47 protein-coding genes and 1 pseudogene (2 of these 48 running past the window's edge) are annotated in these 56638 nt (G+C 72.1%); 23 read left to right on the top strand and 25 right to left on the bottom strand.

What is annotated here, in order from left to right:
* The 3 genes in view from ACIQM0_RS06125 to ACIQM0_RS06115 are tightly spaced (at most 34 nt apart) and all read left to right on the top strand, a layout consistent with a single transcriptional unit that may run on beyond the window.
* Positions 1-174 carry the final stretch of an FtsW/RodA/SpoVE family cell cycle protein gene (locus ACIQM0_RS06125; protein ID WP_401283920.1) on the top strand. It extends 1206 nt beyond the left edge of the window, so 174 of the gene's 1380 nt are visible here — the last part of the coding sequence; the start codon falls outside the window, past its left edge; it ends in the stop codon at positions 172-174.
* Between the two features lie 34 nt (positions 175-208).
* The gene (locus ACIQM0_RS06120) at positions 209-1666 is read left to right on the top strand and encodes a peptidoglycan D,D-transpeptidase FtsI family protein (protein ID WP_401283918.1); all 1458 of its coding nucleotides are present in this window, start codon (positions 209-211) and stop codon (positions 1664-1666) included.
* A 4-nt stretch (positions 1667-1670) separates the two neighbouring features.
* Positions 1671-2738 carry an amidase family protein gene (locus tag ACIQM0_RS06115; RefSeq protein WP_401283916.1) on the top strand — a complete coding sequence of 356 codons (1068 nt, stop codon included), beginning with the start codon at positions 1671-1673 and terminating at the stop codon, positions 2736-2738.
* A 102-nt stretch (positions 2739-2840) separates the two neighbouring features.
* On the opposite strand, the gene ACIQM0_RS06110 is transcribed toward ACIQM0_RS06115, so the two are convergent.
* The 3 genes and pseudogenes from ACIQM0_RS06110 to ACIQM0_RS06100 all read right to left on the bottom strand — a co-directional run bounded on the left by ACIQM0_RS06110 (position 2841) and on the right by ACIQM0_RS06100 (position 5269).
* The gene (locus tag ACIQM0_RS06110; RefSeq protein ID WP_401283914.1) at positions 2841-3692 is read right to left on the bottom strand and encodes a hypothetical protein; all 852 of its coding nucleotides are present in this window, start codon (positions 3690-3692) and stop codon (positions 2841-2843) included.
* Between the two features lie 58 nt (positions 3693-3750).
* Positions 3751-4131: pseudogene (locus ACIQM0_RS06105) on the bottom strand (ADP-ribosylglycohydrolase family protein); the annotation flags it as partial.
* Between the two features lie 19 nt (positions 4132-4150).
* Complete coding sequence (locus ACIQM0_RS06100) at positions 4151-5269, bottom strand: ferritin-like domain-containing protein (RefSeq protein ID WP_401283913.1); 1119 nt, start codon at positions 5267-5269, stop codon at positions 4151-4153.
* Positions 5270-5447: 178 nt separating this feature from the next.
* On the opposite strand from ACIQM0_RS06100, the gene ACIQM0_RS06095 reads away from it, so the two are divergent.
* From ACIQM0_RS06095 to ACIQM0_RS06075, 5 genes are all read left to right on the top strand, one after another.
* Positions 5448-6383: a diiron oxygenase gene (locus ACIQM0_RS06095; protein ID WP_401283911.1), complete on the top strand. Its 936-nt coding sequence runs from the start codon at positions 5448-5450 to the stop codon at positions 6381-6383.
* A gap of 38 nt (positions 6384-6421) precedes the next feature.
* Positions 6422-7174: a TetR/AcrR family transcriptional regulator gene (locus ACIQM0_RS06090; RefSeq protein WP_401283909.1), complete on the top strand. Its 753-nt coding sequence runs from the start codon at positions 6422-6424 to the stop codon at positions 7172-7174.
* A 17-nt stretch (positions 7175-7191) separates the two neighbouring features.
* Positions 7192-7458 (top strand): hypothetical protein, encoded by a 267-nt coding sequence (locus tag ACIQM0_RS06085; RefSeq protein ID WP_385036124.1) that lies wholly within the window; start codon positions 7192-7194, stop codon positions 7456-7458.
* A gap of 94 nt (positions 7459-7552) precedes the next feature.
* Positions 7553-10096 (top strand): PQQ-binding-like beta-propeller repeat protein, encoded by a 2544-nt coding sequence (locus ACIQM0_RS06080; protein WP_401283907.1) that lies wholly within the window; start codon positions 7553-7555, stop codon positions 10094-10096.
* 161 nt (positions 10097-10257) lie between these two features.
* Positions 10258-11439: an NlpC/P60 family protein gene (locus ACIQM0_RS06075; protein ID WP_401283905.1), complete on the top strand. Its 1182-nt coding sequence runs from the start codon at positions 10258-10260 to the stop codon at positions 11437-11439.
* A 91-nt stretch (positions 11440-11530) separates the two neighbouring features.
* Here ACIQM0_RS06075 and ACIQM0_RS06070 read toward each other — a convergent pair whose 3' ends face one another.
* From ACIQM0_RS06070 to ACIQM0_RS06050, 5 genes are read right to left on the bottom strand one after another with little or no spacing between them, the layout of a single operon-like run.
* A complete protein-coding gene (locus ACIQM0_RS06070; protein ID WP_401283903.1) occupies positions 11531-12772 on the bottom strand; it encodes a styrene monooxygenase/indole monooxygenase family protein in 1242 nt (413 codons plus the stop codon).
* 30 nt (positions 12773-12802) lie between these two features.
* Entirely contained in the window at positions 12803-13453 is a 651-nt protein-coding gene (locus tag ACIQM0_RS06065; RefSeq protein ID WP_401283901.1) for a GTP-binding protein, read from the bottom strand.
* Positions 13434-13850, bottom strand: a complete 417-nt coding sequence (locus ACIQM0_RS06060; RefSeq protein ID WP_362960863.1) for a DUF742 domain-containing protein — start codon at positions 13848-13850, stop codon at positions 13434-13436. Before ACIQM0_RS06060 ends, ACIQM0_RS06065 begins: the two co-directional genes overlap by 20 nt.
* Complete coding sequence (locus ACIQM0_RS06055) at positions 13847-14326, bottom strand: roadblock/LC7 domain-containing protein (protein ID WP_401283899.1); 480 nt, start codon at positions 14324-14326, stop codon at positions 13847-13849. The genes ACIQM0_RS06060 and ACIQM0_RS06055 overlap by 4 nt, the downstream gene beginning before the upstream one ends.
* On the bottom strand, positions 14323-17292 hold the full coding sequence (locus ACIQM0_RS06050; RefSeq protein WP_401283897.1) for a nitrate- and nitrite sensing domain-containing protein: 2970 nt from the start codon (positions 17290-17292) through the stop codon (positions 14323-14325). The genes ACIQM0_RS06055 and ACIQM0_RS06050 overlap by 4 nt, the downstream gene beginning before the upstream one ends.
* 362 nt (positions 17293-17654) lie before the next feature.
* On the opposite strand from ACIQM0_RS06050, the gene ACIQM0_RS06045 reads away from it, so the two are divergent.
* Positions 17655-18440, top strand: a complete 786-nt coding sequence (locus ACIQM0_RS06045) for a protein phosphatase 2C domain-containing protein (protein WP_401283895.1) — start codon at positions 17655-17657, stop codon at positions 18438-18440.
* 24 nt (positions 18441-18464) lie between these two features.
* Here the strand turns inward: ACIQM0_RS06045 and ACIQM0_RS06040 are convergent, their stop codons facing one another.
* Complete coding sequence (locus ACIQM0_RS06040) at positions 18465-18896, bottom strand: MarR family winged helix-turn-helix transcriptional regulator (RefSeq protein WP_401283893.1); 432 nt, start codon at positions 18894-18896, stop codon at positions 18465-18467.
* 291 nt (positions 18897-19187) lie between these two features.
* On the opposite strand from ACIQM0_RS06040, the gene ACIQM0_RS06035 reads away from it, so the two are divergent.
* Positions 19188-20042 (top strand): lysozyme, encoded by an 855-nt coding sequence (locus ACIQM0_RS06035; protein ID WP_401283891.1) that lies wholly within the window; start codon positions 19188-19190, stop codon positions 20040-20042.
* A gap of 300 nt (positions 20043-20342) precedes the next feature.
* The gene (locus ACIQM0_RS06030; protein WP_363025958.1) at positions 20343-21023 is read left to right on the top strand and encodes a polysaccharide deacetylase family protein; all 681 of its coding nucleotides are present in this window, start codon (positions 20343-20345) and stop codon (positions 21021-21023) included.
* Between the two features lie 135 nt (positions 21024-21158).
* On the opposite strand, the gene lon is transcribed toward ACIQM0_RS06030, so the two are convergent.
* The gene (lon, locus tag ACIQM0_RS06025; protein WP_401283889.1) at positions 21159-23585 is read right to left on the bottom strand and encodes an endopeptidase La; all 2427 of its coding nucleotides are present in this window, start codon (positions 23583-23585) and stop codon (positions 21159-21161) included.
* A 458-nt stretch (positions 23586-24043) separates the two neighbouring features.
* Here lon and ACIQM0_RS06020 point away from each other — a divergent pair, with 458 nt between their 5' ends.
* The 4 genes from ACIQM0_RS06020 (at position 24044) to ACIQM0_RS06005 (ending at position 30855) form a co-directional block, all read left to right on the top strand.
* Positions 24044-24736, top strand: a complete 693-nt coding sequence (locus ACIQM0_RS06020) for a spermidine synthase (protein ID WP_401284176.1) — start codon at positions 24044-24046, stop codon at positions 24734-24736.
* 235 nt (positions 24737-24971) lie between these two features.
* Positions 24972-25709 carry a response regulator transcription factor gene (locus ACIQM0_RS06015; RefSeq protein WP_014154105.1) on the top strand — a complete coding sequence of 246 codons (738 nt, stop codon included), beginning with the start codon at positions 24972-24974 and terminating at the stop codon, positions 25707-25709.
* Complete coding sequence (locus tag ACIQM0_RS06010; RefSeq protein WP_363025914.1) at positions 25706-26782, top strand: HAMP domain-containing sensor histidine kinase; 1077 nt, start codon at positions 25706-25708, stop codon at positions 26780-26782. The genes ACIQM0_RS06015 and ACIQM0_RS06010 overlap by 4 nt, the downstream gene beginning before the upstream one ends.
* A 257-nt stretch (positions 26783-27039) precedes the next feature.
* Positions 27040-30855: a multifunctional oxoglutarate decarboxylase/oxoglutarate dehydrogenase thiamine pyrophosphate-binding subunit/dihydrolipoyllysine-residue succinyltransferase subunit gene (locus ACIQM0_RS06005; protein WP_401283887.1), complete on the top strand. Its 3816-nt coding sequence runs from the start codon at positions 27040-27042 to the stop codon at positions 30853-30855.
* 227 nt (positions 30856-31082) lie between these two features.
* On the opposite strand, the gene fxsT is transcribed toward ACIQM0_RS06005, so the two are convergent.
* The 8 genes from fxsT to ACIQM0_RS05965 form a co-directional block, all read right to left on the bottom strand.
* Positions 31083-34076: an FxSxx-COOH system tetratricopeptide repeat protein gene (fxsT, locus tag ACIQM0_RS06000; protein ID WP_401283885.1), complete on the bottom strand. Its 2994-nt coding sequence runs from the start codon at positions 34074-34076 to the stop codon at positions 31083-31085.
* 79 nt (positions 34077-34155) lie between these two features.
* Positions 34156-35547: an aKG-HExxH-type peptide beta-hydroxylase gene (locus ACIQM0_RS05995; protein ID WP_401283883.1), complete on the bottom strand. Its 1392-nt coding sequence runs from the start codon at positions 35545-35547 to the stop codon at positions 34156-34158.
* Positions 35544-36701, bottom strand: a complete 1158-nt coding sequence (locus ACIQM0_RS05990; RefSeq protein ID WP_401283881.1) for an FxsB family cyclophane-forming radical SAM/SPASM peptide maturase — start codon at positions 36699-36701, stop codon at positions 35544-35546. Before ACIQM0_RS05990 ends, ACIQM0_RS05995 begins: the two co-directional genes overlap by 4 nt.
* Positions 36702-36997: 296 nt before the next feature.
* Positions 36998-37222, bottom strand: coding sequence for an FxSxx-COOH cyclophane-containing RiPP peptide (fxsA, locus tag ACIQM0_RS05985; protein ID WP_401283879.1), 225 nt, complete (start codon positions 37220-37222; stop codon positions 36998-37000).
* A gap of 186 nt (positions 37223-37408) precedes the next feature.
* Positions 37409-40861 (bottom strand): SAV_2336 N-terminal domain-related protein, encoded by a 3453-nt coding sequence (locus tag ACIQM0_RS05980; RefSeq protein WP_401283877.1) that lies wholly within the window; start codon positions 40859-40861, stop codon positions 37409-37411.
* 7 nt (positions 40862-40868) lie between these two features.
* Entirely contained in the window at positions 40869-41891 is a 1023-nt protein-coding gene (locus ACIQM0_RS05975; RefSeq protein ID WP_401283875.1) for an AAA family ATPase, read from the bottom strand.
* A 130-nt stretch (positions 41892-42021) separates the two neighbouring features.
* On the bottom strand, positions 42022-44025 hold the full coding sequence (locus ACIQM0_RS05970; RefSeq protein ID WP_401283873.1) for a trypsin-like peptidase domain-containing protein: 2004 nt from the start codon (positions 44023-44025) through the stop codon (positions 42022-42024).
* 56 nt (positions 44026-44081) lie between these two features.
* Positions 44082-44651, bottom strand: coding sequence for a CU044_2847 family protein (locus tag ACIQM0_RS05965; protein ID WP_401283872.1), 570 nt, complete (start codon positions 44649-44651; stop codon positions 44082-44084).
* Between the two features lie 173 nt (positions 44652-44824).
* On the opposite strand from ACIQM0_RS05965, the gene ACIQM0_RS05960 reads away from it, so the two are divergent.
* The gene (locus ACIQM0_RS05960; RefSeq protein WP_018102711.1) at positions 44825-45010 is read left to right on the top strand and encodes a DUF6104 family protein; all 186 of its coding nucleotides are present in this window, start codon (positions 44825-44827) and stop codon (positions 45008-45010) included.
* Positions 45011-45053: 43 nt separating this feature from the next.
* Here the strand turns inward: ACIQM0_RS05960 and ACIQM0_RS05955 are convergent, their stop codons facing one another.
* Positions 45054-45929 carry a hypothetical protein gene (locus ACIQM0_RS05955; RefSeq protein WP_401283870.1) on the bottom strand — a complete coding sequence of 292 codons (876 nt, stop codon included), beginning with the start codon at positions 45927-45929 and terminating at the stop codon, positions 45054-45056.
* A gap of 176 nt (positions 45930-46105) precedes the next feature.
* On the opposite strand from ACIQM0_RS05955, the gene ACIQM0_RS05950 reads away from it, so the two are divergent.
* Together ACIQM0_RS05950 and ACIQM0_RS05945 are read left to right on the top strand one after the other, a co-directional pair.
* Positions 46106-46963, top strand: a complete 858-nt coding sequence (locus ACIQM0_RS05950) for a DUF4097 family beta strand repeat-containing protein (protein ID WP_401283869.1) — start codon at positions 46106-46108, stop codon at positions 46961-46963.
* Between the two features lies 1 nt (position 46964).
* Positions 46965-47981: a helix-turn-helix transcriptional regulator gene (locus tag ACIQM0_RS05945; RefSeq protein ID WP_401283867.1), complete on the top strand. Its 1017-nt coding sequence runs from the start codon at positions 46965-46967 to the stop codon at positions 47979-47981.
* A gap of 55 nt (positions 47982-48036) precedes the next feature.
* Here ACIQM0_RS05945 and ACIQM0_RS05940 read toward each other — a convergent pair whose 3' ends face one another.
* From ACIQM0_RS05940 to ACIQM0_RS05925, 4 genes are all read right to left on the bottom strand, one after another.
* Positions 48037-48612 (bottom strand): Clp protease N-terminal domain-containing protein, encoded by a 576-nt coding sequence (locus tag ACIQM0_RS05940; RefSeq protein WP_401283865.1) that lies wholly within the window; start codon positions 48610-48612, stop codon positions 48037-48039.
* Positions 48612-48821 (bottom strand): helix-turn-helix domain-containing protein, encoded by a 210-nt coding sequence (locus tag ACIQM0_RS05935; RefSeq protein WP_401283863.1) that lies wholly within the window; start codon positions 48819-48821, stop codon positions 48612-48614. The genes ACIQM0_RS05940 and ACIQM0_RS05935 overlap by 1 nt, the downstream gene beginning before the upstream one ends.
* Before the next feature lie 38 nt (positions 48822-48859).
* Positions 48860-49825 (bottom strand): zinc-binding dehydrogenase, encoded by a 966-nt coding sequence (locus ACIQM0_RS05930; RefSeq protein ID WP_363025890.1) that lies wholly within the window; start codon positions 49823-49825, stop codon positions 48860-48862.
* Positions 49826-49993: 168 nt separating this feature from the next.
* A complete protein-coding gene (locus ACIQM0_RS05925; RefSeq protein ID WP_363025888.1) occupies positions 49994-51214 on the bottom strand; it encodes an NADP-dependent malic enzyme in 1221 nt (406 codons plus the stop codon).
* A gap of 524 nt (positions 51215-51738) precedes the next feature.
* On the opposite strand from ACIQM0_RS05925, the gene ACIQM0_RS05920 reads away from it, so the two are divergent.
* From ACIQM0_RS05920 to ACIQM0_RS05910, 3 genes are read left to right on the top strand one after another with little or no spacing between them, the layout of a single operon-like run.
* Entirely contained in the window at positions 51739-52689 is a 951-nt protein-coding gene (locus ACIQM0_RS05920) for an ABC transporter substrate-binding protein (RefSeq protein WP_401283861.1), read from the top strand.
* 29 nt (positions 52690-52718) lie between these two features.
* Positions 52719-53669, top strand: coding sequence for an amino acid ABC transporter permease (locus tag ACIQM0_RS05915; RefSeq protein WP_363067667.1), 951 nt, complete (start codon positions 52719-52721; stop codon positions 53667-53669).
* Complete coding sequence (locus tag ACIQM0_RS05910; RefSeq protein WP_401283858.1) at positions 53666-54427, top strand: amino acid ABC transporter ATP-binding protein; 762 nt, start codon at positions 53666-53668, stop codon at positions 54425-54427. Before ACIQM0_RS05915 ends, ACIQM0_RS05910 begins: the two co-directional genes overlap by 4 nt.
* 89 nt (positions 54428-54516) lie before the next feature.
* Here the strand turns inward: ACIQM0_RS05910 and ACIQM0_RS05905 are convergent, their stop codons facing one another.
* On the bottom strand, positions 54517-55206 hold the full coding sequence (locus ACIQM0_RS05905; protein ID WP_401284174.1) for a class I SAM-dependent methyltransferase: 690 nt from the start codon (positions 55204-55206) through the stop codon (positions 54517-54519).
* Positions 55207-55368: 162 nt separating this feature from the next.
* Here ACIQM0_RS05905 and ACIQM0_RS05900 point away from each other — a divergent pair, with 162 nt between their 5' ends.
* Positions 55369-55998, top strand: coding sequence for an ABATE domain-containing protein (locus tag ACIQM0_RS05900; RefSeq protein ID WP_123461604.1), 630 nt, complete (start codon positions 55369-55371; stop codon positions 55996-55998).
* Here the strand turns inward: ACIQM0_RS05900 and sodX are convergent.
* Entirely contained in the window at positions 55902-56360 is a 459-nt protein-coding gene (gene sodX / locus ACIQM0_RS05895; protein WP_401283856.1) for a nickel-type superoxide dismutase maturation protease, read from the bottom strand. The two genes, ACIQM0_RS05900 and sodX, sit on opposite strands and share 97 nt — an antisense overlap.
* 179 nt (positions 56361-56539) lie before the next feature.
* Between sodX and sodN the strand changes: the two genes are divergently transcribed.
* On the top strand, positions 56540-56638 hold the start of the coding sequence (sodN, locus tag ACIQM0_RS05890; RefSeq protein WP_327338977.1) for a superoxide dismutase, Ni. Its footprint extends 297 nt past the window's final position; only the first 99 of its 396 coding nucleotides appear in the window; it begins with the start codon at positions 56540-56542; its stop codon lies beyond the right edge, outside the window.

Genomic DNA, 56638 nt, shown 5'->3' with positions numbered 1-56638 from the left:
CTGATCCCGCTGACGGGCATGGCGATGCCGTTCCTCGCCCAGGGCGGTTCGTCCGTGGTCACCAACTGGATCATCGTGGCGCTGCTGATCCGGGTCAGCGACCTGGCCCGCAGACCCCACCCCGACCAGGTGGACACCGGAGTCATCGCGCCCATCCTGGAGGACGAGCTGTGATCCCGTACGCGTCGACCGTGCGGGAGGCCCGGCCGTGATCCGCTACATCCGGCGCGCCGCCGCCTTCTGCCTGCTGCTGCTCGTGGCGCTGCTGCTGAACGCCGCCCGCGTCCAGGTCTTCGAGGCCTCCTCCCTCGACGACAACCCCGCCAACCGCCGCATCACGATCGACCGTTACGACCAGCCCCGCGGCAACATCCTGGTCGACGGCCGATCCGTCACCGGCTCGAAGGACACCGGCGAACAGCTCGCGTACGAGCGCACCTACCGCTACGGCCCGCTGTACGCCCCCGTGACCGGATACGCCTCGCAGACGTACGGCACCACCCTGCTGGAGAACGCCGAGGACGCGGTCCTCTCCGGCACCGACCCGATGCTCGCCCCGCTCCCCTTCTGGAACGAGATCACCCGCAGCCGGCAGCCCGGCGGCGACGTCGTCACCACGATCAAGGACTCCATGCAGCGCGCCGCGTACGAGGGACTCGGCGGCCGGCGGGGCGCCGTCGCGGCCGTCGAGCCGACGACCGGGAAGATCCTGGCGCTGGTCTCGACCCCCTCGTACGACCCGGGGCGGCTGTCCGGTACCGGTTCGTCCGTCACCGACGCCTGGCGGCAGCTCAACTCGGAACGGAGCCGGCCGATGCTCAACCGGGCCATCCGGCAGACGTATCCGCCCGGCTCCACGTTCAAGATCGTGACGGCGGCGGCCGCACTGGACGCCGAGGTCGTCACCGACCCGGACGACGAGACCGACACCCCCTCCCCCTACGTCCTGCCGGGCACCACGACCACGCTCCCCAACGAGGCGAGCGGCTGCGCCAAGGCCTCCCTGGCCGAGGCGATCCGGGTCTCCTGCAACACCGTGATGGCCCACCTCGGGGTCCAGGTCGGCCTGGACGGCATGGTGGACGCGGTCGGTAAGTTCGGCTTCAACGACACCGGGCTGAAGATCCCGTCCGGGGTGGCGAAGAGCAACTTCGACACCGACATGAGCGACGACCAGCTGGCCCTCTCCTCGATCGGCCAGTTCGACACCACGGCGACCCCGCTGCAGATGGCGATGGTGGCCTCGGCCGTGGCGAACGGCGGCGAACTCATGTACCCGCACCTGGTGGACCGTACGACCACGCACAGCGGCTCCACCGTCCGCACCACGGGGTCGCGCTCCTACCACCGGGCGATGGACCCGCGGACGGCGACGCAGCTGCGCCGGATGATGATCGACGTGGTGCGGGACGGCACCGGCGCCAACGGGGCCATCGACGGGGCCACGGTCGGCGGCAAGACCGGCACGGCGCAGCACGGCATCGACAACACCGGTACGCCGTACGCCTGGTTCATCTCCTGGGCGCAGGCGCAGGACTCCGCCCGGCCGGCCGTCGCGGTCGCCGTGGTCGTCGAGGACGCCGCCGCCGACCGGGCCGACATCAGTGGCGGCGGCAGTGCCGCGCCGATCGCCCGTTCCGTCATGGAGGCGGCGCTGGGAGACTGAGCGCATGACTGCTTCCAGGCAGGTGCCCGGGGCGCTGGCCGCGATCGAGCGGGAGGACCCGCGGCTCCGCGCCTTCCTCGACGTCTGGCGCGAGGAGGCGCTGGCCCGGCTGCCCGGCGCGTCCCGGCTGCCGCTGGCCGGGCTCCCGTTCGCGGTGAAGGGCCCCGCCGGAATCCGCTCGTACGCGGCCCGCCGGCTGATCGCGGCGGGCGGTGTCCCGGTCGGCTCGACCTCCGTGCCGGGTCCCGGCACGTACTGGCAGACCTGGGGTCTCGGCGCCCACGGCCGCACGGTCAACCCGTGGCGGCCGGACCGGACGCCGGGCGGTTCCTCCGCGGGCTCCGCGGTGGCGGTGGCGGCGGGGCTGGTGGAGCTGGCGACCGGGAGCGACGGGGCCGGGTCGGTCCGCATCCCGGCGGCCTGGTGCGGGGTGTTCGGCCTCAAGACGACCAACGGCCTGCTGCCCTCCCCCGACCGCTCGGGGCTCGCCTCCGCCGGGGTGCTGGCCCGGTCCACCGCGCACGCGCACCTGTATCTGCGCTGTGTCCTGGACACGTACGAGCCCGCCGTGACGGAGCTGCCGCTGCGCGCCGTCTACAGCCCGGACCTCGGGTACGCGGACGTCGACCCGGAGGTCGAGGCGGTGGTGCGGGGCGCGGTGCGGCGGCTGGCGGCGGCCGGGGTGATCCGGCTCGCGGACACCGGCTGCGAACTGCTCGACCCGGCGGCGGCCTGGCAGGCGGTGCGCGCCGGCCGGGCGGCGGCGCCCGACGAGGAGCTCCGGCGGGAGAACGACCGCAGGCTGGACGCCCTCTTCACGGACACACCCCTGCTCCTCACCCCGGTCACCCCCAACCGCCCGCACGGCCACGAGGGACCGGGCGAGCTCTTCTCCACCGCCCTGACCTGGGTGTTCAACCTGAGCGGACATCCGGCGGCGAGCGTGCCCGCCGGGTTCACCGCTGACGGCTGCCCGGTCGGGCTCCACCTGGTGGCGCGGCGCGGAGCCGATGTCGCGCTGCTCGGAATGGCCGGTGCGGCGGAAAGGGTGCTGACCGGTCTGCGGCCATGACAGCCACTGACCCACGGTCCACCGCACCTGCGTGAACACGGCCCCACGCAGCGGGCGTTCACTCCGCGCGGGAGCTTCCCTGCGCCCGGTGCGACGAGCTGATCAGCCGGCCTGGGTGGCGCCGATCGGCTTGCGCGTCTCGGCCCTGACCCGGGCGGTGTCCAGCGCGGCCTTGTCGAGGTCGACCTTCTCGGGGTCCTGGAGCGCGGTCTCGGGCGTGACGACGGCGACGAAGGACGCGGTGTTGCCGTCTCCCCAGGCGCACATCGGGATGGTGCTGGTGATCGCGCCCTCCTTGGACCGCGCGACCTGGCAGGACACGGTGATCCCGTATCCCTCGGGTGTGAATTCCCTGGCGGGTACGGCGATGGTCAGGCCCTCCGTCCGCGTGGCCCCCTCCAGGATCTTGCCCCGGGTGAACTCCGGTCCCTTGATCCGTCCCCACATGCCGGAGATGACCAGGGTGCCGCCGGCGGAGGAGGTGTACTGGGTGACGACGGCCTTCGCATCGCGGATGCTCGGGTCGTAGGTCTCCTCGATCTCCCGCCCCTCGGTCGCCGAGGAGTCCTTGAGCAGCGTGTACTCCTCGTCCAGCAGCTTCTTCGGCACGGTCAGCCGGTACTCGGCCGCGGGAAACTCACCGCTGACCGCCGACGCCCCGGCATCGGCCAGCCGGGCGACCCCGAACACGATGCCGCCGGCCACCACCAGCGCGCCGACGGTTATCCCGACGATCAGCCCGGTCCGCTTCTTCCGCGGCGGCGGTGCCTGCGGGAACCCGAAGGCCGGCGGCGGTGCCTGCGGATACCCGTAGGGCTGCGGACCGGGGGGCGGCTGCTGGGCGTACGGGCCCTGCTGTCCGTACGGGTTCTGCTGGGGCTGCGGCGGCGGTCCGTACGGGCCCTGGGGTGCTCCGTAAGGGCCCTGCGGCGGCTGCGGCGGCGGCGTGGTCATGGCGCCCAAGTTACGTCATGGGCCACGAACACCGATGCGAACCCCGGGCCCGGCCGGTTCAGTTCAGCGGCTCGCGGCGCCGGAGCCATTCGGCGGGCACGCCGTCGACGCCGACCGCGGCGCCGACGATCCCGCCGGTGATGGCACAGGTGGTGTCGACGTCCCCGAATCCCTCGGCCGTTGCCCAGAGCGCCGCCTCCAGGTCGTCCGGGTGCCGGGCGGCGGTCCACAGGGCGAACGGCACCGTGTCGTCCGCGCGGATGCGCTGTCCGTTGCCGAGCAGGTCGGCGGCCCGCCACGGCTCGGTGTCGAACGGCACCTCGACGGCCCGCGCCAGACCGTCGCACACCAGCCCCGAAGGGGTCAGCGCGCGGACCGCGTCCAGTGTGAACGCGCCCCGGACCGCCAGTGCCGCGGCGACCGCGACCGCCACGGCGCCTGGTCCGGCGCCGCCCCGCTCAGGAGGCCGGCGACTCCGTCCCGCCGTCCGCGATCGCCTCCGCGACCTCCGCCACCCGCGCTTGCTCCTCGGCCTCGAAGCGGTCCCGGTCCAGCTGTTCGGCTATTTCCTCGTCCTGGGCCATGAGCAGGTCCAGGCTGGAGTCGCCGAGTTCGAGGACGCCCATGTCGACGTACGCCTTCTGCAGGCGCTCGCCCCACAGCCCGATGTCCTTGACGCACGGGACGATGCGGCTGAACAGCAGCTTGCGGAAGAGCTGGAGGTACTCGGAGTGCTCGGAGAGCTCCTTCGCCTCCTGCTTGGCGATGCCGAAGTTCTCCAGCACCTCCACTCCGCTGAGCCGGTCGCGCATCAGGTAGCAGCCCTCGATGACGAACTCCTCGCGCTCGCGCAGTTCCGCGTCGCTCAGCTGCTTGTAGTAGTCGCGCAGCGCCATCCGGCCGAAGGCCACATGGCGGGCCTCGTCCTGCATGACGTACGCGAGGATCTGCTTGGGCAGCGGCTTGGTCGTGGTGTCGCGGATCATGCCGAAGGCGGCCAGGGCCAGCCCCTCGATGAGGACCTGCATGCCGAGGTAGGGCATGTCCCAGCGGGAGTCGCGCAGGGTGTCGCCCAGCAGGCCCTGGAGGTTGTCGTTGACCGGGTACAGCATCCCGATCTTCTCGTGCAGGAACCGGCCGTAGATCTCCGCGTGCCGGGCCTCGTCCATGGTCTGGGTCGCGGAGTAGAACTTGGCGTCCAGATCGGGGACGGACTCCACGATCCGGGCCGCGCAGACCATCGCGCCCTGCTCACCGTGGAGGAACTGGCTGAACTGCCAGGAGGTGTAGTGCTTGCGCAGTTCGCCCCGGTCCTTCTCGGTCATCTTCGCCCAGTACGGGGTGCCGTACAGGGTGAGGGCCTCGTCGGGGGTGCCGAGCGGGTCGGTGGGATCGACCTCCAGGCTCCAGTCGATACGCTTGTTGCCGTCCCACTGCTTGTCCTTGCCCTTCTGGTACAGGGCGAGGAGGCGCTCGCGGCCGTCGTCGTAGTCCCAGCTGAAGCGGGCGGCGCCCGAAGCGGGCACCGTCCACAGCGGCTGGTCGGGGGCGGTGGTGTAGAGGTCGTGGGTCGACATGGACGGCTCCTTCGCCTCGCATGCTCCGACAAATCACCTGTCGATTGGCTCAGTTGGCAGGTTCACACGTTGGTAGACGCCGGGTCAACAAGTCGTGCGCAAGGGATTGACGAGCTTGCTGACAGACGGTCTCATAAGGAGTGACCGCCGGTAACCCATGTGCGAGGTGCCTCCAGCCATGACGTCAGCGACCGAACACGATGTACAGCTGCTCCGCGACGCCCTCGGCCCGCTCCGGGACCGCGAGCAGATCGCCGAACGGCTGCTGGAGGCCTCGGCCAAGCACTCCTTCGACCCCGACAAGGAGCTCGACTGGGACGCGGCGGCCGAGGACGGCAAGTGGTTCTGGCCGCCCGAGCTGATCTCCCTCTACGACACCCCGATGTGGCGGAGGATGTCGCAGGAGCAGCGGCAGGACCTGGCCCGGCACGAGTCGGCCTCGCTGGCCTCGCTCGGCATCTGGTTCGAGATCATCCTCATGCAGCTGCTGGTGCGGCACGTCTACGACAAGCCGGTGACCAGCAACCACGTCCGCTACGCGCTCACCGAGATAGCCGACGAGTGCCGGCACTCGATGATGTTCGGCCGGATGATCACCTGGGGCGGGGCGCCCTGCTACCCGGTCCCGCGGAGGTACCACAACCTCGCCCGGGTGCTGAAGACCGTGTCCACCACGCCCGGTTCGTTCGCGGCCACCCTGCTCGGCGAGGAGATCCTCGACTGGATGCAGCGGCTGACCTTCCCGGACGAGCGCGTCCAGACCCTGGTGCGCGGCGTGACCCGCATCCACGTGGTCGAGGAGGCCCGGCACGTCCGCTACGCCCGCGAGGAACTGCGCCGCCAGATGGTGACCGCGCCCCGCTGGGAGCGCGAGCTCACCCGGGTCAGCTGCGGCCAGGCGGCCCGTGTCTTCTCCGTCTGCTTCGTCAATCCGCAGGTGTACGCGAACGTCGGGCTGAACCCCGAGGAGGCCGCGGCCCAGGTGCGGGCGAGCGGGCACCGGGCCGAGGTCATGCAGTCGGGGGCCAAGCGGCTGACCGACTTCTTCGACGACATCGGGGTCCTCAACGGGGTGGGACGCAGGCTGTGGAAGAGCTCGGGCCTGCTCGCCTGACGGCCCCGGACGCGGCACCAGCGCTTACGCTGGCCGGTATGACCCCTGCCGCAGCCGCGCCGCCGAACCGTGCGTACCGAAGGCTCAGCGTCGAGGAACGCCGCACCCAGCTCCTCGGTGCGGCACTCACCCTCTTCGCGCACCGGGCCCCCGACGAGGTCTCGCTCGACGAGGTCGCGACGGTCGCCGGGGTCTCCCGGCCGCTGGTCTACCGCTACTTCCCGGGCGGACGCCAGCAGTTGTACGAGGCGGCCCTCAGGTCCGCCGCCGAGGAACTGATCCTGTGCTTCGCCGAACCGGCCGTGGGCCCGCCCACGGAACGGGTGACACGGGTCCTGGACCGCTATCTCACCTTCGTCGACCAGCACGACGCCGGCTTCAGCGCACTGCTGCGCGGCGGCAGCGTCGCCGAGACGTCCCGTACGGGCACGATCGTCGACGAGGTACGGCGGGCGGCGGCCGAGCAGATACTCCTGCACCTGGGCCGGGGCGCGGGCAGCGATCCCGGACCGCGGCTGCGGATGATGGTGCGCACCTGGATCGCGGCAGTCGAGGCCGCCTCGCTGATCTGGCTGGACGAGGAGAAGCAGCCCGCCGCCTCCGAGCTGCGCGACTGGCTCGTCGACCAGTTCATCGGACTCCTCGCGGTCACCGCGGCCACGGACCCGGCGACCGCCGCCGCCGTGGCCGAGCTGCTGCCCCTGGAGACCGCGGCGGGCCCGGCCGGCCGGCTGGCGGACCGGCTGATCCCGGTGGTCGGCGAGGCGGCACATCTGCTGCCCCCGGGCTGATCGGTCAGACTGGGGCGGTGAGAAGCGAGAACACCCCCTTCACCGGCGGGCCGCTCGACGGACGGGTCCTGCCCGTACTCGTCGGCGCGACCGGCCACCCGCCCAAGTGGTACGAGGTCCCGGTCCCGGACGCCGACGGCGGACCGGCCACCGTGTACGCGTACCGGCGGGTCCCGGCCGGACACTCCAAGCGGCTGGGGATCCAGCGCGGCTGGGTCTACGAGTTCGCCCCCGGCGGCCGTGAGCGCCACAGCCCCAAGTGGCCCTGGTCGAAGCCGGGATGACGCATATGGGGTGAATCGGGGCGAGGCTCCCCGTCTCGGGGGAGACCGTAGGATCGATGATCCGGTCCGAGGACGGTCACACAGGGGGTGCGCCATGGAAGCGCTGCGTCAGGACGATCCACGCCGCTTCGGCCCGTACACGACGCTGGCACGGCTGCGTGAGACGGCCGCGGCGGTCCAGTACCTCGCGCGCGGCACGGCCCCGCGGGAACTCGCCGTGATCACCGCGGCGCGGCCCGCGCTGGCCGCGCTGCCCGCCTTCAGGCGGCGCTTCCAGGCGGAGGCGCGGACCGCGGACCGGCTGGCCGGCGGCTGGGTGGCGGCGCAGCTCGACACCCGGCCGGACGGGTCCGGGGACGACGACCTGCCGTGGACGGCCTCGGAGTACGTGCCGGCGGTGACCCTCGCCGAGGCGATCGAGACCGCCGGGCCGCTCCCCGAGCGTGCCGTGCGGATACTGGGTGCGGGCGTCGCGGAGACCCTCTCGCGGGTGCACGCCACCGGGGCCGTGCTGCAGGGTCTCGCCCCCAGGACGGTGCTGCTGGCCGCGGACGGGCCGCGGCTCACCGCGTTCGGGCCGCTGGGCGCGGCGGCCGACGCGGAGGCGCGGCCGGGCGGGCAGCTCTCCGTGCGGCTCGGCTATCTGACCCCGGAGCAGGTCGAGGGCAGGGAGGCCGGTCCGGCCTCCGACCTGTTCGTGCTGGGCCTGCTGCTCGCGTACGCGGCGACCGGCAGTACCCCGCTGGCGGACGGTCCGGCGGCGGAGGCCGCCGAGCGGATCGCCCACACCGACCCCGAACTGGCCGCCGTGCCGGACGCCTTGCGCGATCTGGTCGCCCGCTGCCTGGCGAAGGACCCGGCCGACCGGCCGACGGCGGGCGCGGTGGCCGCGGAACTGGCCCTGGAGGGCGCGGCCGGCCTCGCGAGGGGCAGCCACTGGCTGCCGGCCACGCTGTCGGCGGCCGTGACCGAACAGGGCGTACGCGCCCAGGCGTTGGAGGCCGCACCGCCCGCCGCCGAGGACCCGGCGGACGCGCAGGACGTGCAGGACGCCGTGGTGCCCGCGGCGCCGCCCGCCGACAGCGGGTCCCAGTCCCCCGCTCCCGGCCGGGACACCCGGACCGCCCAGTTCGGGATCATCGACCACCGCGCCCCGCGGCCCGATCTGGCGACGGCGCAGCTCTCGATGCCGCGTGAGCTGCCCGGTCCCCCGGCCGCCCTCCCCGCCGGGCCACCGGCTCCCCCGGCCCTGCCCGCGCCCGCGGCGTTCCTTCCCGCCGCCCCGCTTCCCCTCCCGGCCGCCGCCAAGCCCGCCGCGGCCGACCGCCGGACCGTGCTGATCGCGGCGGCGGCCGGCGCCGCCGGTCTCCTCGTCGGGGGCGGCGGGGTGCTGGCGCTCGGGCCGGGCGACGACGCGAAGTCCGCGGACGACGCCAAGCCCTCCCCGAGCACCAGCCGGCCCGTCATCGCGGGGCTGCCTCCGCAGCCGCGCTGGATCCACACGCACCCGGAGTCCGAGCCCGCCCCCCTGACCGCCGCCGTCTGGAACGACCGGCTGCTGGTGGTGACCGACGAGACCCATGCGTCCGCCCTCGACCTGCGCACCGGCCGCCGGGTCTGGGAGAGCGCGGACGCCGCGAAGGGCCAGGCCGCCCTGCCGGCCGGCAAGGAGTTCTGCTTCGTCGCGGGTCCGGCCGAGTTCCTGTGGCTGTCGGCGAAGGACGGCCGGGTGGCCCACCGGATGGCGTACGCCGACGGGTTCGACGGCGCTCCGCACCTGACGGTGCCCGAGCTCGTCGGCGCGTCCGGGTCCACCGTCTGGTTCACCGGCTCCACCAGGACCACCGTGAAGGCCCCCAAGCCGAAGAAGGGCAAGAAGCGCGGGAAGGACAAGCAGGTCGTCACGTCGTTCCTGTTCGGGTACGACATCGAGCAGCGCAAGGAGCTGTGGCGCACACCGGTGCCCAACGGCCGCGGCCCGGCGGCGCCGGTGTACCGGCTGATCGCGGTGCGGCCCGACGACATCGTCCTGCGGCAGAGCCAGCTGACGCTCACCCCGGCGGACGTGAAGGCGGCCAAGGGCAAGGGCAGGTTCCGCGGCTTCGACCGGAAGACCGGAAAGGCGAAGTGGACCGAGTCGTTCGCCGGCGTGACGCCCGGCGGTGCGGCCGTGGGCGATGCGGACGGCCTGCTGTACGCGGCGGCCGGTGACGATCTCCGGGCCTTCGGGACGTCCGACGGGAAGCCGAAGTGGACGCTCAACGGCAGCCGCGGCTCCCACTTCGGGAACTCGGTCGAGGCCGGCGCGCTGCTGCACACCACCAACAGCAACCAGGAGGTGGGCGCGGTCGACCGGGAGACGGGGCGGCTGCGCTGGCTGCGGTCGACGGAGGGGCCGCGCACCGACGTGACTCCCGTGATCACCGTCAGCGGCACCGGCGGGACGCTGCTCGCGGCGAGCTCCGGCCAGGTCACGGCGTTCGGGGCGGCCGACGGGCGGCGGCTGTGGAAGTTCCAGGACATCGGGGAGCAGGACCCGAAGGGCGCGACGGCCACCACCAGGTACCAGGTGCTGGCCTCCGGGAAGAGTGCCGTCGTCCGGCGCGGCCGGGTGTTCTACGCGTTCCCGGTCGACTGACCGCGGGCCCGGAGAGCGGCCCGGTCCGCCGCCTTCCGGGGGATCGGGCCGCCGCCACGCGCCCCGGTCCTTGAATCACCTGACGGCAGGTGAGCGTATGGAGGAATTGCGCTCACTTATGGGGTAGTCCGACGATTCACCCCGCTATCGGAGGTGATGTCGTGCCGGGCAGTGTCTTGCGCTCCATCTGTGCGACGGCGCTGGCAGCCGTCGTCGTGACCTCACCGGCCGCCGCCGCGGCCGCCCCCTCTCCCGCACCCGCGGACCCCGGCACCGGCAGCGCGGGCGCCGCCGCCCCGGAGGCGGCCGCCGGCAGTCCCGCCGCGCTGCTGAGCCGGCTCCAGAACCTGTACCAGCAGGCGGAGGAGGCCACCGAGACCTACAACGGGACGGCGGCCGAGCTGAAGAAGCGGAAGGCGGAGGCGGCGAAGCTGGACTCCGCCCTCGTCACCGCCCGGCTCTCGCTGTCCCGCGGCCGCGACGCCGCCGGGCGGCTGGCCCGCGAGCAGTACCAGGGCCGTTCCGACTTCTCCTCGTACCTGCGGCTGCTGCTGTCCCGTAACCCCCAACAGGCCCTGGACCAGGGGCAGGTCATCCAGCGGCTGGCCGCCGGCCGGGTGGCGGCCGTGAAGCGGCTCACCGGCGCCGAGAAGCGTGCCGACGAGCTGGCGAGGGAGTCCCGCAAGGTGCTCGACCGGCAGCAGGTGCTGGCCGCGCGGCAGAAGAAGGAACGCGACGCGGTGAACAAGCGCCTCAAGGAGGTCGAGGCGATGCTCGCCACGCTCTCCGCCGACCAGCTCGCCGCGCTGTCCGGCCTCGAACAGAAGGGCACGGCCGAGGCCCAGGGCGCGCTGGCCGCCTCCGGCTCCCTCTCCTCGACCCGGCCGCCGTCGCAGGAGGGCGGCGAGGCGGTCCGGTACGCGGTCCGGCAGATCGGCAAGCCGTACGTGTGGGGCGCGGAGGGTCCCGGCTCGTTCGACTGCTCCGGCCTCACCTCGCAGGCCTGGGCCAGCGCCGGCCGCACCATTCCGCGGACCTCGCAGGAGCAGTGGCGGCAGCTGCGGAAGGTGCCGGTGAGCGCGCTGCGCCCGGGTGATCTGGTGATCTACTTCCCGAAGGCCACACATGTGGCGCTGTACATCGGCAACGGCCTCGTGGTGCAGGCGCCCCGGCCGGGCTCCCGGGTGAAGGTCTCGCCGCTGGCGTCGAATCCGCTGCTGGGCGCCGTCCGGCCGGACCCGGAGAGCGCCCCGCTGCGTACGTACAAGCCGCCGAGGCTCCCCCAGGGGGCCTCCACGGGCTCCGACGAGGGCTACAGCGTCTCCACGGCCCCCACCGGGTAACGGCCGCCGCACGCACGCCGGCCGGGCCGGGGACCGCCGGCGATGGCGACGGGTCCCGGTCCGGCCGGTTCGTTCAGGCGGTACGGGGCGCTCAGGCGGCCGGACTCGCGAGCGAGGCGAGGTACGCGTTCGTCTTCTCGGGCTCGAAGAAGAAGTTGTCGAAGTCCGCCGGGTCGTTGAAGCCGTTCGCGAAGCGGTCGGCGACCGGCTGGAGCTGGCCGCCGGCACCGATCAGGTTCAGCACGTGCTCCGGCGGGACGCCGAGCATCGCGTTCGTCCACTTCGTGACGTGCTGGGCGGTGTCCCAGTAGCGGTCGAACGTGGACTGCATCCACGCCGCGTCGAACTCGCCGTCGCCGTGCTCGATGATCGAGTCCAGGTAGGCGTTCGCGCACTTGGAGGCCGAGTTGGAACCCTGCCCGGTGATCGGGTCGTTGGCGACGACCACGTCCGCGACGCCGAGCACCAGACCGCCGCCGGGCAGCCGGCCGATCGGCTTGCGGACGGTCGGGGCGTAACGGCCCGCCAGGGTGCCGTTGGCGTCGGTCAGTTCGACCTTCGTGGCGCGTGCGTACTCCCACGGGGTGAACCGCTCCATGAGCTCCAGCGTCTTGGCGAGGTGCTCCGAGGGGTCCTTGATGCCCTGGAAGACGTCGATCGGACCGCCCGGGACGCCTTCCCAGAAGAGGATGTCGGCGCGGCCTGACGTGGTCAGGGTCGGCATCACGAACAGCTCGCCGATGCCCGGGACCAGGTTGCAGCGGACCGCGTCGAACTCGGGGTGCTCGGGGCGCGGGCCCATGCCGTGGACGTACGCGACGGCCAGGGCGCGCTGCGGGGCGTCGAACGGCGAACGGGAGGCGTCCCGGCCGAACATGGAGACCAGCTCGCCCTTGCCCGCCGAGACCATCACCAGGTCGTACGTGCGGGAGAAGTAGTCCAGGTCCGAGACGGCCGCGCCGTGGATGACGAGCTGTCCGCCGCGCTGGGCGAAGGTGTCCATCCAGCCGGCCATCTTCACGCGCTGGTCCACGGACTGGGCGAAGCCGTCCAGCTTGCCGACCCAGTCGACGGCGCGTGAGGAGTCGGGTGCGGCGACCGAGACGCCGAGGCCCTCGATGCGCGGGGCCTGGGACTCCCAGAAGTTGAGCTGGTAGTCCCGCTCGTACTGGAGCGCGGTGTGGAACATGCACTGGGTCGACATGACCCGGCCCGAACGGATCTCGTCAGCGGTGCGGTTGGACATCAGGGTGACTTCGTACCCTCTGGACTGCAGTCCCAGAGCGAGCTGGAGCCCGGACTGTCCGGCTCCGACTATGAGTATCTTCCGCATCGCGGTTCTCCGTTGTGTGTGACGTGCGAGCTATGCCGGGGTTGCGTCGAGGGCGTGGCCCACCAGGGCCAGCAGCGCCTCGACGACGGTGATCCTGTTACGCGCGTCCATGATCACAACAGGCACCTGCGGAGGCACGGTCAGGGCCTCCCTGACGTCCTCGGCCTCGAACCCCGGTGTTCCCTCGAAGTGGTTGACGGCCACGATGTACGGCAGTCCGCAGCTCTCGAAGTAGTCGAGGGCCGGGAAGCAGTCGGCGAGCCGGCGGGTGTCGGCCATCACGACCGCTCCGATCGCGCCGCGCACCAGGTCGTCCCACATGAACCAGAAGCGCTGCTGACCCGGTGTGCCGAAGACGTACAGCACGAGGTCGTCGTCGAGCGTGAGCCGGCCGAAGTCCATGGCGACGGTCGTGGTGACCTTGTCCGGCGTCGCGCTGAGGTCGTCGGTCTCCTCGCTGGCCTGGGTCATCATCGCTTCGGTCTTCAGCGGGGTGATCTCGGAGACCGAGCTCACGAAGGTCGTCTTGCCCACGCCGAAGCCGCCCGCGACCACTATCTTCGTGGCGATCGGGGCCCTGGTGTGGTCGAGCTGCCAGGCCTGCAGCGCTTCGTCGGCCTGGTCCCTGGGCCCCGGCTGACGCGGGGCGAAGAGCGGCGACTCAGAGACGGCGGAGTCCATTGAGCACCCTTTCGAGCAGTGCGCGGTCGGGCTGGCCGGTGCCGTGCCCGGTCCCGTACACGCGGATCTTTCCCTGGTCGGCCAAGTCGCTGAGCAGCACCCGGACCACCCCGAGCGGCATCTTCAGCAGTGCGGAGATCTCCGCGACGGTACGCATCCGGCGGCAGATCTCGACGATGGCCTGGAGCTCCGGCATGACGCGCGAGGCCAGGTTCCCGTTGGTCAGTTCGCGGCGCTCGTCGGGTGCTTCGAGCGCGGCCACGAACGTCTCGACGAGCAGCACGTGGCCGAACCGGGTGCGGCCACCGGTCAGCGAGTACGGGCGGACCCGTGCGGGCCGTTTCTCCGCCCCCCGGACGGGGAGCCTGCGGGCGGGTTCGGCGGCGGCGGGGGTCACTGGGCGCTCTCCATCGATTTGCGCAGCTCACTGCGGAGTTCGGGGGTGAGTACGTGGCCGGCACGGCCGACGAAGAGCGCCATGTGGTAGGCGATGACGCTCATGTCGCAGTCGGGGGTGGCGTGCACACCGAGGAGTGAGCCGTCACTGATCGACATGACGAAGACGCTGCCCTCCTCCATGGCGACCATGGTCTGCTTGACGCCGCCGCCCTCCATCAGCTTCGCGGCGCCGATGGTGAGGCTGCCGATACCGGAGACGATGGTCGCCAGGTCGGCGCTGGAGCCCCGGGGGCCGTTCTCCCGGGCCTCCGTCGGGGTGTTCTGGTGGCCGGGGTCGGAGGAGAGCAGCATCAGGCCGTCGGACGAGACGACGGTGACCGAGTGAACCCCTGGCACCTCCTCGACCAGATTGCTGAGCAACCACTGCAGGTTCCGGGCCTCGGTGCTCAGCCCGAATGTGCTGGGCGCAGTCAACTGCGTGCCTCCTCGACTGTGTCCCCCGTCTCATCGGTTCGACCGTCGGTACGGTCGGCCGCCTCAGTGTGGCCTGTACCCGCGGTGCGGCCGGCCGGAACGGGGGACTCCGGCGTGGCGGACGATTCGGCGATCTCCGCCTCGACATCCCTGCGGCCGTCCTTCGCGCCCTGGTGGAAGCCGCCCAGACGGCGGCGCAGAGCGTCCTTGTCCATGCTGCTCTTGCGGTCGGCAGCGGGGGCCGCGGTGGGCGCGACGACCTTGGGGGTGCGCTTGGGCAGCCCCTTGTCGGTGATCCTCTCGGGCTCCGGGTGGCGCGGTCCGGGCAGGGCGTCGGCCACGGAGGCGGTGACGGGTGCGGGGGCCGGGGGCGGGGTGTCCCCGGGCTGCGGGCCCCCGTCGGCGGTGCGCTCGTGGCGGTCGGGGCCGATGGCGTACGGGCCGGACGCGAGCGTGGACTCGGGGCCGTCCCCGAGGCCGGGGGCGTGGACGGCCTCGGGTGCGTCGTCGGACTCGGGGACCCGGGGCAGCCTGACCTGCATCGTGATCTCGGCCTCGGACTCCGGGGGCTGCTCGGAGTGCGTCGGGCCGGCGGCCTCCGGGGTCCGCTCGGGCGCGGCCTCCGGCTCGGGCTCGGGTGCGGCGGGGGGCGCGTGGTCGGGGACGGCCTGGGGAGGGCTCTCGGCGGAGGGCGCGTCGACGGCCCCGGACTCGGCGATCGTCTGCTCGGCCGCCGCGATCAGCGGGTCGCCGGGCAGTGCCGGGGTGCGGCTCGGCAGTGCGTTGGAGTTGGCCTCGGCGACCGATCCCGGCAGGTTCAGGGCGGGCGCGTCACCGGGTGCGGTGACCGGCGGCGGGGTGGCGGTCGGCGGCGCCTTCGGCAGCAGGGCCTTGGGCAGTACGACGACGACGGTCACCCCGCTGCCCTGCTGCTCGCGCAACTGGACCCGTACGGCGTGGCGCGCGGCCAGCAGCGACGTCACCTGGAGGCCGAGACCGGCTCCGTCCGCGTTCTGCTCGCCCGCCTCGAAGAGCGACGGGTCGCCCAGCCGGGTGTTGAGCTCGCCCATCCGCACGGACGACATGCCGATGCCCTCGTCCTGCACGGAGAGCATGACCTCGCCGGTCTCCAGCAGCCAGCCGGAGAGCTGGACATGGGAGTCGGGCGGCGAGAAGGAGGTGGCGTTCTCCAGGAGTTCGGCGACGAGGTGGCTGAGGTCGTCGGCGGCGAATCCGGCGATCTGGGCGTGCGGCGGCAGGGACTGGATGGTGACCCGCTCGTACCGCTCGATCTCGCTGACCGCCGCGCGCAGGACGTCGACCAGCGGAATCGGTCCCGGGTGCCCGTGTCCGTGCTCGGCGCCCGCGAGGACCAGCATGTTCTCGCTGTGGCGGCGCATGACCGTGGCCATGTGGTCGAGCTTGAAGAGCGTGGCGAGCCGGTCCGGGTCCTGCTCTCGCTCCTCCAGCGACTCGATGACGCCGAGCTGGCGCTCGACGAGGCCGAGGTTGCGCAGCGAGAGGTTGACGAAGGTGTGGTGGACGGTGTTCTTCAGCTTCTCCAGCTGGGCCGTCAGATCGGCCGTGTGCACCTGGAGTTCGGCGCGCTGGAGGGTGAGCGCCTCGCGGCCGGCGATCAGCTCGGCCCGCTCGGTCTCCAGGCTGTCGAACCGCCCGTTGAACTCGCGGAGCAGTCCGTGCAGCCGGCCGTGCAGGGTGTTGATGGACCGCACGACCTGGGCGAACTCGTCGTTGCGGCCGGTGTAGCGGACCGGTTCGGCGTTGTCGGGTTCCGTGGCGAGCCGGGCGGCGCCGATCCGCAGCACGGCGAGCGGCTGGGTGAGGGTGCGGGCCACGGCGGTGGAGACGCCGACGGCGATCAGCAGGCAGCCGCCGAGCAGCGCGATCCGCAGTTCGAGCGCGGTGACGTCGTCGTCACGCAGCTGCTCCAGCCGGTGGACCTGGGCGGTGCCGAGCGCGGACTCGACGCTTCGCATCCGGTCGATCCGGGCGGAGAGCGCGGACCCGGTCTTCTTGCTGTTGACCTTCTGATCGGAGTCGGAGAGCTCGGGGCGGTCGGTGAGCTCGGCGAGGTACTTCTCCGCGCTGTTGACCTCGGGGCCGGTGACGGTGGAGGCGAGCTTGTCGCGGGCGGTGGCCCCGGCCGCCTGGTCGAAGTCGGCGAGCGAGGAGAGCTCGCCGACCCTGGCCTGCTGGGCGGCGGCGCTCAGCTCGTCCCGGGCGCGGTCGTCCTTGGTGTCGCCCTCGTCCTGGGTCTCGACGGGCAGCCCGGTGAACGGGTCGGTCTGCGTCACCGGCTCCTTGCGGGGCACGGCGAGCGCGGCGAGCAGCAGCCCCCGGGTGGCCGAGGCGTGCTCGGTGGCCTGCCCGAGCGCGAGCGGGGCGCGGCCGGAGCCGGCGGCGCGCGGCGGGGTCTTCTCCGCGAGTTCGTCGGCGAGGCCGTGGAGCTTGGCGATGACCTCGGAGTACGACTGATGGGCCTCCAGCGCGGATCCCTTGCCGCTGACCGCGTCGCGGCGCAGCGAGGGGATGGTGGAGAGGTCGCGGCGCAGGACGGCCGGGGCCGCGTCCTCGATCTCGTCCACCTGCTGGTCGACGCGGGCACTCCGGCTCCCGGTGGCGCCGGTCCCGCCGGGCTTCCCCTGTCGGCCGGCCGCGATGTACGCGGTGACCTCGTCGCGCTCGTCCGCGAGGGAGTGCGCCAGCGCGATGGCCTGCTGGTTCAGCTCCGCGAGGGTGACCAGCCGCTGTGAGTCGGTCAGATCGGAGGAGGCACTGAGGGCTGCCGGGGCCCCCGCGGCTATGACGGTGATCCCGACGACCGCGACTCCCGCGACCAGCCGACTGCGGACGCGCACGCGGCGCCCGCCTTCAGCCGGCGCCGAAGGCGCCACCTCGGAACCGCTGTTCTTGCCGCCCTTGCTCCGAGGCCGCTTCTTCTGCACCGGTGCTCGCAATCTTGACTCGTCCGCCTTGAAGCAGAGGTGACGCAAGGCCACTTGAAGGAGCGCCCCGACCCCTGGTACGGCTTCTGACCATTCCAGTGCTTTTGAGAGGGGGGCGCACATCAACCGCTCCGCCACTCGAACGAGTGAACAACACTCCTGAGTTGACGAACAAGTCTCCCCGCGGGGCCCCGACGGCACACCTGGACGCCTGGCTGGAACTTCCGGGCAGGCTTTGGCAGGATGCCCGCCCGCACCCCTGACGGAGTACGTACTTCCGCTCCAGCCGCCCTCCTGACCTGCTGCTACGGGGCAGCGCAGCCCCGTGCAGGCCTGGTGAAGGCGTCGTGCAGACTGGCCGCATGCGTATGGAGCTCGCCACCGCCGCCGGCATCCCCGGCCGCCCGAACGAGGACTGGGCCGCCACCGTCCTGCCCGCTTCCGGCCAGGGCGGGGGGCTGGTGCTGCTCGACGGGGTCACTCCGCCACAGGGCGACGACGGTTGTGTGCACTCGGTTCCGTGGTTCACCGCACGGCTGGGTGGCGCCCTGGTCGAACTGTCGGGTTCGCGACGGGATCTGACCCTGCGGGAGATCCTGGCCGAGTCCATTCGGCGCACCGCCGAGACGCACCGTTCCCTGTGTGACCTTTCTCACGTACGCACACCGCAGGCAACCGTAGTCCTGGCGCGTTGGGACGGGGCCGAGATCGAACACCTGGTCCTGTCCGATTCCGTCCTGCTCCTCGAATCGCCCGACGGGACCGTACGCGCCCTGCTGGACGACCGGCTCGACCGGCTGCCGCCGGGCTCGCTCGCCTCGGAGGAGGTCGCCGACGGGCGGTTCCGGAACAAGGAGGGCGGCTTCTTCACCGCCGCCGCCGATCCGGCCGTGGCACACCGGGCGGTGACGGGGCGCACGCCCCTCGCCGAGGTGCGGGCCCTGGCCGCGATGACGGACGGCGCGAGCCGCTGGACGGAGATGTTCGACGAGGGCGACTGGACGGCCTGTCTCGGAGTCCTGCGCAAGGAGGGCCCGCAGGGGCTGATCGACCGGGTCCGGGCCCTGGAGGACGCGGACACGGACCGCACGCGGCTGCGGCGGAGCAAGACGCACGACGACGCGACGGCGGTCTACGCGGAGCTGTGAGGCGCGCCCGCGGGCGCGCCGCCGTCAGTCCTCCGCGCGGGCGTTCAAGTGGTGCAGCAGCCGGGCCAGTTCCGCCACCTCGGCCCGGTCCCAGTCCGCGAGCTTGCGCACGTACCGGTCCCTGCGCGCGTCGCGGACGTGCCGGAAGCGGTCGAGACCCTCGTCGGTGAGATGGACGAGGAAGGCCCGCCCATCGGCCGGATCGGGCTCGCGTGCCACCAGTCCGAGGCCCTCCAGTGCGCGCAGTTGACGGCTCATGGTGGCTTTTCCGACCCCGAAGTACGACGCGAGGTCCGTGGCCCGCTGCCGGCCCGCCGACTCCAGGCGCACGAAGAGCCCGTAGGCGGCCGCTTCCAGCTCCGGGTGCACCTCGCGCGCCATTTCGCCGGAATTCGCCCGAGCGCGGCGCAGGAAGACAGCCAACTCCAGCTCCAGGGCAAGGAATTCGTGGTCCACACCACTTCCCCCGGGCTGCGCCGGGTTCACTCCCTCTTTCGCTCCCGTGCACGTCAACACCCCTCATGAGCTTTCCTGCCGCTGAAAGTTTCTTTCACCGCTGGTCATCGCCGCAGCTCCGCCAGTATTTCGCAGGAGTAGACCAACGGCACCGCCCAGGCCCCCTTCCGCAGTGCGGGTCTACGTGCGTAGCGTCATGCATGGCATGTTCACACCATGCCGTCCCCTCAGGGGTGTATGCACCGGTCCCTGAATCAGCAGATCCCCCCACTGAAGCCTCGGAGGCACGCAATGCCCGTGCACAGATCCGGCTCCACGACAGTCCGCCGCTCGCGCCTCGCAGCCGCGGGAACTCTGCTCGCAGCACTCTCCCTCCTCATGGCCCTGCCCGGCGCCGCCGGCGCCACGGGCAACCCGGCCACCGGAGATCCCACCAAGCCCGCCCGTGGTTCCGCCACCATGGGCATGGGCGTCGTCGCCCACGACGGCCGGGGCGGACTGCCGGTCGGCACCCGCGCCGTCCAGACCGAGGGCGTGGACGTCAGCGGTCACCAGAACGCCGTGAACTGGGCGGCCCTCTGGAGCAGCGGCGTCAAGTGGGCCTACGTCAAGGCCACGGAGGGCACGTACTACACCAACGAGGACTTCACTCAGCAGTACAACGGTTCGTACAACGTCGGCATGATCCGCGGCTCGTACCACTTCGCCACCCCGGACACGACGAGCGGCGCCGTCCAGGCCAACTACTTCGTCGACCACGGCGGCGGCTGGTCCAGGGACGGCAGGACACTGCCGGGCGCGCTCGACATCGAGTGGAATCCGTACGGGGACCAGTGCTTCGGCAAGACCCCGGCCGCGATGGTCTCCTGGATCCGCGACTTCGTGAACACCTACAAGGCGCGCACCGGACGCGACGCGGTCATCTACACCGCGACGAGCTGGTGGCAGACCTGCACGGGCAACAACGCGGGCTTCGGCACCACCAACCCGCTCTGGGTGGCCCGCTACGACAGCACGGTCGGCGCGCTCCCGGCCGGCTGGGGCTTCTACACGATGTGGCAGTACACCTCGACCGGCCCCACGGTCGGCGACCACAGCCACTTCAACGGCGCCCTCGACCGCGTACAGGCGCTGGCCAACGGCTGATCCACCGTGCCGGCAACCGCCCGGCGCGCCCTTCCCGCGGGAGATCCCGGTGACGCACCCCGTCGCCGGGTTTTCCCTGTTCCACGCCCCTGACCAGGCACAAGGCATTCAGGAGAGACAGGCACCCCCTCTATGCACCGCGTGTATACGCCATGTGTATAGTCCTCACGGAGCGCACGGCCTGTGCGCCGTTCAGCCATGAGGGAGTGACCTGTTTTGCCCAGTAGGACGAAGTCCGTCGGTACGGGGTTGGCCGTCGCCCTTGTGACAGCCCTCACCCTGACGCTCAGTGGCTGCTCGATGGAGACCACCGCCCCCGGCTCCGCCCGCGCCGACGCCGGCTCGGACTCCAAGGGGTCGTTCGGACCGGTGGACTGCCGCAAGGCCAAGTGCATAGCCCTCACCTTCGACGCGGGCCCCGCCGAGGCCACGCCGCACCTGCTGGACATCCTCAAGAAGGAGAAGGTCCACGCGACCTTCTTCCTGCTGGGCAAGAACCACGTGAAGAAGCACCCCGACACCGTCCGCCGGATCGAGGCCGAGGGACACGAGGTGGCCAACCACACCTGGTCGCACGAGATCCTGACGGACAAGAAGCCCGCGCAGATACGCGCCGAGCTGGAGAAGACGCAGAACGCGATAGCGGCGATCACCGGCAAGAAGCCGCGGCTGATGCGCCCGCCGCAGGGCCGCACCGACGACACCGTCTCCGGGATAAGCAAGGATCTGGGACTCTCCCAGATCCTGTGGAGCGCCACCGCCAAGGACTACTCGACGACGGACTCCGCGCTGATCAAGAAGCGGATACTCGACCAGGCGAGCAAGGACGGCATCATCCTGCTGCACGACATCTACAAGGGCTCGGTGCCCGCGGTGCCCGGCATCATCGACGAGCTGAAGAAGCGCGGCTACACCTTCGTGACGGTGCCCCAGCTGATGGCGCCCGCCGAGCCGGTCCCGGGCACGATCTACCGCCCCTGAGCGGGCCCCTGGGGAATCCCCGCCCTGAGCCGCCGCGCGTCCGGGTACGCGAAACGGCCCGCTCCCCCGTCGCCGGGGAGGCGGGCCGTCCGTACCGGCCGTGCCCGTGGTGCCACGCCCGTCACTGCGTGACACCTACGCGGCGGCCGGGATCCTCCGTTCCGCCCTGGCCAGGGCCGGGGCGAGGGCGATGTCCAGTACCTGGCGGACGTCGGTGACCGGGTGGACGTCCAGCTTCTCCAGCACCTCGGCCGGGACGTCGTCCAGGTCGGCCTCGTTGCGCTGGGGGATCACCACGGTGGTGATGCCCGCGCGGTGGGCGGCCAGCAGCTTCTGCTTCAGGCCGCCGATCGGCAGCACCCGTCCGGTCAGTGACACCTCACCGGTCATCGCCACATCCGTACGGACCTGCCGTCCGGAGAGCAGCGAGGCCAGCGCGGTCGTCAGGGTGATGCCCGCGCTCGGGCCGTCCTTGGGGACCGCGCCCGCCGGGAAGTGGATGTGCACGCCCCGGTCCTTGAGGTCCGCGACCGGCAGTTCCAGCTCCGCGCCGTGCGACCGCAGGAAGCTCAGCGCGATCTGCGCGGACTCCTTCATGACGTCGCCGAGCTGGCCGGTGAGGGTCAGTCCGGACGCCCCGGTCTCCGGGTCGGCGAGCGACGCCTCCACGAAGAGCACGTCTCCGCCGGCTCCGGTCACCGCGAGCCCGGTGGCCACTCCCGGCACCGCGGTGCGGCGCTCCGCCGGGTCCTGGGCGGCCTCGGGGACGTGGTGCGGCCGCCCGATGAGCCCGCGCAGGTCCTCGTCGGTCACCGTGAACGGCAGCTCCCGGTCACCCAGTTCTTGCTGGGCCGCTACCTTGCGCAGCAGCCGGGCCACGGCCCGCTCCAGGTTCCGCACGCCGGCCTCGCGGGTGTACTCGCCGGCCAGCTTCCGCAGCGCGGACTCGTCGAGGGTGACCTCGTCCTTCTCCAGGCCGGCCCGCTCCAGCTGGCGCGGGAGCAGGTGGTCGCGGGCGATGACGACCTTCTCGTCCTCGGTGTAGCCGTCGAGCCTGACCAGCTCCATCCGGTCGAGGAGGGCCTCCGGGATCGCTTCCAGGACGTTGGCGGTGGCCAGGAAGACCACGTCGCTGAGGTCGAGTTCGACCTCCAGGTAGTGGTCGCGGAACGTGTGGTTCTGGGCCGGGTCGAGCACTTCGAGGAGCGCCGCGGCCGGGTCGCCCCGGAAGTCGGAGCCGACCTTGTCGATCTCGTCGAGCAGGACGACCGGGTTCATCGAACCGGCCTCCTTGATGGCGCGGACGATGCGCCCGGGAAGCGCGCCGACGTAGGTGCGCCGGTGGCCGCGGATCTCGGCCTCGTCCCGGACACCGCCGAGCGCGACGCGGACGAACTTGCGGCCCATGGCGTGCGCGACGGATTCCCCGAGCGAGGTCTTGCCCACGCCGGGCGGACCGACCAGGGCCAGCACGGCACCGCCGCGCCGGCCGCCGACAACGCCCAGACCGCGGTCCGCGCGCCGCTTGCGCACCGCGAGGTACTCGGTGATGCGCTCCTTCACGTCCTGGAGGCCCGCGTGCTCGGCGTCCAGGATCGCCTGGGCGCCGCGGATGTCGTAGGCGTCCTCGGTCCGCTCGGTCCACGGCAGTTCGAGGACGGTGTCGAGCCAGGTCCTGATCCAGGAGCCCTCGGGGCTCTGGTCGGAGGAGCGCTCCAGCTTGTCGACCTCCTTGAGCGCGGCCTCGCGCACGTTGCCGGGGAGATCGGCGGCCTCGACACGGGCCCGGTAGTCGTCGGACTCGTCGCCGGAGCCGGAGTCACCGTTGAGCTCGGAGAGCTCCTTGCGTACGGCGTCGAGCTGGCGCCGCAGCAGGAACTCGCGCTGCTGCTTGTCGACGCCCTCCTGGACGTCCTTGGCGATCGACTCGGCGACGTCCTGTTCGGCGAGGTGTTCGCCGAGCCACTGGATGGCGAGCTTCAGCCTGGCGACCGCGTCGGTGGTCTCCAGCAGCCGCACCTTCTGGGCGACGGTGAGGAAGGGCGAGTATCCGGAGTTGTCGGCGAGCGTGGAGAGGTCCTCGATCTGCTGGACCCGGTCCACGACCTGCCAGGCGCCGCGCTGCTTCAGCCAGCTGGTGGCGAGCGCCTTGTACTCCTTGGCCAGCTCGGCGGCGGCGCCGGGAAGGGGATCGGGGACGGTGGAGTCGACCCGGGTCCCCTCCACCCAGAGCGCCGTGCCGGGCCCACTGGTCCCGGCGCCGATCCGTACCCGGCCGCGGCCTCGGATGAGCGCGCCGGGGTCTCCGTCGGAGAGCCGTCCGACCTGTTCGACGGTGCCGATGACACCGATCCCGGTATAGGTGCCGTCGATGCGCGGAACGAGCAGCACCTCGGGCTTGCCGCCGCCCTCGCGGGCCGCGGCCTGGGCGGACTCCACCGCGGCGCGTACGTCGTTGTCGGACAGGTCCAGAGGTACCACCATCCCGGGCAGCACGACCTCGTCGTCGAGCGGCAGCACAGGCAGGGTGAGCGGTGTGACCGCATTGGACTCAGTAGCCATGATCTCCCCTTCGGCAGTCAAGTTGAGCTATGAAGACTCAATGCTTCTGAGCCGCTCAATGTTCCCCGGGGTGTGTTCGCTGTGAGCGATCACGTGGGCGGCCACCGCTGCGCCTGCCTCCATGTGCCCTGTGTCCAACGCCGTACGGGGTTCGGGTAGTCCCCCCGCCTTGTGCTCCGGGCGAAATCCGGTGGAAGGCGGCAGGCGGGCGTGGGCGATCAGCGGCGACGCCGAGGTCACCCGGCCGGCCGCGGACGTGACGGTCGCCGCGCCGCCACGGGCGCGCTGAGGCCACCGGCGCGCCGGGGCGGAGAAGCGTCCGGCCCGTCCCCCGAACGGGGCCGGACCGGTGCCCGATCGGGCAATCCGCTGGCCCGGACGCGGCCCGGCGGGCCAGGATGGCCGGGACACAGAGCGGCGGTGACCCGGCCGTCGACCGACCACCGGAGACCCGCGCCATGCACCACACCCACGGCCCCGACGCCCTCGCCCCCGTCACCCTCGAGCGCCGGGAGGGACCGTACGGAGAGGTCGTCCTGCGCCGGCGGGGCGACGGCTTCGAGATCATTGCCAACGGGTGCTTCCTGATGGACACCTCGGACGGGCGCTCCGAGCGGCTGCTGATCGACGCCGCGCTCGCCGCGCTGCCCGCCGGGCGGCCGGCCCCGGCGGTGCTGATCGGCGGGCTCGGGGTCGGGTTCTCGCTCGCGCGGGCCGCCGCGGAGCCGCGCTGGGGGCGGATCACGGTGGTGGAGCGGGAGCGGGCCATCGTGGACTGGCACCTGGACGGGCCGCTGGCCGGGATCTCACGGGCGGCGCTCGCCGACCCGCGGACCGCGGTCCTGACGACGGATCTCGTCGCCCACCTCCGTACGACTACGGAACGTTACGACGCCCTGTGCCTGGACATCGACAACGGGCCCGACTGGACGGTCACGGAGGACAACGGAAACCTCTACTCCCCCGCCGGTCTCGCCGACTGCCACCAGCGGCTCACACCCGGCGGAGTGCTCGCCGTGTGGTCCGCACAGCCGTCCGATAAGTTCGAACAAGCCTTGCGCAATGCCGGATTCCATGGGGTTCGAACCGAAGAAGTAGGCGTTGCCCGAGGTGTGCCCGACGTGGTCCATCTCGCAATTCGTGCCGCCTGAGATCCCCCCGCCGGGTATGCGGGCCCCCGGGACGCCCGGGGGCCAAGCGCCACAAGAGCGACACTCCGCCTCCTCCGCGCGGCCGACGAGCTTCCACGCCCTTGCACCCTGCGTAGCCGGGAGCCGCCCGCTGCCTTTACGCTGCTGACCGATAGCGGGATCTCCCACGAAATTCACAAGCGATAACCGTGCGTCCGGGGGAATGGCCTCCGTGAGAACGGGCAGGGGCGGGGCGATGGAACAGACACACACCACCCACAACGGTGTCGCGGCCACCCCGGGCGCGCAGCGCCGGGTGCTGGTGGTCGAGGACGACGCGACAATCGTCGATGCCATTTCCGCCCGGCTGCGGGCCGAGGGCTTCCTGGTTCAGACCGCGCTCGACGGCCCCGCGGCCGTGGACGCGGCCGAGGCCTGGCAGCCGGATCTGATGGTGCTCGACATCATGCTCCCCGGTTTCGACGGGCTGGAGGTCTGCCGCCGGGTGCAGGCCCAGCGCCCGGTGCCGGTCCTGATGCTGACCGCCAGGGACGACGAGACCGACATGCTCGTCGGCCTCGGGGTCGGCGCCGACGACTACATGACCAAGCCGTTCTCCATGCGTGAGCTGGCGGCCCGGGTGCACGTCCTGCTGCGCCGGGTCGAGCGGGCCGCGCTGGCCGCCGTGACGCCGCGCAGCGGCATACTGCGCCTCGGCGAGCTGGAGATCGACCACGCGCAGCGCCGGGTGCGGGTGCGGGCGGACGACGTCCACCTGACGCCGACCGAGTTCGACCTGCTGGTCTGCCTGGCCAACACGCCGCGCGCCGTGCTCTCCCGGGAGCAGCTGCTGGCCGAGGTCTGGGACTGGGCGGACGCCTCCGGCACCCGGACCGTCGACAGCCACATCAAGGCGCTGCGCCGGAAGATCGGCGCGGAGCGGATCCGTACCGTGCACGGCGTCGGTTACGCCCTGGAGACCCCGGCGCCATGACCGGGCCCGGACCGGGGCTGCGGCCGTTCTCGATCAAGGCCAAGCTGGGCACGCTCGTCGTGGTCTCGGTGTTCATCACGACCGGGCTGCTGATGGTGGCCCTGCGCACCCGTACCGAGCTCCGGTTCATCACGGTGTTCTCGGTCATCGCGACCCTGCTGATCACCCAGTTCGTGGCGCACGGCCTGACCGCGCCGCTGGACGAGATGCGGGCCGTGGCCCGGTCGATCTCGCACGGCGACTACACCAGACGGGTGAGCGGCGCCGACCGGCGTGACGAGCTGGGCGACCTGGCGCAGACCATCAACCTGATGGCCGACGACCTGGAGGCCGTGGACCGGCACCGCAAGGAGCTGGTGGCCAATGTCTCACACGAGCTGCGCACCCCCATCGCGGCGCTGAGAGCCGTACTGGAGAACGTCGTGGACGGGGTGTCCTCCGCCGACCCCGAGACGATGCGCACGGCCCTCAAGCAGACCGAGCGGCTCGGCAGGCTGGTGGAGACGCTGCTGGACCTGTCCCGGCTGGACAACGGCGTGGTGACGCTGCGGGCCGGCCGGTTCGAGGTGTGGCCGTACCTGTCGGGGGTGCTGAAGGAGGCGAACCTCGCCACCGGCCACCGCCGGCTGTCCTCCGGCTCCGGCAACTCGACCCGCAAGGACGTCCACCTGCATCTGGACGTGTCCCCGCCGGAGCTGACCGCGCACGCGGACGCGGAGCGGCTGCACCAGGTGGTGGCGAACCTGATCGACAACGCGGTCAAGCACAGCCCGCCGCACGGCCGGGTCACGGTGCTCGCACGGCGCGGGGCGCTGCCGGAGTCGCTGGACCTGGAGGTCCTGGACGAGGGCCCCGGTATTCCGGAGTCCGAGCGGCACCGGGTCTTCGAGCGTTTCAACCGGGGCGAGGTGACATCCCCGCACGGTCCGGGCAGCGACGGCGGTACGGGGCTCGGCCTGGCGATCGCCCGCTGGGCGGTGGATCTGCACGGCGGGCGGATCGGTGTGGCCGAATCAGCTCGCGGATGCCGCATCCGCGTCACTCTTCCGGGGATCCATCAACCGCGAGGTTGACATAGGGTTCGAAGCGGAAGGGCACGTTCTGCGTGTTCTGTTCAAGGGGTACGGTCCAAGGGGCCGTAACTGCGGTCTCGCGTACCCGGAGCAAAGCGGAACCAGGCTTGTTTCCCGCCATTTCCTGCGCCGAAACCCGACTTTCGATGTGACTTGCACGACGAAGACCGGCCCGGTCCGCATGGAACGGTCCGGGAGGCGTAGCCTTGATTTCCGCTGTCCACCACCTTGTGAAGCGGAAGAGGGCGGTTGCCGCCGTGTCGTCTCAGTCCCCCAGTAACTCGAGCATCTCGACCGACCAAGCCAGCCCGGGTTCGAACCCGGCTGCTGCTTTCGGCCCCAATGAGTGGCTCGTCGACGAGATCTACCAGCAGTACCTCCAGGATCCCAACACGGTCGATCGCGCCTGGTGGGACTTCTTCGCCGACTACAAGCCGGGTACGTCCGGCACGGCGGACAAGCCCGTTCCCGGCGCCGCAGCCGCGGGGGCTGCGGTGCCAGCGGCTCCGGCCGTGACCGCACCGACCTCCACCGACCACACCGCTCCGGCCGCGCCGACGCAGCCCGTGGCCCAGGCCCCGGCCGCGCCCGCCGCACCGGCGCCCGCTCCGGCCGCTCCGGCACCCGCCGCCCCGGCGGCTCCGGCGAAGGCCGCCCCGGCTCCGGCCGCGAAGGCCGCCGCCGCTCCGGCCACCGAGGCCCCGGCCGGGCCCGAGTACGTGACGCTGCGCGGCCCCTCGGCCGCGGTCGCGAAGAACATGAACGCCTCGCTGGAGCTGCCGACGGCCACGTCCGTCCGCGCCGTCCCGGTGAAGCTGCTCTTCGACAACCGCATCGTCATCAACAACCACCTCAAGCGGGCCCGGGGCGGGAAGATCTCCTTCACGCACCTCATCGGGTACGCGATGGTGCAGGCCCTCAAGGCCATGCCGGCGATGAACTACTCCTTCGCGGTCAAGGACGGCAAGCCGACCCTGGTCAAGCCGGAGCACGTCAACCTCGGCCTGGCCATCGACCTGGTGAAGCCGAACGGTGACCGCCAGCTGGTCGTCGCGGCCATCAAGAAGGCCGAGACGCTCAACTTCTTCGAGTTCTGGCAGGCCTACGAGGACATCGTCCGCCGGGCCCGCAACGGCAAGCTCGGCATGGACGACTTCACCGGCGTCACCGCCTCGCTGACCAACCCCGGCGGCATCGGCACCGTTCACTCGGTGCCCCGCCTGATGCCCGGACAGGGCCTCATCATGGGCGTCGGCGCGATGGACTACCCGGCGGAGTTCCAGGGCACGTCGCAGGACACCCTCAACAAGCTCGGTATCTCGAAGGTCATGACCCTGACCTCGACGTACGACCACCGGGTCATCCAGGGCGCGGCCTCCGGCGAGTTCCTGCGGATCCTCAGCCAGCTGCTGCTCGGCGAGAACGACTTCTACGACGAGATCTTCAAGGCGCTGCGCATCCCCTACGAGCCGGTCCGCTGGCTCAAGGACATCGACGCCTCGCACGACGACGACGTCACCAAGGCCGCACGGGTCTTCGAGCTGATCCACTCCTACCGGGTCCGCGGCCACGTCATGGCCGACACCGACCCGCTGGAGTACCGCCAGCGCAAGCACCCCGACCTGGACATCACCGAGCACGGCCTCACCCTGTGGGACCTGGAGCGGGACTTCGCCGTCGGCGGCTTCGCCGGGCAGACCCTGATGAAGCTCCGCGACATCCTCGGTGTGCTGCGTGAGTCGTACTGCCGCACCACGGGCATCGAGTTCATGCACATCCAGGACCCGAAGGAGCGCAAGTGGCTCCAGGACCGGGTGGAGCGTCCGCGCCCCGCGCCGGAGCGCGAGGAGCAGCTGCGGATCCTGCGCCGCCTCAACGCCGCCGAGGCGTTCGAGACGTTCCTGCAGACCAAGTACGTCGGCCAGAAGCGGTTCTCCCTGGAGGGCGGCGAGTCCGTCATCCCGCTGCTCGACGCGGTCATCGACTCCGCGGCCGAGGCGCGCCTCGACGAGGTCGTCATCGGCATGGCCCACCGCGGCCGGCTGAACGTGCTGGCGAACATCGTCGGCAAGTCGTACGCGCAGATCTTCCGGGAGTTCGAGGGCAACCTCGACCCCCGTTCGATGCACGGCTCCGGCGACGTCAAGTACCACCTGGGCGCCGAGGGCACCTTCACCGGTCTGGACGGCGAGCAGATCAAGGTCTCGCTGGCCGCCAACCCCTCGCACCTGGAGGCGGTCGACCCGGTCCTGGAGGGCATCGCCCGCGCCAAGCAGGACATCATCAACAAGGCGGGCACGGACTTCACGGTCCTGCCGGTCGCGCTCCACGGCGACGCGGCCTTCGCGGGCCAGGGCGTCGTCGCCGAGACGCTCAACATGTCGCAGCTGCGCGGCTACCGCACCGGCGGCACCGTGCACGTGGTGATCAACAACCAGGTCGGCTTCACCGCCGCCCCGGAGGCCTCGCGCTCCTCGATGTACGCGACGGACGTCGCGCGCATGATCGAGGCGCCGATCATCCACGTCAACGGTGACGACCCGGAGGCCGTGGTCCGCGTCGCGCGGCTCGCCTTCGAGTACCGGCAGACGTTCAACAAGGACGTCGTCATCGACCTCATCTGCTACCGCCGCCGCGGTCACAACGAGGGCGACAACCCGGAGTTCACCAACCCGCAGATGTACACGCTGATCGACAAGAAGCGCTCGGTGCGCAAGCTCTACACCGAGTCCCTCATCGGTCGCGGCGACATCACGCTGGAGGAGGCCGAGCAGGCGCTCCAGGACTTCCAGGGCCAGCTGGAGAAGGTGTTCGCGGAGGTCCGCGAGGCCACCTCGGCACCGTCCCAGCCGCATGTCCCGGACGTCCAGGCCGAGTTCCCGGTGGCCGTGACCACCGCGGTGTCCTCGGAGGTCGTGAAGCTGATCGCCGAGTCGCAGGTGAACATCCCCGACGGGATCACCGTCCACCCGCGTCTGATGCCGCAGATGCAGCGCCGTGCCGCCTCGGTGGACAACGGCACCATCGACTGGGGCATGGGCGAGACGCTGGCCATCGGATCGCTGCTGATGGAGGGCACCCCGGTCCGGCTCGCCGGCCAGGACACCCGCCGCGGCACGTTCGGCCAGCGCCACGCGGTCCTCGTCGACCAGAAGACCGGCGAGGACTACACCCCGCTGCTCTACCTCTCCGACGAGCAGGCCCGCTACAACGTCTACGACTCGCTGCTCAGCGAGTACGCGGCGATGGGCTTCGAGTACGGCTACTCGCTGGCCCGCCCGGAGTCGCTGGTCATCTGGGAGGCCCAGTTCGGTGACTTCGTCAACGGCGCGCAGACCGTCGTCGACGAGTTCATCTCCTCGGCCGAGCAGAAGTGGGGCCAGACCTCCGGCGTCACACTGCTGCTGCCGCACGGCTACGAGGGCCAGGGCCCGGACCACTCGTCCGCCCGCCCGGAGCGCTTCCTCCAGATGTGCGCGCAGGACAACATGACGGTCGCCATGCCGACGCTGCCGTCGAACTACTTCCACCTCCTGCGGTGGCAGGTGCACAACCCGCACCACAAGCCGCTGATCGTCTTCACCCCGAAGTCGATGCTCCGGCTCAAGGCGGCCGCGTCGACGGTCGAGGAGTTCACCACCGGTGGCTTCCGTCCGGTGATCGGCGACGCGTCGGTCGACCCGAACGCGGTCCGCAAGGTCGTCTTCTGCACCGGCAAGGTCTACTACGACCTGGAGGCCGAGCGGGAGAAGCGCGGCGTCACGGACACCGCGATCATCCGCCTCGAGCGCCTGTACCCGCTGCCGGGTGCCGAGCTCCAGGCGGAGATCGCCAAGTACCCGAACGCCGAGAAGTACCTGTGGGCCCAGGAGGAGCCGGCCAACCAGGGCGCCTGGCCGTTCATCGCCCTGAACCTCATCGACCACCTGGACCTGGCCGTCGGCGCCGACGTCCCGCACGGTGAGCGTCTGCGCCGCATCTCGCGGCCGCGCGGCTCGTCCCCCGCGGTCGGCTCGGCCAAGCGCCACCAGGCCGAGCAGGCACAGCTGCTCGAAGAGGTCTTCGAGGCCTGACCGGCACCTCACGAACCGGGGGCCCGGCACTGCGAGAGATTCGCGGTGCCGGGCCTTCGGCGTTGTCCCGGGTCATCAGATGATGAGCGGCTCGAACGGCCGTCAGGACACGGGGCCGTTCGGTCTCGTAGCCGCGGCCTCCGGATCGCCCAGGGGCCACCCACCACGACCGGGATCGGACCGTCCTCCCCTGGTGCCACAGCACCCACTGGGTTCCGGGCAGGTGCTCAGATCATCTGCGGCTCGAAGTCCCAGAACGGCCGGTTGCGGGAGCGTGCGGAGACGGTGTGGACGTGCTGGGCGCCCAGGGTGGTCGCCAGATCGTCGAGCGCCTCCGCCTCGACCTTGTCCGCCCGCTGCCGGTCGCGGAGTCCGCGCAGGTCGGCCGCGTGCGCGATGCGGGCGGTCAGGGTGAGCGGGTGGGTCCTGCCGAGGGTCTCGGTGGCCCGGGTGACGACCGAGTCCGTCAGCGCGGCGGCGGACTCGGGGTCGCCCACGAGATTGCGCAGCGCCGCGGCGTTGACCGCACAGCCGAGCGTCCAGGGGTGGTTCTCGCCCACCGCCCGGCCCATGTCCACGAGCACCTCCTCCATGAGGTGGTACGCGTGGTCCCGCTCCCCGACGTTGCGCAGGATCAGCGCGTGGTTGCCACGGGTGCCCGCCACAAAGGGGTGCTGGTCGCCCAGCATGTCCACGTACCCCTGCACGACCTTCTCGCTTATGGCGCGGGCCTGGTCGATGTCCGCGTGCTCCCGGGAGAAGAAGCTCTGGCTGGCCGCGAACATCATGGTGAGCGGGTCGTCCTCACCGAGTACCCGCTCGCCCCGCTCCAGCACCCGGCTGAACAGCGTCGCCGCCTGCCTCCGCTCACCAGAGCGGTAGTAGCAGAGCGCGAGGTTGTGCTCGGCCTGCAGGGTCTGCGGGTTGTCCTGGCCCATGACGATCCGGTGCACGCGGACGCTCTGGGTCAGGAGCGACTCCGCCTCGGTGTAGCGGCCGAGGAGGCGCAGGTCGGTGGCGTAGTTGACCTCGGAGTAAAGGGTCCAGCTGTGGCGCGCGCGGAGCAGTTGCCGACGCGCCTCCAGGGTGCGCCGGTTGAGTTCCAGTGACTCCTCGTACCGCCCGAGCAGGCGCAGGGACATACCCAGGTTGTTCTGCGCGCTGAGCGTGCGCGAGTCCTGCTCCCCCAGCAGTTCGCGGTACGAGGCAAGGATCCAGGCGGACATCTCGTGCGCCTCGTCGTACCGCCCGAGGCCGCGCAGGTCGGCCGCGAGGCCACTGGCAGCACGCAGGTGCTCCAGGTCCTCGGGGCCCCGTTCGGCGCGCAGGTGGTCGACGGCGGCCCGCTCGATCGCCTCGGTACCGGCGTAGTCGCCGACCGCGCGCAGCAGGTTGGCGTAGTTGTAGCTGAGGTCCCAGACCCGGGGGTGGTTCTCGCCCAGCAGCTCGCCCCAGGCCTTCATGGCGCGGGAGCCCAGCTTGATGCCGGCCCGGTACTCCCCGGAGAGGTACATGTAGCGCAGGCAGTTGAGCACCAGCGAGTGCACCGCGGGGTCGGTGCTGAGCAGCACGTCGGCCCACTTCAGGTGCGGGGTGATCTCGGCGTATCCGGGCCACAGCCGGGTGTCGGTGGGGCGGCCGGGATCCGCGGAGGCGAGTGCCCGGCGGACCACGTCGGTGAATTCCTCGCGGTCGCGCTCCGGCATGTCCTTGCGGACGATCTGGTGGACCATGCGGTGCAGATAGATCGACTCGCCGGCGGACGTCTCGTCGATGACGGACTCGTGGGACTCCAGGCGGACCACGGAGTATTGGCGCAGCTGGCTGATCGCCCTGTTCCACAGCAGCGGGTCGTTCATCAGGCCGGAGAGCTGCTCGGGCAGCTCGCCCGGTGGCATCTCCTTCAGCAGCCGTACGGGGATGGAGCCGGGTGCGAAGAAGCTGCACAGGCGGAGCAGGTCGACGGACTCGGGGACGGTGTCCCTGAGCTTGTTCAGCAGTATCGACCAGGCGGTCTGGAAGGCCAGCGGGAAGTCGGCGGAGACCTTGACGACGTCCTGGTCGATGCCGCCGCCGAGGAGCTCGATGTACTCCTCGACCGACATGTCGGAGTCGTTGAGCCAGCCCGCGGTCTGGTCGAGCAGCAGCGGGAGGTCCTCCAGCGCCTCGGCGAGCCGGTCGGCCTCGGTGCGGGTGAGGCGGGGGGCCCGGCGGAGGATGAAGGCGACCGATTCGTCACGGTCGTAGACCGGCACCTCGACCAGGTTGCTGTTGTGCTCACTCCACTCGGGGTTGCGGGACGTGATCAGGACGTGGCCGGGGCCGGTCGGCACCAGGTCCCAGATCTGCTCCGGCTCGTCCGCGCCGTCCAGGACCAGCAGCCAGTGGGAGTGCGGGTCGCCGCGGCGCAGCGAGTCACGTACCGCGCGCAGCCGTTCGCCGTACTCGGCGCCGGTGGACAGGCCCAGCTCCGGGGCGAGTTCGGCGAGCTTCTGACGGTAGAGGGCGCGCCGGTCGGCGGGCACCCACCACACCACGTCGTACTCGGAACCGAACCGGTAGACGTACTCGGCGGCCAGCTGTGTCTTGCCCACCCCCGACATGCCGTGCAGGGTGACGACACCCGCACCGGCCCCGGCGTCCTGAAGGGCCGTGTAGGCCTTGCTGAGCAGTTCCTCGCGGCCGGTGAAGCGGGTGTTGCGGCGCGGCACCCCGCCCCACACCTCGGGGGTGTCGGCCGGGTAGCGCGGGCCCGGCCGCGCGGCGGCGGACTCGGGCAGCGAGTCGGTGGGCAGTCCCAGGCGGACGAGCAGCCGGCGCTCGGCCTCGTCCGCGCCGACGTTGGTCAGGTCCGCGGCGCCGAAGACCGAGGTGGCGCCGGGAAGGGCCGAGGTGGTGACGGACACGGCGGCGAAGCGGTCCGGGTCGGGGGCGACGACCTCGCGCAGGGCGCGGTTCCACTCCTCGTGGCCGCGGGGGCCGACCTGGAAGTACCAGTCGCTGAGCAGGACCAGGATCCGGCCGCGGGAGAGCATCAGGTCCCGCAGGGCGTCCTCCAGCGGGACCTCGACCGGAGGGTCCCAGCGCTGCTGGACGACCGTCACCCCGCGCCGCTCCAGCCGGTCCGCGATCCACGCCGCCCAGGCCCGGTTGAAACCGGCGAAACTGAGGGTGACGGTCTGCGCCCCGGTTGCTCCAACTTGCCTACGCGTACCGGGCATTCAACCGTCTCCCTGACCTCGTTGCGAGCTCTTTCAAGATACACCGGAGGCTGTGCGCCCCCACCGGAAACCTGGCTGCTCAGCTCCTGGACGAACCGTTCCTCTGTTGCCATATCACCTTGGCGGTGCTCACGTACGCCTCCGCGCGAGCCAGGTGCCCCGTGGGTGGCGGCGAATCCTCCAGACGGTGGTAGACCGTGATCATCTCGTTGACGAGGACCCGCCCCTCCGGGGTCAGCGCGGCCGAGCCGGCCAGTACCGGCAGTACGGCGCCGACCTGTTGGCGGCAGCGCGCGTGTTCCGCCCAGGCCAGATCGCGGTGGGTGACCCGCCGCGCGCCGAGCGCGAACCGCTGCCAGTAGTCGGCGAGCGCCAGGTGCGAGTAGGCGCCCTGGAGCAGCCCGTCGAAGGGCCTGGGGTCGGAGCGCCACGGGGCGAAGTGGCGCGGGGTGGCGTCCTCGTGGTGCAGCCGGACGAGTGCGCCGAGCGCGGCGAGCTTGGTGTGCTGGAGTTCGTGCACGAGGGTCGAGGCGAAGTAGGCGGGGGTCGCGGGCTTGCTGCTGAGGACCGCGCCGAACGCCTCGCGCCGGGTGCCGCTGCAGTGGGCCGCGCCCTGGCCGGACGGCCCGGAGCCGGGCGGCGGCCCGAGCGGGACGAGGCAGCGCAGCAGGACGGCCGCTTCGGTGAGCCGGTGCTCGCCGCCCACGCGCAGCAGCGGTTCGACGCCGGACCAGGACTCGGTCCAGGCCTTGCGGTCGCTGTCGTCGATGTGGGTGGCGGCGCTCAGTCCGTGGCGTTCGAGCCCGGTGCCGCGGGTGCGGTACGGGTCGACGTCGTCCAGGGGTACGGGGCCGGCGCCCGGCAGCACGGCGGGCAGGGTGAGCACCGGCAGCCAGCGGGGGTCGGCCGACGTCATGGTGCCGTCCGGCAGGGACCGTACGGACAGGGGCGGCGCACCGGCCGGGCGGATCGTCGTCTCACCGCCTGCGTGGCTGAGTACGAGCGGGCCGGGTTCCGCCCGTACCGCCCCCAGGGTGGGCAGCGAGAGCAGTCCTTCGCGTGAGGTGAGCCGGACGGTGCGGGGCAGTGCGGCCCGGATCGCGGCCGCCGCCGCGAGGGCGCTCAGGTGGGCGAGGTCGGTGTGGAGTTCCGGGCCCGGGGCGGTGGTGCCCGCGAGGCCGCCCAGGAGCCGTTGCGCCCAGGGCCCGGCCATGGGGTGGAACAGGACGGTGCGCACCGCGGCCCGGTCGGCGCGTTCGGCCGCTTCGAGCAGCGCCCAGTCCTCGCGCAGCCGGTCGAGCAGCCGGGGCGGGCACACCGTCGCGGGGGCGGCGGCCGCCGCGTCGAGCAGGGCCCTGAGGAGGAGCAGGCGGCGGGTGTCCTGATCGCGTACGAGCAGGCCGAGGGAGTCGGTGTCGCCCTCGGTGCGGCCGAGTTCGCGCAGGACGCGATCGGGGATGGCGGGGCTCATGGGGGGTCTCCTGCGGTTGCGTCGGCGAGCCGGTCCGCCACGTGGCGGACCAGCCGTTCGAGGTCTGCGCAGTAGACGGAGGGGTTGATGAAGCCGTTCTCTGCGCGGTAGCGGTGGGCGTAGTGGCCGCCGCCGCAGACCGTCAGCAGCGGGCAGGCGCGGCAGGCGGCGGCGAGCGCGCCGGCTCCCGCCTGGCGGGCGGCGACGCCGGGGTGGCGCAGGGCGTCGTCGAAGGTGTGCCGGAAGACGTCGAGTCCGGTGGCGGCGGCCGTGTCGTAGGCGGACTTGAGGGAGTCGACCTGTTCGATCGATCCGTCGGTCTCGACGACGACCGCGTTGACGGGGTCCAGGCCGAGGGATTCGGTGGCGGCGGGCAGGCCGAGGAGCAGGGCGACGCACTCCTCGAAGAGCCGGATCCGGGTCTCCCGCCGGGCCGCCGGCCACCAGCGGTCGAAGACGGCGCACAGCCAGTCGCCGTACGGGGTGGCGCGGCCCGACCCCGGGCCCGCCGGGCTGTCCGTGAGGTCCGGCAGGCCGGGCGGCGGGCTGGTCCAGTTGCCGTGCGGCAGGAGCAGGTCCAGGGCGGGCGGGCGCAGGGCGAGCAGCGACTCGTACATCTCCACGGGGTCGGTGCGCGGGTCCACGACGGTGAGGATGCCCGCGTACGCGTCGGGGTGGTGGTCGGCGAGGAGCCGGGCGCCGCGCGAGGCGGCGGGCCAGGAGGGGCGGCCCGCGTGGTCGGTGCGCTGGGTGTTGTGCGCGGCCAGGCCGCCGTCCAGGCTGATGCCGACGCTGATGCCGTGCCGGGCGAGCGTGGTGACGCCCGCGTCGGTGAGCAGCGTCGCGTTGGTCTGCACGGTCGCGTGGACGGTGCAGCCGCCGGGCACCCGCTCCCGCACCCGGTCGGCGAGGGCGGCCAGCCGGTCGGGGCCCGCGAGCAGGGGTTCGCCGCCGTGCAGCACCAGGGCGACGTGCCGGAGCCGGTGGGCGGCCGCGTGTTCGGCGATCCGGTCCGCCGTGCGGTCCAGGACGGCGGGCGCGGCGGCGGCGGGCCGGTCCCGCCAGGTGCGGTCGGGGCCCTCGTACAGGTAGCAGTACCGGCAGGCGAGGTTGCAGCGGCCGTGCACCTTCACGATGAACTGCCCGAACGGCACGGGTGCGGGCGGGCCCGCGCCGGCCCGGTCCGGGGACGTGTCAGGGCGCGTCGGCCCGCCGCGCCCGGTCCGCGCCCGTCGCGTGTACCGCTCTGCGGGCCGCTCCCCCTGCGGTGTCGCCCGTCGGACCACTCCGGCACCCCCGTGCTGTACGTCTGCCGGGACGGTCACCGGTACCGGCCCGGGGTGAGTATCCCCGGCGCGCGGTACGAACCGGCCGTCCCGGACGATGATGTCCTGATCGCCCGCGCCCCGGGCCGAAACCGTGCGGGCGCCGTGCTGCGGGACCGCCCGGTTCAGAAGGCGTTGTTGAAGCCCCAGAGCATCTCCCGCGGCTGTTCGGCCCGGCCCCGCAGGTCAGCGACCACCTCCGCCAGCACCGGGTGGTGCAGGGTCCGCAGGGTCTCCAGGTCGAGCCCCAGCAGATCCGGCAGATCCGGCGGTGCGCCCGCGGCTCCGGACGCGCCACCGCCCGTACCACCGGGCACACCCGCCCCGTCGTCACGTGTCGACTCGTTCATCACGCCTCCCCGTACTCAGTACCGGGCCCGCCGCGCCGCGCTCGCCGTTGAGCGCACACCGCCGGTCCCACGTCCCTGACTCGCTCCGTGCTGCTGCCCGCGCCGTCGGCCGGCGCCGGTCGTGCGCCGGTCGTGCCCTCACCCGGTCCGGACGCGCCGCCGCTCCGGGTACTCGTCGTCGAGCACTCAGCGCTCCAGCCCGGCCAGCCGTTCGGCGGTCCACTCGCCCGCCGCTCCGCCGCCGTCCGGCAGCTTGCGCCACTCCAGGCGGGCCGCCCGGTAGGCCTCTCGCGCGGCCCGGGGGCGCCCCGCTCTCTCATAGGTCATACCCCGCCAGTGGTTGGCTGTAGCACCCAACTCCACTGCCTCCTGGAGCTGTTGCGGACTCTCCAGCTCCGCTTGTGCCGTCGCGGCAGCGGCCGCCGCCGCGCGGAAGGCCTCCGCCGCCTCGTCACGCCGGGCCGGCCGGGCCAGTGCGTCGGCGGCCTCCAGCTGGGCCCTGCCCAGCTCCAGCCAGCAGCGCGCCGCGGTCAGCGGGACCGCGGCCTCCTGCGCCGCCAGCCCGAAGAGGTACTCGGCCTCCCGGAGATCGACCCGGTCCGCGGCCGCCCGGTGCCGCAGCATCAGGGCCCGGCCGAGCATCAGCAGCCGCTCGGACTGCTGCGATCCGCCGGACGGCGTCTCGGTCCGGCAGTCGCGCAGCACGCGCACCGCCGCACCGATGTGCGGTCCGCCGTCCGGCAGTTCGGCGCGGCGCAGCAGTGTGGCGCCCCATTCGGCGAGGAGATCGGTGTGGGCCCGGGAGTCCCGGGGGATTCCGCGGGCCGCTCGGGCGAACCAGTCGGCGGCCGCCAGGAGTTCGTCCGGATCCCCGGTGTGCTCGTAGCGGGCGACCCGGACCCGTCCGGCCCTGGTCTGCAGCTGGGCGCGCTGGCGCTGCTCCCGTACGGTCTCCAGCGCCTGGGCGGTCAGGACCGCCGCCTCTTCGGGTTCCTCGCCGGAGGCCAGCAGTGCGTCCACCAGGTCCAGCACGATGCGGACCTCGGTGCCCATGGTGTGCCGGCCGCCCTGGGCGAAGGCCGTGCGCAGCGAGCGGGCCGCCTGCCGGGCGAACTCCCTGGACCGTTCGGTGTCCTCGGTGGCACCGGACAGCTTCAGCAGGGTCCGGCCGTGCTGGAGCGGGAGGGCGGCCGGCCGGTTCTCCTGGTCGGGCCAGGAGTCGGCGAACGCCTCCAGCATCCCGCAGGCGCTCTGCAGCAGGGCGCTGTCACCGTCGAGCCGCCACTGCGCCTCCAGGGCCCGCACCCGCTCCAGGGTGAGCCGCAGCGCCTCCGCCGGGGGGAGGCCGGGGGCCGCGCAGGCGGCGGTGTACTCGCGGTCGGCGCGCCGCAGCAGCTCCAGGGCGCCGCGCCGGTCACCGCGCCGGCGCCGGTCGTCGGCCGCCGCGTGCAGCACCTTGGCCAGCACGGCCCGTTCGCGTACCGCACCGGGGACCGCGGCCGCCCGCTCGGCGGCGCTCTCGGCCTCGCGGAGCAGCTCGGCGCCGCCCTGCACCTCCCAGAGCCGCAGGACGCAGCGCGCGTACTCCGCCCAGAGTCCGGCGTCCACGGCCTGCCGGGGTCCGTTCTCCGCGGCTCCCCGCAGCAGTTGGACGGCGTCGATGAGGCGCTGCACCATCTTGTCCGCCTCGAAGTGCCGCACCAGCTCGCGGGCGCGTTCCACGGCGGAGGTGGCACCGGGGGCCGACGGCCCGGGGGCGGGAGCCTTCGGCGGGATCACGAATCTCGGCGGCACGGGCATGAATCGCTCCAGTACGCGGGCAGCGACCTCGGCGAAGGCATGGGGAACGCGGGCGCCGCCGCGCCTCTCAGTCCCCCCGTCCGCCTCGTTCTCCTCGCTGTCGTCGTTCTCCTCGCCGTCGTCGCCCTCCTCCGGCTCCTCGTACCCGGCGCCCGTGGTGGCGTGCCCGGTGGCGTACGGGGAATCGACCGCCCCTCCGTCGCCGAGCTGGGCGAAGGCCAGGGCGGGGAAGTTGGGCCCGCCCTTGCCGAACCGCGTCTCGATGTACTGCGAGCAGTGCTTGAGCACGAGCAGGGCCTCGTCCCGGCCCAGCGGACCGAGCAGCGCCTCCTGGACGCCGGGCTCGAAGCGGTACCACTGGCCGCGGCCGCCACCCGCGCCGTCCGCCCGCGAGAGCAGGCCGCTCAGCAGCACCTCGGCGAGTTCGGAGGGGCCCGACTGGGGCAGCATGGTGCGCTGCACCAGCTGCATCACCGGCAGGTAGAGGGGTGCGGCCGCGAGGTAGACGGCCAGCTGTCCGGCGGCCGGCGAGGCGGCCGAACGGAAGCGGCTGACCAGCTGGAGCGAGGACAGGGCGGCGCCGGAGCGCTGGGCGGCCGCCGGGGGCTGGTCGGCCCGTACCCAGCCGACCGCTCCGGAGATCCGTGCCGCCCCGGTACCGGAGAGCAGCCTGGCCCAGGCCGCCAGCGCGTCCGGCACCGGCGGGAGGACCGGGACCGCCAGGGCGCCGGGGTGCACCGCGGGGCCGGCTCCGGCGTCCTCCGTGACCTTCAGCAGGGTGGCGCCGGCGAGGCCGTCCCCCCGTGCCAGCGAACCGAAGGTGACCGGCAGCCGGGTGCGGCTCCACATGCGCTGCGGCAGCGGCTGCAACACGGCGACCGGGGCCTGCCGGGCGAGCTGGTGCAGCAGCCGGTGGGCGCGCCCGCTGTGCCAGAGCGGCCCGGCGCAGTCGCTGATCACCACGGTGACCCGGCGCCCGGTCGGATCGCTGAGCCGGTCCGCCGAGTGGAGCGGGGCGGCGGCGGGGTCGGAGCTGCGGCTGACCGCGCAGCCGCCGTCCGGACCCTGGTGCAGATAGCGCACCTGAACGTCACGGAAGGCGCCCAACTGTCCGAAGATCTGCTGGAGTTCCCCGAACATCCGGTCCCACACCAGCATCGAGGACGAGGCGTCCATGACGCACTGGAGGATCGCGTCGCCCCGGCCGACCCCGCGGAACACCGGCATGATCATGCCTCCCGCGCGGGCGCTGAGGTCCGCGGTCGCCGTCTCGTCCAGGACGCGGCGCAGCGGAGCGGAGACCGGGCGGTACCGCTGCAACGGGCGCAGCGCGCGGGTGAGTTCGAGGGGTGCGGGCAGGACGGGGGCGGCCGGCACCCCGAGCGCGAGTTCGGTGGTGCGGGGCTCCGTACCGGATCCGCGGCGGGCCCCGGGGTCGCCCTCGTCCCGCTCGCCGCCGGCCCGTACGGGGCTCGGGACGGGGTGCAGGGCGATGCGCCCGTCGCCGATCGGCCCGTCGCCCGGCTCACGGTCCGCACCGGGCCGGCCGGTGTCCGTGCCGCGTCCGCCGTCCGCGCCCACCCGGTCCACGGGCCCCGGGCCCGCCTGCTCCCCGGGCAGCCGGGCATCCGGAGCCGTCGCCCCGGCCCCGTCCTCCTCCGGGGCGCCGGGCGTGCCGGTCCACCTGGCCAGCCAGAGGGCGTCGCAGAGCTGCTCGACGTCGGGGTCGAGCCCGGCTCCGCGCAGCCGTGCGACAAGCGTCTGCAGCAGCTCTCCGTCGTACGGCTCCGGGGCATCGGGCCCACCGGGCGGCACAGAGGCGCCGTCCGCGCCGGACATCAGCACCTCACCTCGGCCGGTCGAGCCGCTGGATGAGCAGTTCGGCCAGCCGGTCGCGGCCGGCCGGCGCAGCGGCGTGGGTGAGGTAGATGGCGTTCAACAGCTGGTCCGTGGCCAGCAGTTCGCTGCGTGAGCGCTCCAGGAAGCGGGTGATGAGGTCCTCGCTGGAGCGGGCGGCCTCCTCGCCCAGGTGCGCCTTGACGAAGGCGGCCAGCCGCTTGTGGTCGGGGCGGTCGAGTTCCAGGTGGATGCAGCGGCGCATCAGGGGGGCCGGGAAGTCCCGCTCGCCGTTACTGGTGAGGACGACGAACGGGAAAGCCCGGCACTGCACCCGGCCGCCCTTGATCCGCACCTTGTTGCCGTCGTGGTCCAGCACGTCCGCCTCGCCGTCGGGGAGGCGGTCCACGATCCGCTCCAGCTCGGGAATGGCGAACTCGCCCTCCTCCAGCACGTTGAGCAGATCGTTCGGCAGGTCGATGTCGCTCTTGTCGAGCTCGTCGATGAGCAGTACCCGAGGCCGGTCGGAGGGCAGCAGCGCGGTGCCCAGCGGGCCCAGCCTGATGTAACTCCCCACGTTCTGGGCCGAGTCGGCACCTTCTCCGCCGTTCGCGGAGGCGTGCGAGGCGATCTGCACGTCCTGCAGCCGGGCGATCGCGTCGTAGTGGTAGAGGCCGTCCAGCAGTGAGGAGCGGCTGACGATGGGCCAGCGCAGCACCTTGCCGAACTCGAGTTCACGGGCGACGGAGTGGGCCAGGGTGCTCTTTCCGGCCCCCGGGTCGCCGGTGACCAGCAGCGGACGCCGCAGGTACAGCGCGGCGTTGATCATTTCGAGTTCCTCCGCGCCCGGCCGGTGCTCCTCCGCGATGCGTCCGGGGATGCCGAGCCTGCGGTCGGCGGAGTCGCCCCCGTCCGCCGGGGTGCCGCGACCGCCCGAGAAGTCGCGCCAGGGCGGCGGCGGCGGCAACTGCGGTACGCCGTCGTGCGGTTCACCGATGCCGCGGTAGATGAGCCACTCGCTGGGTTCACTCATAGCGTGGTCCTCGTTGTCACTCGTCCGCCAGGGACAGCAGCTGTCGAACGTGCCTTACCGTAGCGATCCGGCGTACCCCCCGTAAGGGGCGGGCCGGCACGGTCCTTCGGATGATGACCGGCGCTTCTCGTCACGGCGCCTCCAGGAACTCGCCCGAGCCGGGCAGCGGGTGGTGCGGATCGTCGTAGAACAGGGCGACCCCGTCGGACCAGTACGTCTCCGTGCGTTCCGCGCTCACTCCTCTTCTCAGCTCGTGCAGCTTCAGCGGAAGCCCGTCACGGGTGCGGGCGTCAAGGACGGCCTCGGCCACCCGCCGGTGGAACTCCCGGCAGACCGTGTCGGTCTCCGTCGGCCGCCGTTGCAGCAGGGCCACTCCGAAGCCGGTGTCGAGCACCCGCACCGCCCCGGCCGTGATCCCTGGGTCCGGGTTGCCGTAACGGCAGAGCACCGGCACGCTCTCGTGGGCCAGGGTGCGCAGGTGCGCGACCTCGGGTACCCGTACCCGCAATTCGTTCTCGCAGTCGACGACTTCGGCCCGCATCGCGCCCCGCGTGGCGCTCCAGCGCGCCAGACGCTCGTCGTCGGGCCCGCGGTAGGAACTGCGCAGGACCACCGGGCGTACGACGCCGAGCGGCAGCCCGTCCGAGGGGAGCTCCCAGCGGTCGACCTCGAGAGCGAACAGCGCGGGAGGGACGGAGACCTGGAGCAGGGCGGGGCTGCCCGGCTCGTCGCACTGCCGGAACGCCTCGGTCAGTGCGGCGGCGAGCCGGTCCGGCAGGGTGTCGAGCGCGGTGCCCTGGCTGTCCTCGGCGACGGGCAGCATCTCGCCGGTGTGGCGGGCGACCGCGATGCGCCAGTCGTAGCGGTCCCGGGCCCAGCCCTGGGGTTCGAGTTCCAGCAGGACGCAGGCGCGTTCGCCGTGGCGGACGGGTTCGCTCGGCGCCGCCACGGCCCGGCGGCGGTCCTCGTCCAGGCGCAGCCGGACGGCCGCCCACTCCATGGCGAGCTGCCGGCGGAAGTCGCGGGACAGCTCCTCCTCCGCGATCCGTTTCACCCACTCCCACAGCGACTTGGCCGCGGTCCCGGTGGACGGCACGTCGAAGGGCCGGTCGGCGGCGAGCACGCCCATGCAGTAGCGCAGGACCAGTTCGAGCGGAGCGTCGTGGTCGCGGGCGCGGGTGTCGTAGAGCGCCCCCAGGCCGTCCCGCCAGCCGCGCGGGGCGGGGCGGTGGTCACGGGAGTGGACGCCGGGCAGGGCGTCGAGGAGGAGGAGCAGGCCGCGGGTGCTGACCGGGGGCGGGAACTCGGCGAGCCGCCCCAGCAGGTCCGCGCGCCGCTTGGGGCCGAGGACGCCGCCGGGCGGGGCCGACAGCTCGCTCTGCGCGTCGGCCCAGGTCCGCTCGGTGCTGGCCGGGCTGTTGTGCCGGTCCGCGTGGTAGCGGTCATGGGCGTGGAAGACGGACTGGTAGGTGTCGTCGCCCTCGGTCTCGACGGGCGCGGACGGCACCTTCAGGGTGCGCAGCCGCTCGATCCCCACGGCCGTTCCGCCCTGGTGGTTGTCGAGCCGCGACTTGATCACCCCGACCACCTCCCCGCGGGCGAGATCCACCACGGGGCCGCCGGACATGCCGGGCTCCAGCCAGTCCCCGTCGAGCCGGACGACCTGCTCGGCGTCGTCCGACGCGCCGTAGGCCCCCTTCACGACACAGACCCCGCTGCGCTTCAGCAGTCCCCCGCCCTGCGAGGGCGCCCAGCCCACGCAGTGGATCTCCCGGCTGCGGAGCATGGCCTCCGAGCGCTCGGTGACGTACACACAGGTGTGCTCGACGGGCCGCTGGAGCTTGATGAGCGCGAGGTCGGGGGCCGGCCAGCCGGCGGCTCCCTCCGGACGGGCGCCGGGCATCGCGGCGACGACCTTGCCGGGCACCTCGGTCAGCTCGGTGCTGTAGCGGTCCTCCTTGAACCACACGTTCACCACGCCCTCCTCCCCCCGCATCGCCACGTGCGCACACGTGAGGATCCAGCTCGGGGCGATGAAGAAGCCGCTCCCCAGGAAGTCCCCGCCGGGTCCGTCCTGGGCATACCCGGACCCCGGACGATGGATGCGCACGGTGGCGTCGTGGACGAGGTCCATGAGGGCAGCCTCCGGCTGTCCCGGGCCCCCCTCTGCGCCCCCGTCGCCCTCCGGGCTCATGCCCCGCCGCCGTCGGTGTCGTCCGCCCCGTCAGGGTGCGCCGGGGCGCCGGGGGACGCACCGGCGGGCGGGCCCGGGGGCGCGGGCGCCGGTGCGACGGGCGGGGCTCCGGGGGGCGCGAACGGAACCGGTGGCACGGACGCGGGCGGCGCCGGGGCCTGCGCGGGCACGGGCGCGGGGGCCGGTGGTGGCGGGTCGACGGGTGGTCCGCCGCCGTTCCAGGTGAGCGTGACCTTGATGGCTCCCTTGGCCTCGCCGTCCGCGAGGAGCCCGACGATCCTGCCGGACTTGGCGGTGAGCTCGATCCCGAACTCGACGCTGACCTCGTCCGGCCGCACGGCGCGCAGCGGCACGGCGAGCGAGCGCGCGACACTGGTCACCACGCCCTGCAGGCTCTCGACCCGGGCCTGCACCTGGTCGGCGATGTCGCCGAACCCGGTGTCCGTGTACGTCGGACCGGCACCGGGCGCCGGACGGTCCAGCTCCTCGGCTCCCGAGATCCGGGCCCAGACCGGCGTGCCGTCCGGCATCTCAATGCGCGTAATACGGGCCGCACTGTCACCCATGACACCCCCCGTTCCCCAACTACCCGCAGGTTAACGGCCGTAGCCGACCGATGCGAGGTACATGGACCAGGACGCGGGGGTGTGGCGGACCGGTTCGCGGGCCCTGCGCACGGCCGGTTCGGTCCGGATACCGCGGCCTCCGTGGGCTGTCACCAGGCATTAAACTTGCCGACATGTACTTCACCGACCGCGGTATCGAGGAGCTGGAGAAGCGGCGAGGCGAGGAGGAGGTCACCTTCGAGTGGCTCGCCGAGCAGCTGCGTACGTTCGTCGATCTGAATCCCGACTTCGAGGTGCCGGTCGAGCGCCTCGCCACCTGGCTGGCCCGGCTGGACGACGACGAGGACGAGGACGAGTAGTCACCGCCCGACCGCCGCTCCCCGCCCGCCCGTCGCCGGACTCTCAGGCGGGCCCGCCGCCCGCCCCGCCAGGGCCGTCGTCCCGGATCCGGTCGTACGCGAGACCGAGCGCGCCGTGCACCATGAGCAGCGCCCCGGCGAAGACCCAGCCGCCGCTGCGCCGGCCGGCTCCCCAGAGGGCGAGCGGAAGTCCCGCGGCCAGCTGGGCGCCTGCCAGGGCGCGGGCCCTGGGACCCCGCATCCAGGGACCGACGCGGCTGTTCTCGACCGCTTCGAGTTCCACCCTGACCGCGTCGCGCCAGCCGGTCCACGCGATCCGTTCGGCCGCAGGGCCCGCACCGGCTCCGGCGGCCAGCGAGGCCGAGGACGCGCCGGGGTCGAGGCCGGCCGGGAGCGTCAGCCCGACACGGGTGAGGACGGCGAGCAGTCCGCGCAGCCGGGCGCGGGCGTCCGCCTCCGGATCGGGGCGGGTGAGGGCTTCGAGCGCCTGGACGTCCAGTACGGGATCGAGGCCGAGCCGCTCGGCGAACGTACGCATCGCCTCGTCCTCCCCCGCCGGGGTCCCGTCGGCGAGCCAGACGTAGCCGACCGGCCGGCGGAAGCCCGCGGCCAGGGTGTACCCGGCCCGGTCGCCGTCCCACCAGAGCGCGAGGACCGGCCAGGCGGAGCCGACCGCGAGTGCGGTGGCCCAGCCGCCCAGCACCCGGTCGACGGGCTCGGCCGCCTCCCCCGCCTCCGGTTCCCGCAGGTCCTGCGGGCGTCCGCCCCGCCAGGGCGTTCCCTCGGGTACGAGGACGCTCCATCCGTCTCCGGCGGGTGCCAGCAGCATCCGTTCGCGCAGCAGGTGGGCGACCGGCCGCACGCTCTCGGGTTCGGCCCGGCACAGCAGCAGTGCGCCCACGGGTGATGTCGCGTCCATGCCCCACACCGTAAGACAATTTCGCCCTATTCATCGCTGTTTACGGCGATTTGATCCTTCAACCTCATCCCCACCCTCCGTAGCGACCCGCCTTGACTTCCCTCATCCGCGATATATCGTGTTCTGCAAGAGACGCGATATGTTGCGTCATCCGCGCTCCCCAGGAGGTCAGATCCATGCCTGTGTCGACGTGGGCCATCGCCGAGCCTCAGAAGCTCACCTTCGACGAACCGGTGACGGCGCTCAGCGTGCGCATCGTCAACGGCACGGTCAATGTCGTCGGCACCGACGAACCGACCGCCAGGCTGGAGGTCACCGGCATCGAGGGACCGCCGCTGGTCGTGACCCAGCAGGACGGCGTCCTCACCGTCACCTACGAGGACCTGGCCTGGCAGGGCCTCCTCAAGTGGTTCGACCGCAAGGGCTGGCACCGGCACGCGGCCGTCTCCCTCGCGGTCCCGGCCGGATCGTCCGTGGAGGTCGGCGTGGTCGGCGCCGGGGCCTTCGTCTCCGGAATCCGCGGCCGTACGGACGTACGCGGCGTCACCGGCGACACCACCCTCGTCGGACTCGCCGGGCCGGTCGGCGCGGAGACGGTGTCCGGGAGCCTGGAGGCCCAGGCCGTCACCGGCGACCTGCGCTTCCACTCGGTCTCGGGCGATCTGACGGTCATCGAGGGCGCCGGCGTCTCCGTGAAGGCCGAGTCCGTCAGCGGGAACATGGTGCTCGACCTGGACCCGACCGGGAAGCCCACCGACATCCGGCTCACCACCGTCTCCGGCGAGGTCGCCATCCGGCTGCCGCACCCGGCGGACGCGCGGGTGGAGGCGAACACCGCGAGCGGCTCCGTCTCCAACGGCTTCGAGGACCTGCGGGTCAACGGCCAGTGGGGGGCGAAGCGGATCACCGGCACGCTCGGCTCCGGGACCGGGACACTGAAGGCGACCACGGTCTCGGGGTCGATCGCCCTGCTCCGCCGCCCACCGGCCGAGGACGACGCCCACGACGCCGAGCCGACCGGAAAGGTGCTCTGACATGCCCCCCGTATTCGCCCATGGCCGCCTGCGCCTCTACCTGCTGAAGCTGCTCGACGAGGCGCCCCGCCACGGCTACGAGGTGATCCGGCTGCTGGAGGAGCGATTCCAGGGGCTGTACGCGCCCTCGGCCGGCACGGTCTATCCGCGGCTGGCCAAACTGGAGGCCGAGGGCCTGGTCACGCACGCCACAGAGGGCGGCCGCAAGGTCTACTCGATCACCGACGCCGGCCGCGCCGAACTCGCGGGCCGCACCGGCGAGCTGGCCGATCTGGAGCTGGAGATCCGGGATTCCGTCTCCGAACTGGCCGCCGAGATCCGCGACGACGTCCGCGGGGCCGCGGGCAAGCTGCGCAGCGAGATGCGCGCCGCGGCGGACGAGTCCCGCCACGGCACCACCCGCTCCGGCGCCAAGGAAGGCGCCAGGGGAGGCAAGGAGTCGCCCTTCGGCGGCTTCGGTGACTTCGGGGACCTCGGTGACTTCGGCGACAAGGAGACGTGGCGCAACGCGAAGGAGGAGCTGCGCAAGGCCAAGCAGGAGTGGAAGGAGCAGGCCCGCCGCGCGAAGGACGAGTCCCGCCGCGCCCGCGAGGACGCCCAGCAGGCCCGCCGCCAGGCCAAGGAGGCCCAGGACCGGGCGCGCGAGCAGATGCAGAACGCCGCCCGCCAGGTCCAGGAGCACTTCGCCCGCGGCGACTGGCCGGCGGGCGTGCGGGAAGGGCTGGCGGAGATCACCGGACAGCTGGGCGGCTTCGCCCGTACCGGCGGCCGGCCCCCGTACGTCACGCCGGAACCCGCCGACGCCGACCCCGACTGGGGCAAGGACGTGGGCGGTACGGGTGATCCGGCCCGCGATCTGGACCGCCTGCTGGACCGCTTCCGCGACGACATCCGCGACGCGGCCCGGGACCGGGGCGTCACGGAGGACCAGCTGTCGGAGGCCCGCCGCCACCTGTCGGCGGCGGCGTCCGGCATCGGGGCGCTGCTGCGCGGGGACACCGGCGGCAGCGCGACGTAGGAGCGGCCCAGAAGTGGCGCCGGGCGGCCCGGGGATTCCCCGGGCCGCCCGGCGTTCAGCCCGCCTTCCGGTCCTGCTGCGCGCCGCCGTCCCCGTACAGCGCGCGGCTGACCGTTTCGTACGTGGCGCCGTGCTCGGCCAGGACGTCGGCGACGACGCCGGGGTTGGCGGTGAGAGCCAGCAGGAGGTGCTCCTCGCCGATGAACCGGTCGCGCCGGCCGAGCGCGATCCGCAGGGACTTCTCCAGGACCGCCTTGGCCTCCCGGGTGAAGACGCGGTGGCCCGACCACCGGCGCCGGACCCGGCGCCCGCCGTCCAGCGCACCCTCGCCGTGTGCCTCCTCGATGCGGTCGACGATCGCGGTGAGGTCGATGCCGATGCCGGCGAGCGCTTCGGCGTCGGCCCTGGTCATGCCGCCGCGCCTGCGGGCGTCGGCCAGCGCGGCCGCGACCGACGCCCTGCGGTCCGCGAGGCCGAGCGCCGCGGTGGCGAACGACGCCCGGCTGCCCTCCTGGTCCAGCAGCGCGAACAGCAGGTGCTCCTCACTGACCGCACCGGCGCCGGCCCGTTCGGCGTGGTCCGCCGCTCCGGTCACGGTGGCGCGGGCGCCCTTGGTGAATCGCTCGAACATCAATGCCTCCCGTACTTCTTGTGCACGGCCTGCCGGCTGACACCCAGTTCGGCCGCGATCTCCTGCCACGACCAGCCCTGGCCCCGGGCGCTCCTGACCTGTACGGCTTCGAGTTGCTCCAGCAGCTTGCGCAGCGCGGCGACCGACCGCAGCCCCACCCGGGGGTCGCGGTCGCCGGCGCGAGCGGCGAGATCCGTTGCTTCGGTCATGATGTCAACTTACGTTGACACCCCGCCGCGCGTCAACTCTAGTTGACAGTGAGCACGATCTTCCCGAACTGGTCGCCCGAAGCCAGCCGTTCGAAGCCCTCGCGGGCCCGGTCCAGCGGCAGCACCTCGTCGATGACGGGGCGCACCCCGGTGGCCGCGCAGAACGCCAGCAGATCCTCCAGCTCGTCCTTGGACCCCATGGTCGAGCCGATGATCCTCAGCTCCAGGAAGAAGATCCGGGTCAGCTCGGCGTGCGAGGGGCGGTCGCCGCTCGTGGCGCCCGAGATGACCAGCGTGCCGCCGGGGCGCAGGGACTTGACGGAGTGCGACCAGGTGGCGGCGCCGACCGTCTCGATGACGGCGTCGACCCGGTGGGGCAGCCGCGCGCCGGGCTCGTACGCCTCGACGGCGCCGAGTTCGACGGCCCGCTCGCGCCTGGCCTCGTCGCGGCTGGTGGCGTAGACCCGCAGTCCGGCGGCCCGGCCGAGGACGATCGCGGCGGTGGCGACCCCGCCGCCGGCGCCCTGGACGAGCACGGAGTCGCCGGGCCGCACCCCGGCGTTGGTGAAGAGCATGCGGTAGGCGGTCAGCCAGGCGGTGGGCAGGCAGGCCGCCTGCTCGAAGGTGAGTTCCTTCGGCTTGGGCAGCACGTTCCAGCTGGGGACGGTGACCTGTTCGGCGAAGGTGCCCTGATGGCGCTCGGTGAGGATGGAGCGGGGCTCGTCCGGGCCGACCCCGTGCCCGGTCTGGCCGATGACGGAGTGCAGGACGACCTCGTTGCCGTCCTGGTCGGTCCCGGCGGCGTCGCAGCCGAGGATCATCGGCAGCTTGTCCTCGGCGAGGCCGACACCGCGGAGCGACCAGAGGTCGTGGTGGTTGAGGGAGGCGGCCCGGACGTTGACGGTGGTCCATCCGGGGCGTGCGCCGGGAGCCGGGCGTTCGCCCAGCTCAAGGCCGTTGAGTGGGTGGTCGCGGTCGAGGCGGGATGCGTAGGCGGCGAACATGGGGCCGACGATAGGCCGGGCGGCGGTCCCGCGTAACCGGCTGCGGGTGTGACACGCACCGCGCGTGACGGGCCGTCCGGGACATGAGCCCCACCGGCGGCCGGGGAGCGGGGGCACGGGGACAGCGCCCCCGAAGGGACGCGCCCCCGAACCCCCGCCTCAGCGCACTCAGCGCCGGGCCACGCCCTCCGCCCGCGCCGCCGCCGCGACGGCCGCGGTGACCGCCGGGGCGACCCGCTCGTCGAACGGCGACGGGATCACGTAGTCCGCGGCCAGCTCGTCGCCCACCACGTCCGCCAGCGCGTTCGCCGCGGCGATCTTCATGCCCTCGGTGATCCGGGACGCCCGGACCTGGAGCGCGCCCGCGAAGATTCCGGGGAACGCCAGCACGTTGTTGATCTGGTTCGGGTAGTCCGACCGCCCGGTCGCCACGACGGCCGCGTACTTGTGCGCGATGTCGGGGTGCACCTCGGGGTTCGGGTTCGCCATGGCGAAGACGAACGCGCCGGGCGCCATGGAGGCGACGGCCGGCTCCGGGACCGTGCCGCCGGAGACGCCGATGAAGACGTCCGCGCCGGCCAGCGCCGTGTCCAGCGGCCCGGAGAGACCCGCCTTGTTCGTGAGCTCGGCCAGCTCCCGCTTGACGTCCGTCAGGTCCTCGCGGTCCCGGCTGACGATGCCCTTGCGGTCGGCGACCGCGACATCGCCCAGCCCCGCCGCCAGCAGGAACTTGGCGATGGCCACCCCGGCCGCGCCCGCGCCCGAGATGACGGCGCGCAGCTCGCCGAGGCCGCGCCCGGACAGCTTCGCGGCGTTGCGCAGAGCGGCGAGCGTGACCACGGCGGTGCCGTGCTGGTCGTCGTGGAAGACGGGGATGTCGAGCCGCTCCTGGAGCTTGCGCTCGATCTCGAAGCAGCGCGGGGCCGAGATGTCCTCCAGGTTCACCCCGCCGAAGGACGGTGCGAGCCTGACGACGGTCTCCACGATCTCGTCCGCGTCGGTGGTCGCGAGGGCGATCGGCACCGCGTCGACGCCGCCGAACTGCTTGAACAGGATCGCCTTGCCCTCCATCACGGGGAGGGAGGCCTCGGGCCCGATGTCGCCGAGCCCCAGCACCGCGGTGCCGTCCGTCACGACGGCGACGACCTGCGACTTCCAGGTGTAGTCGTGGACGAGTTCCGGATTCTCGGCGATCGCGCTGCACACCTTCGCCACACCGGGCGTGTACGCGAGGGACAGGTCGTCCTTGTCCCGGATCGGGACGGTGGCCTGCACGGCCATCTTCCCGCCGCGGTGGAGCGCGAAGGCCGGATCGAACGGCTCGTCGGTCGTGCTGCCCGTGCTGTCTGTGCTGCTGTCGCTGCGAGGATTCACGATCTCCGCTGCCATGGTGTTGACCCCTTAAGTCTTCATCGTTTGAGGGTGGCCACTCCTGGTTGAGGAGGGGTGGGCGGGCACCGCGTACGTCCCCTGCACTGGGCGGTTGGCCCGCCGCGGCAGGGGGGAGGTACGTACGCGCGGGCGCGCCGCACACGCGCCCTGAGCCCCGGATGAGGGGTGTAAACGTCTTTCATACCGGACGGACCGGGTCATGGACGAGTCCATACCCACTCGGTGACGTGACTCATAGCCGAAAATCTGGACATGTCAGCCACGCCGAGAATGGGTGTCCACCGGTCGAGACGCGCCGCAGATTCTGCGGCCGTGGGAAAGAAACCCCATAGATGGTCCGGCCCTGGTGTACCGGCCACATGAGGATCGGGGATCGCCCGTTACCCGATTTTGACATGACCAGCCCCCTGAATGCGCTGGTCCGAATGGCAAGATGCCGTAATCGCACATGGCGGCGACACCCGACGTCGTGTGCCAAACCGCCTGGCAACACCACCCTCATCTGCCGGAGGAACCCGATCATGACCGCACGCACGAACCGTCGTACGACCGCGAAGTCCCGGATTGCAGCGGTCGGCGCCATCGCGGTCGCCGGCACCATGCTGCTGACCGCCTGTGGCGACCAGACCAAGAGCGGCTCCGACACGACGAAGACCACGGCCGGCAACTCCCCCGCCGATCTCCTCCCCGCGGAGATCAAGTCCAAGGGCGTCATCAAGGTCGGCTCGGACATCGCGTACCCGCCGGTCGAGTTCAAGGACAAGTCCGGCAAGACGGTCGGCATCGACCCGGACCTCGCCGCGGCGCTGGGCAAGGTGCTGGGCGTGGAGTTCCAGTTCGAGAACGGCACGTTCGACACGCTGGTCACGGGGCTGCGCTCCAAGCGCTACGACCTGGCCATGTCGGCGATGACCGACACGAAGGACCGCCAGGAGGGCATCGACCCCGAGACCAAGAAGAAGGTCGGCGAGGGGGTCGACTTCATCGACTACTTCACCGCCGGTGTCTCGATCTACACCAAGAAGGGGGACGACCAGGGGATCAAGGCCTGGTCCGACCTCTGCGGCAAGAAGATCGCCGTCCAGCGCAACACGGTCTCGCACGACCTGGCCAAGGCCGAGTCCAAGAAGTGCACCGGCGGCAAGAAGATCGCCATCGAGCCGTACGACAACGACCTGGAGGCCCAGACCCGGCTGCGCTCCGGCGGGGCCGACGCCGGCTCCTCCGACTTCCCGGTGGCCGCGTACGCGGTGAAGACCTCGGGCGGCGGCAAGGACTTCCAGATCGTCGGCGACCAGGTCGAGGCGGCCCCGTACGGCATCGCCGTCGCCAAGGGCAACGACCAGCTCACCAAGGCCGTCAAGGCGGCCATGGACGCGATCATCAAGAGCGGCGAGTACAAGAAGATCATCGCCAAGTGGGGCGTGGAGGCCGGAGCGGTCACCGAGGCCAAGCTGAACGGCGGATCGTGACCGGACCCCGGCACTGAGAGGCATCAGCCGTGATTGACACCGACAAGCCGGGCCCGGCCGACCAGCCACCCGCACCGCCCGTCCCGGCGGCCGGACCCGAGGCGATCAAGGCCATCCCGGTCCGGCACTACGGCCGGTACGTCTCCGCGGTCGTCGCCATCGCCGCACTCGTCGCGATCATCTACGCGTTCAGCCAGGGCAGGATCAACTGGGGTGCGGTCCCGGACTACTTCTTCGACGACCGCATCGTCAAGGGAGTCGGCCAGACCCTGCTGCTGACCTCCCTGTCGATGGTGATCGGCGTGGTCGGCGGCATCCTGCTGGCCGTCATGCGCCTGTCGAAGAACCCGGTGACCTCGTCGATCGCGTGGTCCTACATCTGGTTCTTCCGCGGTACGCCGGTCCTGGTCCAGCTGTTCGTCTGGTTCAACCTGGGTCTGGTCTTCCAGTACATCAACCTCGGGCCGATCTACAAGGACTACTGGTCGAGCTTCATGACGCCGCTGCTGACGGCGCTGCTCGGCCTCGGCCTCAACGAGGCCGCGTACATGGCGGAGATCTGCCGGGCCGGTCTGCTCTCGGTCGACGAGGGCCAGACGGAGGCGTCCCACGCCCTGGGCATGAGCCACGGCAAGACCCTGCGACGCGTCGTGATCCCGCAGGCCATGCGGGTGATCGTGCCGCCGACGGGCAACGAGGTCATCAACATGCTCAAGACCACCTCGCTGGTGGCCGCCGTGCAGTTCTACGAACTCTTCAAGTACGCCCAGGACATCGGGCAGGCCTCCGGGGCCCCGGTGGAGATGTACTTCCTCGCCGCGGCCTGGTACCTGATCATGACCTCGGTGCTGAGCGTCGGGCAGTACTACCTGGAGCGGTACTACGCCCGCGGTTCCAGCCGCAGCCTGCCGCCCACCCCGTTGCAGAAGATCCGGACCAACCTGCTGTCACTCGGCCGCCCGAAGGGAGGCATGGCATGAGCGCCATGGTGAAGGCCGAGGGCGTCCACAAGTCCTTCGGCGCCGCACACATCCTCAAGGGCATCGACCTGGAGGTCGCCCCGCGCGAGGTCTTCTGTCTGATCGGCCCGTCCGGTTCCGGCAAGTCGACCTTCCTGCGGTGCATCAACCACCTGGAGCAGATCAGCGCCGGCCGGCTGTCCGTCGACGGCGAACTGGTGGGCTACCGCCAGAAGGGCGACAAGCTCTACGAGCTCAAGGACAGCGAAGTCGCCCTGAAGCGCCGGGACATCGGCATGGTCTTCCAGCGCTTCAACCTGTTCCCCCACATGACGGCGATCGAGAACGTCATGGAGGCTCCGGTCCAGGTCAAGCGCGAGTCCAAGGCCGTCGCCCGAGCACGGGCGACCCAGTTGCTGGACCGGGTCGGCCTGTCCGACAAGGCGAACAGCTACCCCTCGCAGCTCTCCGGCGGACAGCAGCAGCGGGTGGCCATCGCCCGCGCCCTGGCCATGGAGCCGAAGCTGATGCTCTTCGACGAGCCCACCTCCGCGCTCGACCCGGAGCTGGTGGGCGACGTCCTGGACGTCATGCGCGGACTCGCCGAGGACGGCATGACGATGATCGTCGTGACCCACGAGATGGGCTTCGCCCGTGAGGTCGGGGACGCGCTGGTCTTCATGGACGACGGCGTGGTGGTCGAGTCGGGCCACCCGCGCGACGTGCTGACCGACCCGCAGCACGACCGGACGAAGTCGTTCCTCTCCAAGGTCCTGTAGTCGCCGCGACCGCATGTGTACGGGAGGGCGGTACCGGCTCACCGAGCCGGCACCGCCCTCCCGTCGTGTCCGCCGCAGCCGCCCCGCCGCTACTTCACCGCGAGCACCAGGCTGTCCGAGGGCGAGGACCACACGGCCCGCGCCTCACCGAAGCCGGCCGCGCGCAGGGTGTCCGCGTGCCACCGGACGGACGGCGTGTCGCCGTCGGCGTGCTCGCCGTAGATCCGGAACCGCTCGGCGGTCGGCCCGGCGAGCACCGGGTCCTTCGCGGCCAGCGCCCACCAGTCCGCCCAGTCCAGGGCGCCGCCGGCCCTGGCCCCGTCCATGACCGTGTGCCGATGGGCTCGCTCGGCGGCGTTGATCCGGGGGGTGTCCGTATCGGTCATGTGGTCGGCGTTCATGAAGACCCCGCCGTCCCGGACGAGGCCGCCGAGCTGCCCGTAGAGAACGGCGAGCGGCTCGCTGTGCAGCCAGTGCAGGGCCGTGGCGGTGAGGACAGCGTCGTACGAGTCGTGGGGCAGCCGCGCCGCCCACTGCGGGTCCTTGAGGTCCGCGGTCACGAAGGTGACGCGCGCGTCGTCCGCGAAGGAGCCGCGGGCGATGGCGAGCAGCGCGGGGTCGAGATCGACCCCGGTACTGGTGGCCTTCGGGAACCGCCGGAGCAGCCGGTCCGTGATACTTCCCGTACCGCACGCGAGGTCGAGCACCCGCGGTTCGGGGCCCACCAGGGCCTCGACCATGTCGAGCATCACGCGGAAGCGTTCCTCGCGGTCGGGCATGTACCACTCCTGCTGCCGGTCCCAGCTCTCCTGCCAGGCCCGCCAGTCGGTACCCCGTGCCGTGTCCGTCACCCGAAAGCCTCCTATGTAATACCCTGGACCCGGGGAAGCCCATTACATCACCGTCGCACCGACTTTAGACCGACGCCGTAAGGACTACAAGTGGAACTGGCCTATTACTCGGACTACGCCGTGCGCCTGGTCAACACCGAGGAGCCGGCCCGCAACAAGGACGCCCTCACCTCGGTCGACGCGGTGCGCGAGCTCTTCGGCGTCAACGGGCAGGCCGCCCGCCGGGCGACCGACGCCGATGTGACCCGCTTCCGGTCCGTCCGGGCCCGGCTGCGCTCGGTCTTCGAGGCGGCCGACGGCGGGGACGAGACGCTGGCCGTGGACCTGCTCAACTCACTGCTGCTGGAGTTCCCGGTCAGCCCGCAGATCTCCGGCCACGACATCCGGGACGCGGACGGAAAGCCGGACTGGCACATGCACCTGGCCGACCACCCGTCCAACGCCACGGCGGGCTACGCCGCGACCGCGGCGATGGGCCTCGCCTTCCACCTCACCTCGTACGGCGTGGACCGGCTCGGCCTGTGCGAGGCGGCGCCGTGCCGCAACGCCTACCTAGACACCTCGACCAACCGTTCCCGCCGCTACTGCTCGGACCGCTGCGCGACCCGCGCCAACGTGGCCGCCTACCGGGCCCGCAAGCGCCTGGAGACGGAGCGCGCCGCCGAGACCGGCCGCAGCGCGGAGACCGCCCAGCCCGCCACACCGCGCAGCGAACGCTGATCCTTCGTCAGCGGCCGGTAGCGCGCCCGGACCCTGGCCAGCACGAGCTCCTCGGGCACGGTCCCGTAGTCCGTGCTGTCGCCGCCCGCGAACCGGTTGTCACCGCGCACCCACCAGCCGCCGGCCCGCCGCTCCACGGCCCGCTTGACCACCAGCAGGTCCTGCTGGAACGGATGCCTCAGGATCACCACGTCACCGGGGCGCACCGGCACCCCGTACTGCACGAGCAGCCAGTCCCCGTGGTGGAGTGTGGGCACCATCGAGGGCCCCGTCACCTCCACCACCTGGAACGGCACCCGCGCCGCCAGCCCGCGTCCGGGCTGTTCATCGGTCAGCTCCGGCACCTCCGGCACCTCCCGCATCTCTCCGGCACCTCCCCGTCCGTCCAGTACACCGCCCACACCAGCGTTCCGTACATTCGGCCACTGGTCCCATCCTCACCCTGGACTTTTGGCCTAAGCCCATGGGGGCACCCACTATTTCGCGCCTCTCACGGAGTAATGTCCCACCTGAGAAGACGATCACGAGGAAGGACAGCCCCATGCTTTCCCGCCTGTTTGCCCCCAAGGTGAAGGTCAGCGCCCACTGCGACCTCCCCTGCGGCGTATACGACCCGGCCCAGGCCCGCATCGAGGCGGAG

The sequence above is a fragment of the Streptomyces sp. NPDC091387 genome (assembly GCF_044756945.1).
Classification (GTDB): domain Bacteria; phylum Actinomycetota; class Actinomycetes; order Streptomycetales; family Streptomycetaceae; genus Streptomyces.
This window is presented reverse-complemented; position numbering and strand designations above follow the sequence as displayed.

Bases quoted from the DNA above. Each gene is read 5' to 3' on its own strand.
- ACIQM0_RS06115 (WP_401283916.1), top strand. From the start codon at position 1,671: ATGACTGCTTCCAGGCAGGTGCCCGGGGCGCTGGCCGCGATCGAGCGG.
- ACIQM0_RS06110 (WP_401283914.1), bottom strand. From the start codon at position 3,692: ATGACCACGCCGCCGCCGCAGCCGCCGCAGGGCCCTTACGGAGCACCC.
- ACIQM0_RS06100 (WP_401283913.1), bottom strand. From the start codon at position 5,269: ATGTCGACCCACGACCTCTACACCACCGCCCCCGACCAGCCGCTGTGG.
- ACIQM0_RS06095 (WP_401283911.1), top strand. From the start codon at position 5,448: ATGACGTCAGCGACCGAACACGATGTACAGCTGCTCCGCGACGCCCTC.
- ACIQM0_RS06090 (WP_401283909.1), top strand. From the start codon at position 6,422: ATGACCCCTGCCGCAGCCGCGCCGCCGAACCGTGCGTACCGAAGGCTC.
- ACIQM0_RS06080 (WP_401283907.1), top strand. From the start codon at position 7,553: ATGGAAGCGCTGCGTCAGGACGATCCACGCCGCTTCGGCCCGTACACG.
- ACIQM0_RS06070 (WP_401283903.1), bottom strand. From the start codon at position 12,772: ATGCGGAAGATACTCATAGTCGGAGCCGGACAGTCCGGGCTCCAGCTC.
- ACIQM0_RS06065 (WP_401283901.1), bottom strand. From the start codon at position 13,453: ATGGACTCCGCCGTCTCTGAGTCGCCGCTCTTCGCCCCGCGTCAGCCG.
- ACIQM0_RS06045 (WP_401283895.1), top strand. From the start codon at position 17,655: ATGCGTATGGAGCTCGCCACCGCCGCCGGCATCCCCGGCCGCCCGAAC.
- ACIQM0_RS06035 (WP_401283891.1), top strand. From the start codon at position 19,188: ATGCCCGTGCACAGATCCGGCTCCACGACAGTCCGCCGCTCGCGCCTC.
- ACIQM0_RS06030 (WP_363025958.1), top strand. From the start codon at position 20,343: ATGGAGACCACCGCCCCCGGCTCCGCCCGCGCCGACGCCGGCTCGGAC.
- lon (WP_401283889.1), bottom strand. From the start codon at position 23,585: ATGGCTACTGAGTCCAATGCGGTCACACCGCTCACCCTGCCTGTGCTG.
- ACIQM0_RS06020 (WP_401284176.1), top strand. From the start codon at position 24,044: ATGCACCACACCCACGGCCCCGACGCCCTCGCCCCCGTCACCCTCGAG.
- ACIQM0_RS06015 (WP_014154105.1), top strand. From the start codon at position 24,972: ATGGAACAGACACACACCACCCACAACGGTGTCGCGGCCACCCCGGGC.
- ACIQM0_RS06010 (WP_363025914.1), top strand. From the start codon at position 25,706: ATGACCGGGCCCGGACCGGGGCTGCGGCCGTTCTCGATCAAGGCCAAG.
- fxsT (WP_401283885.1), bottom strand. From the start codon at position 34,076: ATGCCCGGTACGCGTAGGCAAGTTGGAGCAACCGGGGCGCAGACCGTC.
- ACIQM0_RS05995 (WP_401283883.1), bottom strand. From the start codon at position 35,547: ATGAGCCCCGCCATCCCCGATCGCGTCCTGCGCGAACTCGGCCGCACC.
- fxsA (WP_401283879.1), bottom strand. From the start codon at position 37,222: ATGAACGAGTCGACACGTGACGACGGGGCGGGTGTGCCCGGTGGTACG.
- ACIQM0_RS05980 (WP_401283877.1), bottom strand. From the start codon at position 40,861: ATGTCCGGCGCGGACGGCGCCTCTGTGCCGCCCGGTGGGCCCGATGCC.
- ACIQM0_RS05975 (WP_401283875.1), bottom strand. From the start codon at position 41,891: ATGAGTGAACCCAGCGAGTGGCTCATCTACCGCGGCATCGGTGAACCG.
- ACIQM0_RS05970 (WP_401283873.1), bottom strand. From the start codon at position 44,025: ATGGACCTCGTCCACGACGCCACCGTGCGCATCCATCGTCCGGGGTCC.
- ACIQM0_RS05965 (WP_401283872.1), bottom strand. From the start codon at position 44,651: ATGGGTGACAGTGCGGCCCGTATTACGCGCATTGAGATGCCGGACGGC.
- ACIQM0_RS05960 (WP_018102711.1), top strand. From the start codon at position 44,825: ATGTACTTCACCGACCGCGGTATCGAGGAGCTGGAGAAGCGGCGAGGC.
- ACIQM0_RS05955 (WP_401283870.1), bottom strand. From the start codon at position 45,929: ATGGACGCGACATCACCCGTGGGCGCACTGCTGCTGTGCCGGGCCGAA.
- ACIQM0_RS05950 (WP_401283869.1), top strand. From the start codon at position 46,106: ATGCCTGTGTCGACGTGGGCCATCGCCGAGCCTCAGAAGCTCACCTTC.
- ACIQM0_RS05945 (WP_401283867.1), top strand. From the start codon at position 46,965: ATGCCCCCCGTATTCGCCCATGGCCGCCTGCGCCTCTACCTGCTGAAG.
- ACIQM0_RS05940 (WP_401283865.1), bottom strand. From the start codon at position 48,612: ATGTTCGAGCGATTCACCAAGGGCGCCCGCGCCACCGTGACCGGAGCG.
- ACIQM0_RS05935 (WP_401283863.1), bottom strand. From the start codon at position 48,821: ATGACCGAAGCAACGGATCTCGCCGCTCGCGCCGGCGACCGCGACCCC.
- ACIQM0_RS05930 (WP_363025890.1), bottom strand. From the start codon at position 49,825: ATGTTCGCCGCCTACGCATCCCGCCTCGACCGCGACCACCCACTCAAC.
- ACIQM0_RS05925 (WP_363025888.1), bottom strand. From the start codon at position 51,214: ATGGCAGCGGAGATCGTGAATCCTCGCAGCGACAGCAGCACAGACAGC.
- ACIQM0_RS05920 (WP_401283861.1), top strand. From the start codon at position 51,739: ATGACCGCACGCACGAACCGTCGTACGACCGCGAAGTCCCGGATTGCA.
- ACIQM0_RS05910 (WP_401283858.1), top strand. From the start codon at position 53,666: ATGAGCGCCATGGTGAAGGCCGAGGGCGTCCACAAGTCCTTCGGCGCC.
- ACIQM0_RS05905 (WP_401284174.1), bottom strand. From the start codon at position 55,206: ATGCCCGACCGCGAGGAACGCTTCCGCGTGATGCTCGACATGGTCGAG.
- sodX (WP_401283856.1), bottom strand. From the start codon at position 56,360: ATGCGGGAGGTGCCGGAGGTGCCGGAGCTGACCGATGAACAGCCCGGA.